This window comes from Parasphingorhabdus marina DSM 22363 (genome assembly GCF_900128895.1).
GTDB lineage: Bacteria > Pseudomonadota > Alphaproteobacteria > Sphingomonadales > Sphingomonadaceae > Parasphingorhabdus > Parasphingorhabdus marina.
The window spans coordinates 1,699,751-1,756,924 of the sequence record NZ_FSQW01000001.1 but is presented as its reverse complement, the minus strand read 5'-3'; the positions used below and the strand labels follow the sequence as shown (position 1 = coordinate 1,756,924).

General features: G+C 53.9%; 54 protein-coding genes, 1 tRNA gene and 1 pseudogene (2 of these 56 only partly in view). 23 read left to right on the top strand and 33 right to left on the bottom strand.

The genetic code is table 11. The features are described from left to right. From BUQ90_RS08715 to BUQ90_RS08705, 3 genes are all read right to left on the bottom strand, one after another. Positions 1-1,103, bottom strand: the 5' portion of a protein-coding gene (locus tag BUQ90_RS08715) for an aromatic ring-hydroxylating oxygenase subunit alpha (protein WP_074204612.1). The gene continues 16 nt to the left of window position 1, outside the view; the window shows 1,103 of its 1,119 coding nt (coding positions 1-1,103); the start codon lies at positions 1,101-1,103; its stop codon lies off the left edge, out of view. Beyond that, positions 1,100-1,231, bottom strand: a complete 132-nt coding sequence (locus tag BUQ90_RS17920) for a hypothetical protein (RefSeq protein WP_275425810.1) — start codon at positions 1,229-1,231, stop codon at positions 1,100-1,102. Before BUQ90_RS17920 ends, BUQ90_RS08715 begins: the two co-directional genes overlap by 4 nt. Positions 1,232-1,590: 359 nt before the next feature. Then, the gene (locus tag BUQ90_RS08705; protein WP_074204610.1) at positions 1,591-2,460 is read right to left on the bottom strand and encodes a LysR family transcriptional regulator; all 870 of its coding nucleotides are present in this window, start codon (positions 2,458-2,460) and stop codon (positions 1,591-1,593) included. A gap of 214 nt (positions 2,461-2,674) precedes the next feature. Here BUQ90_RS08705 and BUQ90_RS08700 point away from each other — a divergent pair, with 214 nt between their 5' ends. The 7 genes from BUQ90_RS08700 (at position 2,675) to BUQ90_RS17915 (ending at position 9,946) form a co-directional block, all read left to right on the top strand. Beyond that, entirely contained in the window at positions 2,675-3,100 is a 426-nt protein-coding gene (locus BUQ90_RS08700) for an NAD(P)H-dependent oxidoreductase subunit E (RefSeq protein WP_074204609.1), read from the top strand. Next, entirely contained in the window at positions 3,097-4,659 is a 1,563-nt protein-coding gene (locus tag BUQ90_RS08695) for an NADH-ubiquinone oxidoreductase-F iron-sulfur binding region domain-containing protein (protein WP_074204608.1), read from the top strand. Before BUQ90_RS08700 ends, BUQ90_RS08695 begins: the two co-directional genes overlap by 4 nt. Then, entirely contained in the window at positions 4,656-7,520 is a 2,865-nt protein-coding gene (fdhF, locus tag BUQ90_RS08690; RefSeq protein WP_074204607.1) for a formate dehydrogenase subunit alpha, read from the top strand. Before BUQ90_RS08695 ends, fdhF begins: the two co-directional genes overlap by 4 nt. Further along, positions 7,517-7,747, top strand: coding sequence for a formate dehydrogenase subunit delta (locus tag BUQ90_RS08685; protein WP_074204606.1), 231 nt, complete (start codon positions 7,517-7,519; stop codon positions 7,745-7,747). Before fdhF ends, BUQ90_RS08685 begins: the two co-directional genes overlap by 4 nt. A 4-nt stretch (positions 7,748-7,751) precedes the next feature. Beyond that, a complete protein-coding gene (gene fdhD, locus BUQ90_RS08680) occupies positions 7,752-8,564 on the top strand; it encodes a formate dehydrogenase accessory sulfurtransferase FdhD (protein ID WP_084192580.1) in 813 nt (270 codons plus the stop codon). Positions 8,565-8,661: 97 nt separating this feature from the next. After that, entirely contained in the window at positions 8,662-9,312 is a 651-nt protein-coding gene (locus BUQ90_RS08675; protein ID WP_159437075.1) for a zinc-binding dehydrogenase, read from the top strand. Between the two features lie 385 nt (positions 9,313-9,697). Further along, positions 9,698-9,946 carry a PEPxxWA-CTERM sorting domain-containing protein gene (locus tag BUQ90_RS17915; RefSeq protein WP_074204604.1) on the top strand — a complete coding sequence of 83 codons (249 nt, stop codon included), beginning with the start codon at positions 9,698-9,700 and terminating at the stop codon, positions 9,944-9,946. Between the two features lie 575 nt (positions 9,947-10,521). Here BUQ90_RS17915 and BUQ90_RS08665 read toward each other — a convergent pair. Beyond that, positions 10,522-11,196 (bottom strand): FMN-dependent NADH-azoreductase, encoded by a 675-nt coding sequence (locus BUQ90_RS08665; RefSeq protein ID WP_074204603.1) that lies wholly within the window; start codon positions 11,194-11,196, stop codon positions 10,522-10,524. A 191-nt stretch (positions 11,197-11,387) separates the two neighbouring features. Here BUQ90_RS08665 and BUQ90_RS08660 point away from each other — a divergent pair, with 191 nt between their 5' ends. Continuing rightward, positions 11,388-12,269 carry a LysR substrate-binding domain-containing protein gene (locus BUQ90_RS08660; protein WP_084192579.1) on the top strand — a complete coding sequence of 294 codons (882 nt, stop codon included), beginning with the start codon at positions 11,388-11,390 and terminating at the stop codon, positions 12,267-12,269. 611 nt (positions 12,270-12,880) lie between these two features. On the opposite strand, the gene BUQ90_RS08655 is transcribed toward BUQ90_RS08660, so the two are convergent. Further along, positions 12,881-13,666, bottom strand: a complete 786-nt coding sequence (locus tag BUQ90_RS08655; protein ID WP_074204602.1) for a helix-turn-helix domain-containing protein — start codon at positions 13,664-13,666, stop codon at positions 12,881-12,883. A 261-nt stretch (positions 13,667-13,927) separates the two neighbouring features. Here BUQ90_RS08655 and BUQ90_RS08650 point away from each other — a divergent pair, with 261 nt between their 5' ends. Together BUQ90_RS08650 and BUQ90_RS08645 are read left to right on the top strand one after the other, a co-directional pair. Next, complete coding sequence (locus tag BUQ90_RS08650) at positions 13,928-15,175, top strand: FAD-dependent oxidoreductase (protein WP_074204601.1); 1,248 nt, start codon at positions 13,928-13,930, stop codon at positions 15,173-15,175. A gap of 37 nt (positions 15,176-15,212) precedes the next feature. Then, complete coding sequence (locus tag BUQ90_RS08645; RefSeq protein ID WP_074204600.1) at positions 15,213-16,082, top strand: SDR family oxidoreductase; 870 nt, start codon at positions 15,213-15,215, stop codon at positions 16,080-16,082. Positions 16,083-16,121: 39 nt separating this feature from the next. Here the strand turns inward: BUQ90_RS08645 and BUQ90_RS08640 are convergent, their stop codons facing one another. Next, positions 16,122-17,054, bottom strand: coding sequence for an alpha/beta fold hydrolase (locus tag BUQ90_RS08640; protein ID WP_074204599.1), 933 nt, complete (start codon positions 17,052-17,054; stop codon positions 16,122-16,124). 1 nt (position 17,055) lies between these two features. Further along, the gene (locus BUQ90_RS08635) at positions 17,056-17,910 is read right to left on the bottom strand and encodes a hypothetical protein (protein ID WP_074204598.1); all 855 of its coding nucleotides are present in this window, start codon (positions 17,908-17,910) and stop codon (positions 17,056-17,058) included. Between the two features lie 376 nt (positions 17,911-18,286). Between BUQ90_RS08635 and BUQ90_RS08630 the strand changes: the two genes are divergently transcribed. Further along, the gene (locus BUQ90_RS08630) at positions 18,287-19,240 is read left to right on the top strand and encodes a hypothetical protein (RefSeq protein ID WP_204244754.1); all 954 of its coding nucleotides are present in this window, start codon (positions 18,287-18,289) and stop codon (positions 19,238-19,240) included. A gap of 36 nt (positions 19,241-19,276) precedes the next feature. Further along, positions 19,277-20,431: a glycoside hydrolase family protein gene (locus BUQ90_RS08625; protein WP_074204596.1), complete on the top strand. Its 1,155-nt coding sequence runs from the start codon at positions 19,277-19,279 to the stop codon at positions 20,429-20,431. 8 nt (positions 20,432-20,439) lie between these two features. Here the strand turns inward: BUQ90_RS08625 and BUQ90_RS08620 are convergent, their stop codons facing one another. Both BUQ90_RS08620 and BUQ90_RS08615 read right to left on the bottom strand, forming a co-directional pair. Beyond that, positions 20,440-21,201, bottom strand: coding sequence for a hypothetical protein (locus BUQ90_RS08620; RefSeq protein ID WP_074204595.1), 762 nt, complete (start codon positions 21,199-21,201; stop codon positions 20,440-20,442). A gap of 95 nt (positions 21,202-21,296) precedes the next feature. Then, on the bottom strand, positions 21,297-23,621 hold the full coding sequence (locus BUQ90_RS08615; RefSeq protein ID WP_084192578.1) for a TonB-dependent receptor: 2,325 nt from the start codon (positions 23,619-23,621) through the stop codon (positions 21,297-21,299). A gap of 214 nt (positions 23,622-23,835) precedes the next feature. Here BUQ90_RS08615 and BUQ90_RS08610 point away from each other — a divergent pair, with 214 nt between their 5' ends. Further along, the gene (locus tag BUQ90_RS08610) at positions 23,836-24,129 is read left to right on the top strand and encodes a YciI family protein (RefSeq protein ID WP_074204994.1); all 294 of its coding nucleotides are present in this window, start codon (positions 23,836-23,838) and stop codon (positions 24,127-24,129) included. Between the two features lie 831 nt (positions 24,130-24,960). Here the strand turns inward: BUQ90_RS08610 and BUQ90_RS08605 are convergent. From BUQ90_RS08605 to BUQ90_RS08590, 4 genes are all read right to left on the bottom strand, one after another. After that, entirely contained in the window at positions 24,961-25,365 is a 405-nt protein-coding gene (locus BUQ90_RS08605; protein WP_159437072.1) for a nuclear transport factor 2 family protein, read from the bottom strand. A 115-nt stretch (positions 25,366-25,480) separates the two neighbouring features. Continuing rightward, entirely contained in the window at positions 25,481-26,047 is a 567-nt protein-coding gene (locus BUQ90_RS08600) for a carboxymuconolactone decarboxylase family protein (protein WP_074204593.1), read from the bottom strand. A gap of 41 nt (positions 26,048-26,088) precedes the next feature. Next, positions 26,089-26,487 carry a hypothetical protein gene (locus BUQ90_RS08595; RefSeq protein ID WP_074204592.1) on the bottom strand — a complete coding sequence of 133 codons (399 nt, stop codon included), beginning with the start codon at positions 26,485-26,487 and terminating at the stop codon, positions 26,089-26,091. Between the two features lie 28 nt (positions 26,488-26,515). Continuing rightward, positions 26,516-27,124, bottom strand: a complete 609-nt coding sequence (locus BUQ90_RS08590; RefSeq protein ID WP_074204591.1) for a hypothetical protein — start codon at positions 27,122-27,124, stop codon at positions 26,516-26,518. Between the two features lie 156 nt (positions 27,125-27,280). Between BUQ90_RS08590 and BUQ90_RS08585 the strand changes: the two genes are divergently transcribed. Further along, positions 27,281-28,207 (top strand): LysR family transcriptional regulator, encoded by a 927-nt coding sequence (locus BUQ90_RS08585; protein WP_074204590.1) that lies wholly within the window; start codon positions 27,281-27,283, stop codon positions 28,205-28,207. Between the two features lie 306 nt (positions 28,208-28,513). Here the strand turns inward: BUQ90_RS08585 and BUQ90_RS08580 are convergent, their stop codons facing one another. From BUQ90_RS08580 to BUQ90_RS08570, 3 genes are all read right to left on the bottom strand, one after another. Then, positions 28,514-33,298, bottom strand: coding sequence for a hypothetical protein (locus BUQ90_RS08580; protein WP_143182766.1), 4,785 nt, complete (start codon positions 33,296-33,298; stop codon positions 28,514-28,516). Positions 33,299-33,500: 202 nt separating this feature from the next. Next, positions 33,501-34,325, bottom strand: coding sequence for a hypothetical protein (locus BUQ90_RS08575; protein WP_074204588.1), 825 nt, complete (start codon positions 34,323-34,325; stop codon positions 33,501-33,503). Positions 34,326-34,626: 301 nt separating this feature from the next. Next, entirely contained in the window at positions 34,627-34,959 is a 333-nt protein-coding gene (locus BUQ90_RS08570) for a hypothetical protein (RefSeq protein ID WP_159437071.1), read from the bottom strand. 87 nt (positions 34,960-35,046) lie between these two features. On the opposite strand from BUQ90_RS08570, the gene BUQ90_RS08565 reads away from it, so the two are divergent. Genes BUQ90_RS08565 through BUQ90_RS08555 form a run of 3 tightly spaced genes read left to right on the top strand, consistent with a single transcriptional unit; the run spans position 35,047 to position 37,353 of the window. Beyond that, positions 35,047-35,289, top strand: a complete 243-nt coding sequence (locus tag BUQ90_RS08565; RefSeq protein WP_074204586.1) for a DUF3489 domain-containing protein — start codon at positions 35,047-35,049, stop codon at positions 35,287-35,289. Beyond that, positions 35,286-35,744, top strand: coding sequence for a DUF2924 domain-containing protein (locus BUQ90_RS08560; RefSeq protein WP_074204585.1), 459 nt, complete (start codon positions 35,286-35,288; stop codon positions 35,742-35,744). Before BUQ90_RS08565 ends, BUQ90_RS08560 begins: the two co-directional genes overlap by 4 nt. Then, a complete protein-coding gene (locus tag BUQ90_RS08555; RefSeq protein ID WP_074204584.1) occupies positions 35,737-37,353 on the top strand; it encodes a recombinase family protein in 1,617 nt (538 codons plus the stop codon). The genes BUQ90_RS08560 and BUQ90_RS08555 overlap by 8 nt, the downstream gene beginning before the upstream one ends. A 208-nt stretch (positions 37,354-37,561) precedes the next feature. Here BUQ90_RS08555 and BUQ90_RS08550 read toward each other — a convergent pair. The 7 genes and pseudogenes from BUQ90_RS08550 to BUQ90_RS17870 all read right to left on the bottom strand — a co-directional run. Next, positions 37,562-37,637: transfer RNA gene (locus tag BUQ90_RS08550), tRNA-Phe, on the bottom strand. Between the two features lie 100 nt (positions 37,638-37,737). Further along, positions 37,738-37,941, bottom strand: a complete 204-nt coding sequence (locus tag BUQ90_RS08545; protein WP_074204583.1) for a DNA gyrase inhibitor YacG — start codon at positions 37,939-37,941, stop codon at positions 37,738-37,740. Positions 37,942-37,949: 8 nt separating this feature from the next. After that, a complete protein-coding gene (locus BUQ90_RS08540) occupies positions 37,950-39,377 on the bottom strand; it encodes a sodium-dependent transporter (protein ID WP_074204582.1) in 1,428 nt (475 codons plus the stop codon). Between the two features lie 51 nt (positions 39,378-39,428). Then, entirely contained in the window at positions 39,429-39,809 is a 381-nt protein-coding gene (locus BUQ90_RS08535) for a histidine triad nucleotide-binding protein (RefSeq protein ID WP_074204581.1), read from the bottom strand. Between the two features lie 3 nt (positions 39,810-39,812). Then, positions 39,813-40,130 (bottom strand): phosphoribosyl-ATP diphosphatase, encoded by a 318-nt coding sequence (locus BUQ90_RS08530; RefSeq protein WP_074204580.1) that lies wholly within the window; start codon positions 40,128-40,130, stop codon positions 39,813-39,815. A 179-nt stretch (positions 40,131-40,309) separates the two neighbouring features. Continuing rightward, positions 40,310-40,573: a PEP-CTERM sorting domain-containing protein gene (locus BUQ90_RS08525; protein WP_074204579.1), complete on the bottom strand. Its 264-nt coding sequence runs from the start codon at positions 40,571-40,573 to the stop codon at positions 40,310-40,312. A 237-nt stretch (positions 40,574-40,810) separates the two neighbouring features. Beyond that, positions 40,811-40,906 (bottom strand): annotated as a pseudogene (locus tag BUQ90_RS17870) (hypothetical protein); the annotation flags it as partial. A gap of 13 nt (positions 40,907-40,919) precedes the next feature. Here BUQ90_RS17870 and BUQ90_RS17865 point away from each other — a divergent pair. Beyond that, positions 40,920-41,243 carry a hypothetical protein gene (locus BUQ90_RS17865; RefSeq protein ID WP_074204578.1) on the top strand — a complete coding sequence of 108 codons (324 nt, stop codon included), beginning with the start codon at positions 40,920-40,922 and terminating at the stop codon, positions 41,241-41,243. 245 nt (positions 41,244-41,488) lie between these two features. On the opposite strand, the gene hisF is transcribed toward BUQ90_RS17865, so the two are convergent. The 4 genes from hisF to hisB form a co-directional block, all read right to left on the bottom strand. Further along, complete coding sequence (gene hisF, locus BUQ90_RS08515) at positions 41,489-42,265, bottom strand: imidazole glycerol phosphate synthase subunit HisF (protein ID WP_074204577.1); 777 nt, start codon at positions 42,263-42,265, stop codon at positions 41,489-41,491. A gap of 327 nt (positions 42,266-42,592) precedes the next feature. Further along, entirely contained in the window at positions 42,593-43,318 is a 726-nt protein-coding gene (gene hisA, locus BUQ90_RS08505) for a 1-(5-phosphoribosyl)-5-[(5-phosphoribosylamino)methylideneamino]imidazole-4-carboxamide isomerase (RefSeq protein WP_074204575.1), read from the bottom strand. Continuing rightward, complete coding sequence (gene hisH, locus BUQ90_RS08500) at positions 43,315-43,965, bottom strand: imidazole glycerol phosphate synthase subunit HisH (RefSeq protein WP_074204574.1); 651 nt, start codon at positions 43,963-43,965, stop codon at positions 43,315-43,317. The genes hisA and hisH overlap by 4 nt, the downstream gene beginning before the upstream one ends. Continuing rightward, on the bottom strand, positions 43,928-44,533 hold the full coding sequence (hisB, locus tag BUQ90_RS08495) for an imidazoleglycerol-phosphate dehydratase HisB (protein ID WP_074204573.1): 606 nt from the start codon (positions 44,531-44,533) through the stop codon (positions 43,928-43,930). Before hisB ends, hisH begins: the two co-directional genes overlap by 38 nt. Before the next feature lie 114 nt (positions 44,534-44,647). Between hisB and BUQ90_RS08490 the strand changes: the two genes are divergently transcribed. The 3 genes from BUQ90_RS08490 (at position 44,648) to BUQ90_RS08480 (ending at position 46,878) form a co-directional block, all read left to right on the top strand. After that, a complete protein-coding gene (locus tag BUQ90_RS08490; RefSeq protein ID WP_074204572.1) occupies positions 44,648-45,133 on the top strand; it encodes an SspB family protein in 486 nt (161 codons plus the stop codon). A 69-nt stretch (positions 45,134-45,202) separates the two neighbouring features. After that, complete coding sequence (fumC, locus tag BUQ90_RS08485; RefSeq protein WP_074204571.1) at positions 45,203-46,585, top strand: class II fumarate hydratase; 1,383 nt, start codon at positions 45,203-45,205, stop codon at positions 46,583-46,585. A 26-nt stretch (positions 46,586-46,611) separates the two neighbouring features. Beyond that, positions 46,612-46,878: a hypothetical protein gene (locus BUQ90_RS08480; RefSeq protein ID WP_074204570.1), complete on the top strand. Its 267-nt coding sequence runs from the start codon at positions 46,612-46,614 to the stop codon at positions 46,876-46,878. 303 nt (positions 46,879-47,181) lie between these two features. Here the strand turns inward: BUQ90_RS08480 and BUQ90_RS08475 are convergent, their stop codons facing one another. From BUQ90_RS08475 to BUQ90_RS08445, 6 genes are all read right to left on the bottom strand, one after another. After that, the gene (locus BUQ90_RS08475) at positions 47,182-48,489 is read right to left on the bottom strand and encodes a dipeptidase (RefSeq protein WP_074204569.1); all 1,308 of its coding nucleotides are present in this window, start codon (positions 48,487-48,489) and stop codon (positions 47,182-47,184) included. 1,708 nt (positions 48,490-50,197) lie between these two features. Beyond that, positions 50,198-50,884: a DUF4197 domain-containing protein gene (locus BUQ90_RS08465; RefSeq protein WP_239447373.1), complete on the bottom strand. Its 687-nt coding sequence runs from the start codon at positions 50,882-50,884 to the stop codon at positions 50,198-50,200. A 96-nt stretch (positions 50,885-50,980) separates the two neighbouring features. Beyond that, positions 50,981-51,484 carry a hypothetical protein gene (locus tag BUQ90_RS08460; RefSeq protein ID WP_074204567.1) on the bottom strand — a complete coding sequence of 168 codons (504 nt, stop codon included), beginning with the start codon at positions 51,482-51,484 and terminating at the stop codon, positions 50,981-50,983. A gap of 67 nt (positions 51,485-51,551) precedes the next feature. Then, positions 51,552-52,343 (bottom strand): SDR family oxidoreductase, encoded by a 792-nt coding sequence (locus BUQ90_RS08455; RefSeq protein ID WP_074204566.1) that lies wholly within the window; start codon positions 52,341-52,343, stop codon positions 51,552-51,554. 11 nt (positions 52,344-52,354) lie between these two features. Beyond that, positions 52,355-53,491, bottom strand: a complete 1,137-nt coding sequence (locus tag BUQ90_RS08450) for an acyl-CoA dehydrogenase family protein (RefSeq protein ID WP_074204565.1) — start codon at positions 53,489-53,491, stop codon at positions 52,355-52,357. A gap of 114 nt (positions 53,492-53,605) precedes the next feature. Beyond that, on the bottom strand, positions 53,606-54,799 hold the full coding sequence (locus tag BUQ90_RS08445; protein ID WP_074204564.1) for an acyl-CoA dehydrogenase family protein: 1,194 nt from the start codon (positions 54,797-54,799) through the stop codon (positions 53,606-53,608). Positions 54,800-55,098: 299 nt separating this feature from the next. Here BUQ90_RS08445 and BUQ90_RS08440 point away from each other — a divergent pair, with 299 nt between their 5' ends. Then, on the top strand, positions 55,099-56,514 hold the full coding sequence (locus tag BUQ90_RS08440) for an MFS transporter (protein WP_074204563.1): 1,416 nt from the start codon (positions 55,099-55,101) through the stop codon (positions 56,512-56,514). 102 nt (positions 56,515-56,616) lie between these two features. After that, positions 56,617-57,174 carry the start of an acyl-CoA dehydrogenase family protein gene (locus BUQ90_RS08435; RefSeq protein ID WP_074204562.1) on the top strand. Its footprint extends 747 nt past the window's final position, so 558 of the gene's 1,305 nt are visible here — the first part of the coding sequence; the start codon lies at positions 56,617-56,619; its stop codon lies off the right edge, out of view.

Here is a 57,174-nt window from a genome sequence, read left to right as displayed (position 1 = left end):
TGTTCAGCCATTAGCTTTGCGATGACTCTGCGGCAAGAACCTGTCACCTGATCACCAGGGAAAGTCACGCGGCTCTTGAGTTCTTCCTGAGTAAAATCATAGCTCGATAGGCAAGATGTCTGCCCATTGATAATCACCTTGTCCTGAGAAAAGGCAAAACTAAAAGCCTCAAACAAATTTTTGTTCACTTCATCATTACCCAATGCCAGATTTTGGCAAGCTGAGTAAAAATAATGGCACGAACTTTCCGTTTCTGGCGTCACAATATTGGCCTGCCAGCTAAGATAAAACCCCTCGTCTTTAGGTGCCCCCGCAGGCTTAATAAAGGGTTTGAACACTGTAATACACGGCGCATGCCATTCGATCGATAACAGCCAATCGAGATTGCCCTCATAGTTTTCCTGACCAAATTTCATTTTGCCCATCACTTGATGAAAAAACGGGCTCAATTGTGAATCGAGTACGTGGATCTCGGTCAATACCTTGTTTTCACTGACCTCAAAGACGCAGCCTTCCTCATTTTCTGCAAGCGAGCTCACTTTTCCAGGTCGGGCGGTTTTTCGAAACACTTCGCTCAGGCGCCCGCCGCCCAATGTTTCAGGGTGAACGAACTGAGCATGGCTTAGATCGAAAAAATTATCGTTTAGCAATTCATAATAGGCTGGAAAGGATTCCATGAGCCCAACATTGGCATCCCACTCATCGCTATCATGCATGTAAAAAACATCCGGCATAGAGCTGGTGTCGTCCGACAGCGCTGGATCTCCCATCCAGACCCAGACAAAATTATATTTTTCAAAAACCGGGTAACTTTTGATATTCGCTTTATCAGGAATAGTGTCCTGTCCAGGAATTTTCGTGCATTGGCCTTTACCGTTGAAGCAGGCACCGTGATAGCCACATTCAATGTCATCACCCTGAACGCGTCCCAGTGACAATGGTACATAACGATGGGGACAGAGGTCTTGTACCGCGTTCAATGTACCTTCTTTGGTGCGATAAAAAGCGATAGACTCATTGAGTATTTTGCGTGACAGAATTTGCCCCGGCTCGATTTCTTTGGTTTCCGCAGCGACATACCAGTAGTTTCTTAAAAATTTCATGATAGTGGATCCATTTTTCGTTGATTGACTAGCGTATCAACACCGTTTCGGAACAGGCCAAGGGCAGCATCTGAACGCGTTGGTTCTGGGCCTACTGCTAATAAATCAAGTGCAATGATCACCGCCATTGTGCTCCTCTCCTATTTTGCACAAAATTTGTGGTGTTGCGATTTTAGAAGCCAATACCTTGTCGATCACAAATCGATACCGATACACAATGGGCTCGATCTTCAGCTAGTCATGGGCGTATTTGAAAAGCCTTATCGGATTGCTGAGATACAGAGCAGGACTATAGTTCTCAAAAACACCCTGTTTGCCTAGCTTCCGCCCCGTCTCCAACTTCTCATGCCCGGGCTCAATCGCCGGAGTTTATGCGCCTGGCCGAGCCACCGCAAAAGAAAGACACCAAGAGAATATCATGCCTAAAGTCGATGACCTGCCATACTATGCCGATGCTGGCTCTCAGCCAGAAAGCCAGCTGTCAACTCTATAGAATCTCCATTTTCAAAACTTCAATCAATGACTTAACTCTCGGTAGCACATGCTTTCTATTCGGATAGATCGCCCAGATCGGTTCATCTTCAATACTGTACTTATCAAGGATCGATTGTATTTTTCCATCGCGAAGCATGTCATCCAAATAGTGGCCTGGCAGCTGACCAATACCCATATCAGCCGTGACCGCCTCCAGCACACCCTCACCGCTGTTACATCTCCATCTACCTTTTGGATGAAAATCTACTTCTTCACCAACTTCATTCTTAAAATGCCACACGGAACTGGTCCCACGCACACAATTATGCTCGATTAAATCACTGACAGATTTCGGATAGCCGTATTTATCTAAATAGCTTTTCGATGCGAATGTAACCAAGGAGCGGCTTCCTATTCTTGTCGCTATCAATTTGGAATCCGGGAGATGTCCAGTTCGAATTGCCATATCAAACCCCTCTGCAATCAAATCGACAAGCCTATTTGTGAGGTCGATCCAAATAGACAGGCTTTCAAAATTTTGCGCGTATTTTCGGACGATAGGAATTACAAATTTGTGACCAAGTGAAGCGGAGCAAGTTATCCGCAATTCGCCTTTTGGTGCGCCATCGGTAGTCATTAAAGCAAAAGCGTCGTCTCGATCTTCCACTAATCGCCGAAACGGATCTACCAGCGCGCGGCCTGCATTGGTCAATCGAAGTGATCGCGTCGTACGGTCAAAAAGGCGAGCGTCTAATTTTCGCTCCAACCGCGCAATCGAACGGCTAATATGTGCATTGGAAAAGCCCAATGCTCTTGCAGCACCAACAAAGCTGCCAGCTTCGACGACAGCGACAAACTCCTCAACCCCATCCCAAGCAGACATACATTATTCCTGTAATGTAATTATGTTTTACCAAAATATCTATTTATCACTCTAAGGTAACAATACTATAGAAATCGGAAAACAGGAGAATTTTACCGATGAAGGCGCATACATCCGTTTCAACTGGTTACCGAGCGCTTGTGATTGCGGGTGCCAAAATAGCAGCTAGATCCTTGGCTGATCCAAAGAAGTCATTGAATGGACGTTTAAGCACTTGACCCTATCAAACCGCCTAGCCGAAATCATCGCGTCCCATAAATGGCGCGAAGGCCCATTATTACCGATCCTGAATGATATTCAGGCAGAATTTGGTTATGTTAATGACGACGCGAAACTCGCTCTGGCAAAAGCACTCAACTTAAGCCGAGCCGAGATACATGGTGTGGTGAGCTTCTATCATGATTACCATGAAAAACCCGCAAACCTACCCATCGTAAAATTATGCGGCGCAGAAGCTTGCCAAGCACGCGGAAGCGATGCGCTGATTGCTGAGATTTCCGAGTTTGCCAAAGGAAAGTGCGCGATAGAAACTGTCTATTGTTTGGGCCTATGTAGCGTTGGCCCCAACGCGATTGCAGGCGGTGATGTGTATGCGCGTTTAGACGTTCCAGCCCTCACTCAAATGATCAAAGACCTATGACAAAAATATGCATTTCAGATGACGCTTTGGCCATTGCCTGCGGAGCAGATAAGATTGCGGCCGCAATTGCTAAAGCAGCTCCAGACGCCGCAATCGTTCGCACTTCCAGTTGGGGCATGCATTGGTTGGAGCCTCTGGTTGAGGTGGACGGCATTGGCTATGGCCCAGCCACAATCGCCGACATTAGCGCAATTTTGGATGGAAGTTCACCGCTTAAAATCGGCCCCATTGCAAATCATCCATATATAGCAAAACAGCAGCGCCTTACTTTTGCGCGCGCAGGAAAAACCCGCCCGACCAGTCTTACTGATTATAAAGCAAGCGATGGCTGGACCGGCTTAAAGACAGCTCGCGAATTAGGCAGCGACAAGATAATCAAAACAGTTGTCGAAAGCGGCCTTCGCGGACGCGGAGGTGCAGGCTTCCCCACCGGTATTAAATGGAAAACGGTCGGCGAAACTATTTCCAAACGAAAATATATCGTCTGCAATGCAGATGAAGGCGACAGTGGAACCTTTGCTGACCGGATGCTCATGGAGGGTGATCCCTTTTGTCTCATAGAAGGCATGGCCATCGCTGGACTCGCAGTTGGAGCGAAAAAAGCCTTCATCTATGTTCGCAGCGAATATCCCCACGCGATCGCCAAGCTCAATGCTGCGCTTGCCGTTTGCGGGCATATTATCGCGCCATTTGAAATTGAAGTTCGAGTTGGTGCCGGTGCATATGTTTGCGGTGAAGAAACATCCTTGCTCAATAGTCTTGAAGGCAAGCGCGGCGAAGTTCGCGCAAAGCCACCTATTCCTGCGCATGAAGGCCTGTTCGGTATGCCAACCGTGGTCAATAATGTCCTTACACTAGCGGCTATCCCTTATATTCTGACGCATGGCGCGCAGGCCTACGCCGATTATGGCATAGGGCGCTCTCGGGGAACAATGCCAATCCAACTGGCAGGGAACTTAAAATATCCTGGTCTATATGAAACCGCCTTTGGCCTAACACTGGGTGAACTGGTCCATACAATAGGCGGTGGCACACAAAGCGGCAGACCGGTGAAAGCCGTCCAAGTCGGCGGTCCGCTCGGCGCCTATCACCCCCCTGCCCAATTTGACACCGCCTTTGATTATGAAGCTTTTGGTGAAGCGGGGGGGCTCATCGGTCACGGCGGCATTGTCGTATTTGACGAAAGTGCGGATATGCTCAGGCAAGCGCGCTTTGCAATGGAATTTTGTGCTGCCGAAAGCTGCGGAAAATGTACGCCCTGCCGGTTAGGGTCTGTGCGTGGCGTTGAACTACTCGACAATATCAAAAATGGCGGCCGCAAGGCGAACGACAGGGTTGAGAGCCTGTTGCAAATGCACAATGCACCAAAAGATACAGCGCGCAATGTCAGTGATGAAATATCGCTCCTAACCGATTTATGCGAAACTATGGAGTTCGGTTCGCTCTGTGCTTTGGGCGGGTTTGCGCCTTATCCTGTAATGAGTGCGATTAAGCACTGGCCTCACGATTTCGATATCGGTGAAAATCTGTTACAAACCGGGAAGAAGGAAGTGGTATGACCTATCAACCACAAAAGGATTTGGGCACACCTCAATCCAAATCGAAGGACGTGGTAACGGTTTCCATAGATGATAGAGAGATAACGGTGCCAGCCGGAACCAGCGTGATGCGCGCGGCGGCAGAAATGGGCACCAGAATCCCGAAACTCTGTGCCACTGATAATATCAAGAGCTTTGGCAGCTGCCGGCTTTGTCTGGTAGAAATTTACGGACGGCGCGGAACGCCTGCAAGTTGTACGACGCCAGTTGAAGATAATATGGTGGTAAAGACACAAACGCCGTTGCTGCAAAAGCTACGCAAGGGAGTGATGGAATTATACATCAGCGACCATCCGCTCGATTGCCTGACTTGCAGCGCGAATAACGATTGCGAATTGCAGGAACAGGCAGCCAATGTTGGCCTGCGCGATGTGCGCTACGGATATGAAGGCGCAAACCATCTGGGCGAAGCGAAAGACACTTCTAATCCCTATTTTGATTTTGATCCCTCCAAATGCATCGCCTGCTCGCGCTGCGTAAGGGCATGTGATGAAGTGCAAGGGACATTTGCGCTAACCGTGGATGGGCGCGGCTTTGCTTCAAAAATTTCTGCGGGCTTGTCTGATGATGATTTTCTATCATCCGAATGTGTCTCTTGCGGTGCCTGTGTGGAGGCTTGTCCAACCGCTACTTTACAAGAAAAATCCGTTGCTGAAATTGGCTTGCCTGATCGCAGCGAAATTACAACCTGCGCTTATTGTGGGGTTGGTTGCACCTTCCGAGCTGAAATGCGGGGCGAGCAATTGGTTCGCATGGTGCCGTGGAAAGACGGCAAAGCCAACCATGGCCATAGCTGCGTTAAAGGGCGTTTCGCATGGGGCTATGCCAATCACAGGGACCGGGTCACAAAACCGATGATCCGCGAAAGCATCAGTGAGCCGTGGCGAGAAGTAAGTTGGGGCGAAGCGCTGAGTTATGCGGCGAGTGAAATTAAACGTGTTCAAGAAAAATACGGCAGGCTAAGCGTCGGCGGGATTACCTCGTCACGTTGTACCAACGAGGAAGTGTTTCTGGTCCAGAAATTGGTGCGCGCAGGATTTGGCAACAATAATGTCGATACATGCGCGCGGGTTTGCCATTCACCCACCGGCTATGGACTGAAAACGACCTTTGGTACCAGCGCCGGTACACAAGATTTTGACAGCATCGAGCAGTCTGATGTCATTTTGGTGATAGGCGCCAACCCAACCGATGCGCATCCTGTCTTTGGCAGCCGCATGAAACAGCGATTAAGAGCTGATATCAGAGATGGTGGGGCGAAATTAATCGTTATCGATCCTCGTCAAATTGATCTCGTGCGCTCCCCTCATATTAACGCTGAACACCATTTGCCGCTGCAGCCTGGCACCAATGTTGCGGTTCTCACCGCCTTGGCCCATGTGATTGTGACCGAGAGACTGACAGATGAACAATTCATCCGTGAACGTTGTAATTGGGAAGAATATAGGGAATGGGCGGCGTTTGTTTCAGATGATCGCCATGCCCCCGAGACACTAGAGCCGGTAACAGGCGTATCCCCTAAAGACCTGCGCGCCGCAGCGCGACTGTTTGCGACGGGCGGCAATGGCGCGATCTACTATGGCCTGGGTGTGACTGAGCATAGTCAAGGTAGCTCCACCGTGATGGCAATTGCGAATTTGGCTATGGCGACCGGCAATATTGGCAAGCCGGGTGTCGGAGTAAATCCCTTGCGAGGGCAAAATAACGTGCAAGGTGCCTGCGATATGGGAAGTTTCCCGCATGAACTGTCCGGCTATCGCCATGTTTCTGATGCCGACGCGCGCGCAATGTTTGAGGCTGAATGGGACGTGCCGATTGACGCAGAACCGGGGCTGCGCATCCCCAATATGCTGGATGCAGCGGTCGATAATGAGTTTAAAGGGCTTTATGTGCAAGGCGAAGACATCTTGCAGTCCGACCCCAATACCAAGCATGTTTCGGCGGGGCTCGCGGCGATGGAATGCGTGATCGTCCATGATCTATTTCTCAACGAGACAGCGAATTACGCACATGTATTCCTGCCCGGATCAACCTTCCTAGAGAAGACCGGCACATTTACGAATGCCGAACGGCGTATCCAAATGGTCAACAAAGTGATGGCCCCGAAAAACGGACTCGAAGATTGGGAAGTTACACAGGAACTAGCTCGTGCAATGGGGCTGGACTGGAATTATGAAAACTCCTCGCAAATCATGGATGAGATTTCCCGATTGACACCTTCATTTGCCGGCGTAAGTTTTGATCGTCTGCAGGAAGAAGGATCAATGCAATGGCCGGTCAACGAAAGTTCTCCTAATGGCACGCCGATAATGCATGTTGATGATTTTGTGCGCGGCAAAGGCCAATTTGTTGTCACTAACTATGTACCAACTGACGAAAAAACCGGCCCGCGCTTCCCGCTATTGCTGACAACCGGGCGGATACTGTCTCACTATAATGTCGGTGCGCAAACCCGCCGTACCGAGAACACCGCATGGCACCCAGAAGATTTGCTGGAGATGCACCCCACCGATGCGGAAAATCGCGGCCTTCAAGAAGGCGACTGGACCAAGCTATCAAGCCGGTCTGGCGAAACAACTTTGCGTGTAAAAATAACCGAGCGCATGGCTCCCGGCGTTGTCTACACCACCTTCCACCACCCGGCGACACAGGCCAACGTGGTGACGACCGAACATAGCGACTGGGCGACAAACTGCCCGGAATACAAAGTGACAGCAGTGCAAGTCACCGCTTCTAACGGCCCGACAGATTGGCAAGAGAACTATGAAGAGCGAAGCCAAAAATCGCGCAGAATCGATACGCATGGTGAGGCTGTTGAATGAGTAGTGCTGATCATCTTGTCTATATGGCAAATCAGATTGCTCGCAATTTTGGTGCATTAGCAGATGACGCTGCCGCCACAAAAGTGGCTGAACATATATTGCTTTATTGGGATCCACGCATGAAAAGTCGGATTGTACAATGTGCAAAAAATGAGGTGTCAGAACTATCAGCAGTAACGGCTGAAGCTGTTCGTATCGTTGCTGATAAAACTACGTCAAACGGCTAGATTTATGGAGAATAGTCCTCGAGCCACAGGTAGTGATACTGCCGAGACTGTAGAAGCTCGGCGGATATATTCCGATGATAAATCTGACGAAAAAATCCAGCGCAAAATTGCCATTGAAGCGCCAATCTCTGTGGAATTTAACGGGATTGGTTATGCTGTCATGATGGCAACTCCAAGTCACCTGCGGGATTTTGTTATCGGATTTGCAACCAGCGAAAAGCTAATTGAACATCCCGATCAATTGTCTGCGATTGACATATCTGCCGTTGAAACGGGCTGGATCATCCGCGCAAATATTGTAGCGGAGAAAGCCGAAGTCGTTTTTGAACGCGCGAGAACGCGGGTTGCGGAAAGTAGCTGCGGGCTTTGCGGGATTGAGAATCTAGAAGTGGTTGGACGGCCTTTGCCGCCCGTGCCTCATCACCAACCAATAGCCGATGATCATATCTTCCGCGCCCTAGCCGCGCTGACCGATCATCAGCAGATCAATGCTGACACCGGAGGAGTTCATGCGGCCGCGTGGGTCGATGAGAACGGAGCGATAGGCTGCGTTCGAGAAGATGTTGGCCGGCACAATGCACTCGATAAACTAATCGGTGCAATGAGTTTGGAAAACCTACCTCTATCATCTGGCTTCATCCTCACCACGTCACGCTGCAGCTACGAGATTGTAGAAAAATCCGTAGTTGCCGGCGCAACAACACTAGTGACAATATCCGTGCCAACCAGCCTCGCAATCGCCCGCGCAAAATTTTGCGGACTTAGCTTAGTTTCCCTAGCCCGGTCTGACAGTGCTTTACGATTTCTATGTAGCTAATGACTAAGTCTTTGGGTCGCTTGGCACGCGAACGAGAGCACGTGCCGAATATGTGGCTGTCGCACAAGACTGCGCAATCACTCTAAAGCCTGAACGCTTGTCCATCACAGAAAATGCATCGCCTGTCTTCGGAGGACCTACTGCCCTCCATTTTCTAAGGGACAAGGCGCGCCTTCAAATAGGCGAACATCTCCTCATTAATGGTGCGACCGGATCAGTCGTTGCTTCTTCGATCCAGATCGCAAAATGTTTGGGTGCTAAAGTGACAGCAGTCTGCAGTTCCAGTCGATTTGAGTTTGTAAAATCGGTCGGCGCAGATCATGTCGTTGATTATCATAGCGAGGAATTTACTTTGTGCGCAGAAAACTACGACGTGATTATGGACAATGTGGGCAATGCCTCGTGGGCACGTTCGAAACGCGTTCTCAATCAAAATGGCCGGTTGGTGCTCGTCTCAACGGACCTGCCCGGCACAATAGGTCGATTACTGACGCCAGTTCGTGCTGGCCGCAAAATCATTGTCGGGGTTGCAGAGGGTACATCTGCATCCGTTGGTGAGCTCGTGCAATTAGCCAATTTAACTGCCATATTATCAGCTATTGCGCCCATAGCGGACATTAGCTTTGCGTCCGCTTTGTCCCGAAATCGGACACTCAAAATTGCAATTCGAACGTTTGTTAGTCTGAACCGTAATATTCTCGCTAATGCGGATATTGAGCAAAAACCTCGTCGTATGTGGGAGATTTGATCCCCAAAAGGCTGATCTCGATCTCCCCCAAGCCTTCACGTCCATCGTGAATGTCAACGCCAACACATTCGATCGGTGTTTGTAGTAGACATTCAATGAATTGACTGACTACTGTGAATCTCGGGTCCGAGAACAGGAGTGCAAAGTGAGTAGAACTACATTTGCTATTGGAACAATTTTGTCATCTTTTCTGATCACCGTTCCGGCGAAAGCTGCGATAATCTATGAGTTCGATTGGTCTCCAAATATCAACTTTGTACTTGAAACCCCGGATTTCGTTACACTTGACGGGTCGACGCGACATGCATCCGAGTTCACCAGCTGCTCTTCTGTTTTTGGGGATTGCTGGAGATTTCGGCTGACACAGCGAGCATCATACGACGAAATGAGGTTTTTCTCAAAGCCCAGCCCATCTGTAAATGTCGTTTCAAACTTGAGTTTTGATCTCGGCGCGTTTCGGCGCGTAGGTGTCCACAGAGATCTAAATGGTCGAGGAGTGCTGACCGTAACAAATACCAATCCGGCACCAGCCATACCGGAACCCAGTACATGGGCGATGCTAATTCTGGGATTCGGTACTGTGGGTAGCTCTTTACGTCGCCGAAAAACGCGTTTGCAGCTAGGTTATTCGTAACGCACTGGTGCTGATTGGCCGCTGCCCGCAGAATGCTGAGAAGCGGCGAAGCAACAATCAAAAAACCTCGCCAAGAACAAACGCAGCAGGGCAGTGGCCTAGTGACCAAGTGAAGCGGTTAAACGGCAACTTTCCGTTTGAAAGGAACACAGCCTGAGGCTGGCGAGAATAGAACATACCGCTGGTTTTTTGCGCAATCAGCTGTCTTTGTTGGCCTGTTCGGGGTTTCGCCGCTGTAGTGAGCAACGCCCATTACGTAGATTGGATGGAGGCCTATCTCGCCTGCTTCGAAATACTGAAGGTCGTCACCTTACAAATCCGGATCACCGTCCATCTCGTCGAGACGCGCAATCATTCCGTCAACCAACAGATTGATAGCGGGTCGCGGTAAGCCGTCACAACGCTAATGTCCGCTTTGGGCGCAAAAGCGGACGTTAGAAAACCAACAGTCGAGGTTCAACTTGCGCCCCACTTACGGACGTTCGTTGAAGCCGAAACCTGTGTTTGCTTTGCGCCCACTTTAGGTTATTTCCCGGACCGCCTGTCGGCAATCAATCATGCAATAGGTTTGTTGCTCATGCCGCTGCCTTACTTTTCTCGGCGTCTTCTTCATCCTTTCCGATTAGTCTTTCGACCAACAGTTCGACTGCTGCAGAGGCGCGCTTACGCGATGCTTCGAATCGTCCGTCGCCAAACTCCTGATATTCGATCCCGATATGGTGGAATTCCTCCACTCCCAGATATTGCGAGGCGGTCCGCACATGCGGTGTAAGGTTGTCACGGCCTTCGTTGTGCTCGCCCGGGCCGAAGCCGAACTCGCCCCAAGAGGTAAGCAGAACGAGAATTTTGCCAGAGAAAACCGGTTTGAGCGGTGTGTCCCCACGTGCAAGGTCGAAGGTAAAAGTCTTGTCAATCCTGACGACCTGATCAAACCAAGCTTTGAGCGCGGCTGGCATTCCATAATTGTACATCGGCGCAGCTAGGACGATTAATTGTGCCTCGTTCACTTCGGCAATGAGTTTGTCGGAAAGGGCGAGAAGCCGTTCCTGCTCTGTCGAGCGTGTCTTGGCAAACGCGGCGGCAATCCAATCCTCAGATATGATGGGCGGCGGGTTGCGACCAACGTCGCGCTGAACGATACCGGCATGCGGACGCCTGGACATCCAGTTGTCGGTGAATTTGTCCGCCAGGGAGCGAGTAAGAGACCGTGAGGTTCGCGCGCTGGCGTCGATACGAAGCAGTTGGGTCATTTCGTGTTTTCCTTTATTTGCAGAGGATCGTCATGCGACCTCTATGGATGAACAGATTATTATCTCGGCTTGATCCAAGTCGACGCCGGAATCGCTTTGATTCCATAGGAAATCTAACTACCCTCCGCCGGATCGACAAAAGGTAAGATTTCAGTTATAAATGAGCAAAATTCATCTATAGGAGCCGTTCCTTGAACAGTTTGTCGATCTCGCTTCCTGCGCTTCGATCCTTCGACGCGGCGGCCCGGACGGGCAGTTTCAAGGATGCAGCTAGTGAACTGGGCGTTTCGCCGACAGCGGTCTCGCATCAAATCCGCACGCTCGAGGAGCAATTGGGCGTTGCGCTGTTTGTCAGGCAGATTCGTAAAACCGTCCTCACACGCGAAGGAAGCCGGCTCGCCGGTGCCACTTCAAGGGGCTTCCGCGAAATCTACGACGCTCTCGAAGAGATGCGAGACGTGTCATCGCGTCTCACGATCGCAACGACACCAGCGTTCGCAGCGCTATGGCTGGTCCCTCGCCTGGCAGATTTCGAAGCCAAACACCCGGCCACCAGTGTCCATATTGAGACTTCGACCCAGATGCTGGATCTCGAGCGTGACAGGCGGATCGATGTCGCCATCCGCTACGGGACTGGAGAGTATCCCGGGCTGGAGACCTTCTCGTTCGCAGAGGAAACATTCGGCGCTTTCGCCAATCCAGAGTGGTTGCAGGCGGGCACCCGGATCGAGGACGCGATCTTGATCGAAACACGATGGCGCTCGCGTTCCCTGATGCCGGTTGGCTGGAACGACTGGCTTGGCGCGCATCGGCTTGACCCCGCTAAGTTCACGCGGCGTCGTAGCTTCGATCAGGAGCAGCATTCACTTCAGGCGGCATTGGCAGGGCAAGGCCTGGTTCTTGCGAGCAGTCTGCTAGCAGGGGACATGCTCAAACGAGGCTGGCTCGAGGAATACCGTCGCGAGAAGCGGATTCCGGGCCTAAGCTACACAGCGGTTTCGCGGGTTGGTCAATCGGAGAGGCAAAAGGTGCGTCAATTCTTGGCTTGGCTCAAGGAGGAAGCAGACGGGTAATCCTCATAAATGTGAGCACAGGGAAAGCTTGATTTGTAAATAGTCAACGCAGATAATCCGGTATTTGATCACCAGTGCGGGATTGCGAACTGAACCAGCTACACCTCGCCTATTCTGCAATCTGTTTAACCCTCAGTTTTAGACCACGACTAGCTATTCTTCGCTTTCTACCGTCCGCTTTCGGGATGTTTCGGACGATTGCAATCTGCTAAAGATGTTTTGAGACGTGGCAGAGTGGCTGATTGCGGGTGCCCCCTTAATTGGGAGCACTCTGGAGCTTTAAAAATTGGGCTCCACGCGGGTTCGAATCCCGTCGTCTCTCAAAAGACTGGCTAGTGTCCGCTTTCGGGATGAAGCGGACAACATCGAAGTATCGGATTTTGGGGCGCAAGTTAGTCGTTCGTTTTGCAAAAACTTTTGTGCCGCCTCTCGCCCCGGCGGTAACCAATGCGATCTTCGCCGCCAGCGGCAAGCTGGTCAGACAATTGTCGTTGTCGAAGCACGCATTTGGCTAGCGATTGTAAACCGCAATTTTGTGTTTGTTGTTACATTGCAACAAATTGAAATGACGTTATCCAACCTGCATCTGGGTGCAAAAGCGGAAAGTGTGATCAGCTCGATGAGCCCGACTTCCCGATAAGCTCAGCCGTTTCTCTCATTTCATCAACATATTTTTCAGCGGCCTCGGCAACGGACATGGACGACGAGAAAAAGATCAAGCCAAGGCCTCCTGCAAGTTTCCCATCCAGAAAAACAGGTACGGCCAGCGAAGACGTCTTGCCGGGGTTCTCCGTATGTTGATTGTAAGCATGATACGCATATCCTTTCGTACGAATATCGTCCAGCAACACATCATCATCCCGAAGCAATAGCTTTGCCATTTGATCAACTTTGTCATCGAGTTTTTCGAGACTGGAGATGATGCTGATGCGCTCTTCTTCTCCACAAAATGCAAGATAAACCTTTCCGACCGAGCATTCCAGCAATGGCAGAGTGTATCCAGGCGCATAGTTGTTGAATGTCAAGGTTGTGAGACGATGGGTGGAATCTCGCACCATCATCCGGTTTCCTACGCGGGTGGTTATGGTGATGGGCCATCCCACCTTGTTGCAGAGCTTGACGATATGGGGACGGGCGCAAGACACGAGTGCATGCTCTTCCTGATATCCTGCGGAAAGGGTCTGCACCAGCGCGGTTGGCCGATACCGTCTGCCGGAAGACTCCCTTTCAACCATGCCCAACTCGACGAGGGTTTCCACAATTCGGGAAACGGTGGGATAGGGTAGCTGCGTGGATTTGCTAATATCCATCAGGCGCATGGAGCCAGAACGGTTTATGGCCTGCAATACGCTAAAGCCCCGGTGAATCGATCGAATTGTATAATCATCCTTGGCCATGTTTATCCCTTCTCCTGCACGAACCGTGATGCAATTCTAGGCGGGAATACCCTGAAGATATAGAATAATATTCACCTGGTGAGCAAAAATACTGCTTGCTGAATTTTGGAAAACTGTGCGCTGGGCCGGTGGACAATCACTAGGCGATTATTTGAACTTTTCGATCATGTCGCGTCCATGACGAGGCGGTAACAATCGATCACGGGGCCAAAGAACAGGATCCGAATCCTCCCCAAAAACTCCTTTGGAGACACTATCACGATGAATACTCAGACTGCAGGAATCGAACCCATATTTCCACAGCGAAACATTCCCCCGGTCTTGATCGCCGGGGCTGGCCCTGTGGGGTGTCTTGCGGCGCTTTACCTTGCGCAGCACGGGATACCGGTCATATTATTTGAGGGAAAGGAGGAGTTGCCGATTGATCTGAGGGCTTCCACCTTCCATCCTCCCACCCTGGATCTGCTGGACAAGGTCGGCTTGACCGAACGGTTGATTCCGCAGGGGTTGATCGTCCGCGAGTTTCAGTTTCGGGAACGCAAGACCGGAGATGTCGCCCGGTTCAACATGGCGCGGCTCAACGGGGAGACCCGCCATCCCTACCGGCTCCAGTGCGAACAGTTCAAAATGACCAGAACCGCTGTGGAAATGCTGGCGCAGTACCCACATGCGGAAGTGCGCTATTCCGCGGGAGTGGTTGGATATCGCGAAGATGGCGAGAGCGTGGAAGCGCTCATCTTTGACGGCGATCATGAAGAGCGCGTTCGGGGAAGCTTTCTGATCGGCGCAGACGGTGCGTCCAGCCGGATACGCCAGGCTTCCGGAACCAAGTTTGAAGGGCTGACATATCCGGAACGTTTTCTGGTTGTCTCAACCAATTTCCCGTTTGAGCATCATTTCGACAATCTGAGTTGGGTCAATTACGTATCAGACCCTGACGAATGGTGCGTGATGTTGAAAACTCCCAGCCTGTGGCGCATTCAGGTGCCGACCCCGATTGATGCAAACCCCAAAGATCTGCTCTCTGATGCATTTATCGAAAGCCGCTTGCAAAGGCTGCATGCGAAAGAATCTCCCTATCAGATCGCCCACCGCACCCTCTACAAGGTCCATCAGCGCGTGGCGGAGACCTACCGGGTTGGCCGGAGGGTACTCCTTGCCGGCGATTCCGCTCATGTGAACAATCCGCTTGGCGGCATGGGCATGAACGGCGGTGTGCAGGACGCCTACAATCTGTGTGAAAAAATCGTCGATATTGTTCATGGGCGAGCAAATATGGATCAGGCTCTTGATTTGTATGATCTCCAGCGCCGGACAGTGTGTGTCGATTTTATCCAGAACCGCACCAAGGAAAACAAGGCGATGATGGAAACCAAGGACGCATCCCTTCAGGCCGCGCGCCAACGCAAGTTCATGGAGATTGTCGGGGATCCCGAACGGGAGAAACAATATCTGATGGAATCATCGATGATCAAGTCCTGGCGGACATCCTACGCGATCGCAGCCTGATTGCAGGAACCAGAAAAAACAGCATCTGAGGAAGAGAATGAACCGGAATTTACTTTTGTTAACAGGAGCCAATGGGCGAACAGGGCGAGCCATTTTGAAAGCAATGGTTGACCAGCAGCTTCCCGTCCGGGCCTTCATTCGCGATTCCCGTCAGGCAGAGGAACTAGAGCAATTGGGGGCGAGCGAATGCGTGTCAGGAGACATGACCGACCCGGGTTCCATTGCCGCGGCCATGAAAGGTGTTTCAAAGGTTCTCCATATCGGGCCTCCCATGCATCCCGAAGAATTGCCGATCACACAGAGTTTCATCAAGGCCGCCCGGACTGAGGGCGTGGATCACTTCATCTACTATTCCGTCATGCATCCGCTGCGCCGTGACGTCCGCCACCATCGACTGAAGCTTGATGCCGAGGAAGCCCTGATTGAGTCCGGTTTGCCTTACACAATATTGCAGCCGTCGCGTTACATGCAGCACCTGGTCCCGATCTGGAAAAACGTGACGGAAGATGGCGTGCATGCCATGCCGTTCGACGTCACCAAGAAATTCAACGTCGTGGACCTGAATGATCTTGCCGCTGCCTGTGCCGTGGTCGCATCGTCAGATGATCATCTCTATGCCACCTATGAACTCGCCGGGCCGGAAGCACTTTCGCAGGAAGATATGGCCGCGACAATCTCGGACGTCATTGGACGGGAAGTCACAGCGCAGGCTGTACCGCTGGACAAAGTCGCAGAGAAAGCCAGAGCGGCCGGTGCGGATGCGGACCGGATCGAGCAGATGCTGGTCATGAACAAACATTATGATGAGTACGGGTTCCGGGGTAACCCCAACATATTGCAATATCTTATCGGACGCCCGGCTTGTCACTTCCGTGCCTATGTCACGCAGCTTGCCTCTACCCCATGATGACCGCCAAGGTGCCCTTCCAGTGCAAAGTGGAGAAGGTTAGGGCGTTATGGTCTGGTAAAAAAGATCGATATCGGCATTGATCTGTGCCGCGTTATACCATTGCACCATCGACTTGTAGCCGGGATAGATCTTGCTTGTCGATCGGGCGATCAGGGACTGGATCTGGTCGACATCACCCTTCTTTGGCGACAGGCTTTCTCCTCCGTTCAGGAACAGAACTTTCCGGTCGATATCCTTGACCAGGTCCGAATTGTCCACGGGATGATCCCGCAAATGCCGGCGAACATAATGGGGTACCAGCATCGCTGACAATTCGACCATTTCCCTCTCATCCGCGGGCAACTCCTCATAAGCAGACCAGTAGTCGACAAACTCATCGGTCCATTTTTTGATTGTGAAGATATTGGCGGATCGCGAGAGTTCGATACGGGCCATTCGCTCTGGTGTCTCCGGCGGTGGCGGAGGAGGCGGCAGCATTCCGCCAATTGTTTCAATCAACACAATGCCCGCAACATTGTCGGTGCCAAAGTGCCGCACATAGTCCATGACAAAAAGGCCGCCATAGGACCATCCCACGATCAGAGGGCTTTCGACCTCCGCTGCGCGCAATGCGGCCGCAATATCCTGCGCAACCAGTCCTGTATCCGTGTAGGCTTCCCGGTTCGCCGGTTTCCCCGAACTGCCATGTCCGCGGATATCCACCGAAACGAGCTTGTACCTGTCGCCAAGATCGGAGTGCAGTTGCTTCTGCCAGTTGATGGTGCTTGCCAGAAAACCGTGTACGAACAAAATCGGACGGCCTTGCGGATTCCCGCTGATTGTCACTGCGATGGGGACATCATTTCCGCCCTTGGTCATGATGGTTTCCGAGGTACGGGTCGCCACCACGTCTTCCGCAACGGCCTCGGACATGGACAGCGTCAAGGCTACCGCTCCCAGAAATGCCGTAAATTTTCTGACCTTCATCATGCTAAATCCTCTCGGGATATAATTGCCCGATTGTTTTTTGAAACTCCGTTGGCAATGCCTGCGCGCCACCGATGATCTTGCGGCCTTCCTTCAGGGTGAGAACCTGTGTCTCGTCCCCTTTTGCGATCCCCGTCCACGGGAATACCGAGGCCCGCAGGAAAGACGTGTAGCTGTAGTCGGCGGCAACGGATGCAGTTGCCGGATCCATCAAGGCATCATGATCCACGCGGAAAACTGCCGTGTCGACATGTGGCTGATGCGCGCCTTCTCCGGAACGCGGATCAAACATCACAAACCCGATCTCGCGGCCCATGCGGTAGTGCGGCTCATCCTGCTGGAAAATGATATTCGGTACCGGATTAGCCGGGTCCAGCGGCAGCCCCGAACCGCCGAAGATGGTATGCTCCACATCCACATCACGTCCCAGATAGGCATTGTGATATGTGGTGACCGGTTGAAAGTCATGCGGGTCGACAGGGATCCGCGTGAACAGTGCTTGAACGGCTGCCTTGTTGGGCTGGTTTTCGGGATCCGGTGCCAGCCATATTGTCATCAACTCCAGTTCCGCCAGAATCTGGAATGGGACCTTGCCCGGAGGTGCCAGCATGTGTCTTGTCATCATGGCAATGTGCACGCGATCACCCGAAAGACAGGCAGCGGCCTTGGCCCGGGCGAGCAGCAGCTCCTGCGGATTGGTGAGATCGAAGTTTCCGGTTTGATCGAACAGCAGTTTTGTCTTGTCGACCGGCTTGTTTCCCAGCACCTGCTCCGGAGGTGCGATCAGTCCGCCTGCGACCAGTGCAGCACCACCGCCCAAAATTGCACGCCGGTTTGGCAGGATCGATTCACGCGCCATTTTGTTCTGGCCCCGGACTTTCGATTGCTAACATGGCCCTGAGCCTCCATCCATCCATCTCACTCTCCATTGTCACAATGACTGCTGACCCTGATCAGAGCCTTGCGCTCCGATAAAATCAAGAGAGCATGGATGGGCGGACAGTGAGGAACAGATAAGCAAAAAAATCACCTGCCGAGGATTTTGGTGCAATTTGAGTCCCCTGGCTCGCTCTTCATCCTAGAATCCAGGCCGAAGTTGTCATAGCCAGGGTGCGCGGTTGTTGTCCGAAGCCCAACTGGCCTAATGTTGTCGGGAAAGGATTACAGCCGTGCAAAATGATTTGAGCAATTCCAGCGAAGACAGACCTGCCACCCCGCCGGATTCCCTGGACTTGATGAGCAACCTCGGACGGCGCTCGGTTTTATTGGGTATGGGCGCTCTTGCGGGAAGTGTCGCAGTTCCGGTGCAAGCGAAGGACCAGGACGACAAAGAGAACAAAAAGGAAGCCAACCTTCCAGATCGCCCGGACAGTCCGCGAAAAAGCAAACTCACAGAAGCCCAATGGAATGGCAAGCCATGGATTGCCGAGAAACAGGGCAATTTTGATTTGAATGACAGACGGGACAATCAGCTCGCGACATTCAAGATAACCAATAATCTGATCGGCAAAAAATCCTACATCGTGATGTTTTCTCGGGCGCTTTTGGGTCCCCAAGGCACCGGCGGATCAGCACTCTATGGACATATGGGTTTTTGGACCTGGCAGCTGCAAGTTCCGACCAAGGAAGAATTTCCGGACGCGCCGGATGGCACGATTGTACAACGCGCCATGTACACCGGCATGATTTTGGATCCGATTACTTATGAACCCGTGGATACGATCTACAATCAATATCTCGACAAGAATGTGAAACCGGTCGATTCCCTGTTTGCGGAAAGCTATCTGTTTTATCCGGAGGGCGGGACGAACAGTGTGGATCGCGCGAACTTCATCCAGGATGATCCGGAACTGAAAAAAAAGCTTCGTCCGACGTTGCGTTGGGGCGATGATATCGCAACTTTCCTGGACGGCATTTTTCAAAGTGAAGGCCCACATCAACCCAGAATGGACAACTCCATCTGGACTTCCAACTATGCGGATGTGATGAATCCGGGAGTTGGCCTGGTTAAAACCGATTATAATTTCGCCGGCATCATGCGTGCCTGGGCAAGGCCATGGATCGGAATTGGAAAGGATGATGATGCCCAGGTTCTCTGGAATGTCAAAGGCACCAAAATGCACTCTGCCGATGACTTCCCTGACTTGGTGAGAGACAATCTTGTAGCCAAATATCCCGATCGGGTTTGAGGTTTGGCTCCGTTCCACTCAGCCGGAGAGGTCATAATGGAATTATCAAGGCGAAAATTTGTTTTCAATGCCGCGGCTGCGGGTTCTGTCTCGATGTTGGGCTTTCCAGGTCTGGCAAAGGCCCAGGTCACCCGTCAGGACGGCCTGATTCTGGGGAAAGGTCCAAAGGGACGGTGTGACGATGCCAAAAACGGAGGCCCGTTTGTTGTCTGGCGTGAAGATGAACAGCTTTGGTGGCTATATTATTATTGCCGGAGCACAGACTTTCCCGAGGGCGTGGCGCCGGGCTTTGGTACAGGCAGTATTGCGCTCGCCAAGTCCAAAGATGCCATGAACTGGGAACGTTTTGATGGTCCACTGAAAGGGGGCGCCATCATGGTCCCTGAAAAGGAAACACCGGGGGCGTTCGATTCCGAGGCGCTCGGGCTTGGCAATGTCATCTATCATGATGGCGAATGGATCATGACCTATTTCGGCGGTGATTCAGTTGCCCCTGAAATCGTTGATGGTGTGGAAGTTCACGAAGGGTATAAATATAAGGGATATCGTTGTCGTCCGGGAATGGCGCGGAGCAAGGACGGTATCAACTGGACACGTATCAAGGGGGCGTCTGTCGGCGGCGCGTCTGTAAGCGGTGAAGACTATATCTATAGCGCCTTTCCAACCACATTTCATGATGGCGAACAATTCGTCATGTATTACACGGCCCTGTCACCCAAAGTCGCTTACTGGGACACACGCGTGGCGGTCTCAAAAAACCTAGTGGATTGGGAGGAGAAAGGCTCTGCACAATGGAAGCAAGAGCCCAAAAGATGGGAAACACAAGGCATTGTTACCCGTCATATCATTAGAAACCCACTGTCTGTTGGCGGTAAATGGCTAAAGGTCTACGCGGGTCTGGATGGCCGCTTCTTTCCGGCGATCCGGCAAGTGGCCCTGGCGACCTCGGATGATGGATTTCTTTGGGATCATCTCTACGATGAGCCGATTTTCGGGCCGGGGAGTATCAACAACTGGGACGGTGGAGGCACTGCCTATCCGCATATTTTTCCGGTCGGTGACAATTTCCACATGGTCTACTATGGATTTGCCAACAAATATAACAAGGAAGAGCCAGGCCGCGGGATTGGTCTGGCCATCAGCAATGGCGAGGATATGAAATCATTCAAACGTCCCCGGCCGGGCAGCTAGATTTGCAGCTACCGGTTTATGCTGATCGAGAGATCGGCGCGTGGTTTCCAATATCGATGTGATACAGATGTCGTGAGGCGTTGCAGTTGAGATTCAAATTCGGCGCTGTGACGGGCATCGATCTTGACGGCTATTTCCTCGTCAAAGTCACGCATTTCTTCTGCCGAATTTGCCGCTTTCAGCAATTCCAGCACAGTGCCTTCGCTGCCAACTGACAGCCATCTTGCATGCAAGGCCGAGGAGACACCGGCCTGTTCCATGCGATCGCGATAATCCATTACAAGCTTTTTCACAGCTGCCTTGTTTTCACTTTCCATTGTATAATGGGAATAGCGCACAAATCCGCTGCGATAGGACTCCGGCGGGCTGTATGTCAGCTCACCTGCGATACGCGAGACATAGCTGTTATAAGACCCGCTGATTTGCTGCAGCTTGGTCACGGCTGCCCTCAAATCTGCATCGTCGCTATTGCGATATTTATCAATATGCTCTGCGATTGTGGCCAAATCGGCGTAAGATTTGATAATAAATAATATCAGACGCCTGTTACCGCTTTCACTGACCACCGTATAGAATGGGAAGCTGTCTTTCATGGCTCTGTCCGCAATGACTCGCCATGATTTGTCAAATGCCGCAGCTTGGCTGCCGTCAATATCCAGCGTGACATTCAGACGCATCTGAAAAGGCTGTTCCTGGGCCTGCGTCGATGCCGGTGCGAGGAATAGAAACAAAATCATTGCCGGCAATTTCAGCAGATAGTTCGTCATCATATTGCCATCTTATAAATTGCGTTCCTCGGTCGCTAAAAAAAGGCGAGAGCCGACAATGCCAGCCCTCGCCAAAATTTCAAACCTGACGGCATTGGTCAGTTAAAGCGGGCAACGGCCGTCAAACCAAATGTCCGTGTGTTGCCAGGGAATGTCCGCGTACTTCTGATCCCACAAGCATTACACGACCCAAGGAAAGCCCCATCATTGACAGGTGTCAAACGCGTAATCGACTTGGTGTTCAGGAGATTGTCAACCCAGAGCGAAAATTCATAATTTTCACCTTTCAATCCTATTCTTGCATTGGCCAGATTGGTAGGTCCAAGGCGTGCAAGGTTGAGGCTGAGCGGGAAGCTTGAACCTTCATGGCTGAAATCAAGCCTGCCATATAGATCATATCCATCAAAAACCTCCGGAATGGTATATGTTGCGCTTCCGAAGAACGAGACTTTGGAGGTTCTCGCAATCCGGTTACCGCTTACATCGGCACTACAGGTCGACAATGGAACGACCGCTGGCATGACCAAACCGCATGACTGTTCAACCGCACCATCAATGAAGCCGTCATTGTAGCTTGCATCAATGTAAGTGGCCGCCGCCCGGACGGTAAGATTGTCGGTCAAACTCACCGTGGCATCAACCTCGATACCTTTGGAGGTTGCACCGATACCATTGAAGGTAATTGGGCCCAGTCCCAAAGATGGCGGGGCAGTAGACTGAAGTTCTGTCCAATCGATATAATATAGAGCAGCGTTCACGACCGCACGGCCATTCCACAAAGTCGCCTTTGTACCTATTTCGTATGTCCAGTTTCTTTCTGGTTCGAATACGAAATTGGGATCCGTGGTCGCCAAGCTGGCATTGATGCCGCCACTTTTTGTACCTCGGGCTGCATAAGCATAAACCAGAACGTCATCATTGAGCTTATAGTCAATAGACGCGCGGCCGCTCCAGTAGTTGAAGCTTGCTTCAGCTGATGTCAGCGGTCTGCTAAACGCCGGGAGGAAAAAGATGTCAGCTTGGTCGGTTGCTGTCTGATCTTCCCAGGTATAGCGGAATTCACCACCGATATTGAGCTGGTCTGTTACCGGAACCGAAACAGAGCCAAAGACCGCATCGATTCCCTGTATCAATCGATTTCGAACAGAAGTGATAGCCTCTAGCGTTGTTGGATCAGCAAACAATGGGGTGATCGTTCCCAACACAACCCCCGAAGTGGAGTCATATCGGGAGTAACCAACCAACCAATCGAAGCTTGAGTCCGGTTTGGATGCCAGCCTTACTTCATAAGATTGTTGATCAGATTCATCTCCGGTGGAATTGGTCAAGAACTGTGTCGTAAAGGTTCCGAAGAAGGGAACGTTTACAGCATTGGGATCTCCCACATTGTCAAATCGGGCTACAAAACTCGAATCAGAATGTGAGCCGTTGAACGTCAGGGTTGCAAAGTCGAGATCAACTTCCGCATTGGCATAAATCAACGTGTAATCGCCGACATTACCGGTTCCAGAGCCAATCAAATCAACACTGTTGACGTTTGGAACATCACCTTCGAACAGGCTGAAGACTGTGGTGCCACCGATGTCGAAGCTCGCGCCACCGGTGTTGGCTGCAACGGGGAGAAGGCTGAGTGCTGGCTGATCTTCTGCAATTTCATTTCTGGCTGCAAAAACATTCAGTTTAAGTGGGCCAGCTTCGAAGACTGCGGACAAGCCATAGGTAAGGCGCTCATCCCAACCACCCAGATTATTGTTTGAGCGAACATTGTTGATGGTGCCATCAAATTCACTTCTGCCGCCAAAGACCCGGACTGCAATATTTTCACCTAAAGGCAAGTTTACCGAGCCTTTGATACTGTAGAGTTCGTCGCTTCCGATTTCCCCTTCGATTGTCGCATCAAATTCGCCTATTTCAGGAGCTCGTGTGCGATAGTTAATGGCACCGGCGAATGTATCTCGGCCGAACAATGCACTTTGCGGGCCTTTCAAGACTTCAACCTGGCTGATATCCAGGTTGGCAAACTCAAGCGCTGCGCGATTGTTTATAAAAATACCATCGATAAACACACCCACATTGCCCTGAATGGCCAGCTGATCGGTCTGTGCAAGGCCGCGAATGGTTGGTTCTGAAAAACCACCCAGTTGCCGAAATGATAGTCCGGGCGTCAATTGCGCGACATCTTCCAAGCCGAACACATTGGCATCTCGCAGCTCATCTTCCCCGATGGCGGTGATCGATATCGGCACTTCCTGGAGTGATTCTTCCCGCTTGCGGGCCGTGACAATGATAATATTGCCTTCATCGCTGTCGGCGGTTTCCGCGGTTTCCTGTGCCAAGGCCTGGCCCGTCGGAACAAGCGAGGCCGCGCCGGCCAGCAGCATGAACTTCAACATTCTTGAAGGTGATGATGTTACTGATGTCATGATTCTTCCCCGATCCCTTTGGTGTTGTCTATTTCGCTAAAGGGTAAGCGAACGATTTTCGGTCACGGCAACTTTTTGATCCTAATTATCGCCTGATGAGTATTCAGGCCTGGTCTGCATCACATCCACCCTCACCATGACATAGATAATGCGGGCCCAAAATGAATTGGGAAATATGCAGTTGCCTGTTGGAATCATCTTGAGGAACAAATCAATGACGCAGAAACTATTTGCCATCGTCGCCCATGACAATCCGGGCGGAAGTGCGGCGCGCAAGCAATATCGTGATGGTCATCTTGATCATTTTCGTCAGATCGCAAGCTCGATTGCCGTGGCGGGGCCTTTGATCGACGGTAATGGGGACAGCGCAGGATCATTGATAATCGTAAAGGCTGACAGCGCCCGAGCGGCGTTGCAGCTCCTCGATGGCGATCCATTCGTTTCAAAGGGTGTCTGGTCCGAGTTCGATGTAAAGGCCTTCAAGGCCGCTTCGGGAGAATGGGTTTAGTTTCTAGGTGTGCGGATGTTTCTGCTCCCGCTGTTCCCGCGTTGATCCAAACCGGCTATGCCCTTGATACCCGCCATTCACGAAATGGCGATGGTGATTCAGGAAATGGTCCGTAAATTTCTTGCGGGCAGTTTCCCGCGGTCCGGCCATATGGCAACTCCCTGACCGGTTGGCAAAGATGATCCATGAACCGATGGGGTACCCCAAGATTAGCTCTACATTTCGATGGGATATTATATATGCCAGCAGATGAAATGCAGACGCGCTATTGAACAGATGCTTGCACCCTCTGGCCTTAACATGGTCCGCCATATCAATCCAAACCCTTGCCCACTTTAGCCTGTGGAGCAGACGTAACATCTGGTCTCCCCTAATAGCACAGTTGTTTTCGCTCAAACTCTCGCCCGATACAGTCTGTCTGTTTGAAGCACCGATTTTCGGGTACGCAAGTCCCCAGAAAGATGCGATAAAACCGCGCCGAAATCTAAGATAAGTTACAGATATAAAAGAGTAAATTGTGTGATGACGGTTGCAATCCTCAGTGAACCGGTCTGGGCGGCGAAATTCCTTGTTCCGCGGGAATTTATAGAGAAATCTTGCAAATTTGGGCTGTGTCGGAGGAATCTCATTGCTTGGAGCGTTGTGTTTCTGCGAGTTTTCATGACGAATTTCCTAAAGAACAAAGTAGGAAATTCTCGAACAAAATCAGGTAATTAATGCATTTGTGCAGGGAAGGGGATCAGTGTCCGTTTTGGGCGCAAAATCGGATACTAGTTCGATGCAAGCTGACATTCAGATGGCGACCCAGTTAAAGACGTATGACGGCTCGATTCAACTCGCTTGCACTGTGCGGGCTGTGGTGAGTGTATCAATATACTGTTGGAAGCGGACAACTTTGCCGTCCTTAACCGTCCAAACATGGGCGGCTTGTGCGTCAAGTTTCTTACCTGTTTTCTTGTGCATTCCGCTGTAGCGTCCCATTGTCACGACCCGATCCCCGCCATCGACAATGTCGTTCATTTGGATGGAGAACCCATCCCAGTCTTCAGCCGTGCGGCTAAGAACGCCTTCCATGATTTGTTTGATGCCGCGATAGGGATTTCGATCCGCGTATGGAAAGTTTTCCGCCTCGTTCCATACAACGTCGACCGCCAACGCGTTCGTGAATGCCTCGATATCTCCTGCCGCAAACGCCGCATAAATTCTCTCAATTAGTTCCTTTGAAGAGCTCGCCATAATCATCTCCTTACAATTAGCTACCAGCTTGGGATTGGGCCCGTCGGGCGCCATCCGGCAGTGTTAAAATTGTGCTGCGGCAAGAGGTTGCCTGCCCCTCTCGCCGCAACAGAGTTCAAGCCGCCTCAGCGCTGCTTCGGGTCCACGTAAATTTCGTGAACGCAAGATCAACCGGTGTTTGAGCGATGTGATTGGTGTAGTTGCTTATAACCTTTTGTGCTACGCCGAGGATGACCTCGAGGACTTGCTGCTCGCCATATCCAGCGGCATAAAATGCCTCCAGGTCAGCATTTGTGAGGTGGCCGCGATTACGCACAACCAGAAGTACAAAGATGCGCAAGGCTTCCAACTTGGCATCATTCAAGGGTGCCTCGTTTCGAAGCGCTTCACTTAGCTTTGGATCTACATTCATCATGCCTGCAAGCGCGGTATGCGCCGGAACGCAATACGTGCACTCATGCTCAACATTGATGGTTTGCCAGACGACAGTCAGCTCTCTGGCATTGAAGCTAGTCTTTTGAAAGGCTTGGTGAATGGAATTGTATGTCTGAAGCAGCTGTGGTGCGCCAGCCATCACTTGAAACAGTCCGGGCGCGAAGCCGAAGGTTTTTTCGGTCTGTGCAAGTGTCTCTTTTGCACCTTCGGGTGCGGTTTCAACGGTGTGTCTGGTAAGTCTAGTCATTGGGAAGTCTCCTTTTCATAGATGGTTGGAAAGCGATGGGGTTAGGCAATGCTCTTTTGTCCGCCGAACCATTTTGCGGTCTCGCGGATGTCGAACAGCAGCGAAATCGAGTTTACGACAAAGATCAGCGCATAGGCGATATGGGTGAAGCTCGAGTTTGCAGGGGTCTGAGCGAAATAGGCTCCTAGGATCAGAACCTGTGGCGTCCAGAAGACGAGATGAGGAAGCGCCATCGCAGCGGAAAACCCGTTTTGCACCCAGGCAATGCCAAGGTTGGGGATGAAGCCAAGCATCGATAGGAGTGGAATGATGAAGCCGAGTGGGCCATCGACAAGCGCAAGTGTCAGGAAGTTTGCCGGCGCAAGAACAAGCATCATCCAAATTTGGGTCGGCACAGTAAGGCGTCGAAAGGAAGCGTAGAGGTCTGTAATCTTTTTCATGGTCGGTCCTCCGTCATGGGTTAGCGGTTTAGCTGGCCAAAGCGGTCACAGCGGTGGGAGATTTGTAGAAATCAGCGATCGAGAGGGCGTTTCGCTGTCCGTTCTCTTCGAGTATCAGTTGCGGGACGCCGCGAAGGTTCAGACTTGCCAGGGTCGCTCTGGCCCGCGCTGCGGTTTGACCAGCGGTTTCCGCGCCCTCTTCAAGGGCTGCGCTCACTCCGAACCGCACAATAGCCGCTTCAACGGCGGAGCGGTTTTGCGCAGATACGCCATCGATGTAGCGTTGGTTTTGTAGATTGTGCGCAAGCGCAATTTCCGTTGCTGCACCGTGATCGTGCACCAATCCCGCTGCCCAAGCAGTAAACGTCGAATCCAGAACTTCAGTGGGCGATTGGATCACCTGATCCACGTAGCGCTGATCAAAGTCCTGCCCGGACAGCCCGGCGACCCGTTTGTCATGTGCGAGCGCCACTGTTCCGAAACCATCAGCCATACGATGGGCTTTTGCGCCTTGAAAAAGGTGTAGGTGGAGCATCTCCACTTCGGCACCGCTTTCGATCAGCGCGGCAATTGTGGGATGCGCGCCTCGGCACCAACCGCAGAATGTATCGTAGATGTATGTGAACCGACGGGACATTGCTTTTGCCTTTTCCTGAGTGTGTTTCAACTGTTGGGGTAGATCTAAGCGCCCCAACTTGTCATTGAAAGGCAAACTCTGTATAATCAGAGTCAACTAAAAGATGACGATCTAAGGCGCGTTCATAGCAGTGCTTTCAAAGCGGAGACGGCATACATGTCTGAGAACCTGAATAGGCTTGCCTACTTCGTGGCGATTGCCGAGGAAGGCACAATTACCGCAGCAGCCGCTCGCTTGCGGGTGTCCAAAGCGGTTGTAAGCAAGCAGCTTCAACTGTTGGAAGATGACCTTGGGGCGACGCTTGTTCTTAGAAACACCCGGCATTTCCATCTGACCGAGACGGGAGAGGCTTTCTATGAGGCAGCCCGCGTCGCGGTTGTGCAAGCGAAAGATGCTTTTCATCTCGTAAGGAAAGGTCGCGATGAGCCCTCAGGAGAGCTTCGCATTACGGCACCGCTTGACTTTGGCATTGCCTATGTTGCGCCTGCCGTTGCAGCGTTCAGCCTTCTCTATCCTGCTCTCGCGATTGATCTAACGCTAAGCGATACGCGCTTCGATCCGGTAGAAGCACGGTTCGACATCGCCTTTCGCGTCGGCTGGTTGGAGGATTCCGCCAACACTGCCCGGAAACTGACCGGGTTCTCTCAGGTCATGATTGCGGCCCCATCTATTGTTGAGACATTCGGCATGCCGCAGACGCTTGACGATCTTGCACGCCTCCCATTCATCGAGAACAGAGCGCTAAAGACTCGCTCCAAACTGACCTTCACCGACGAGCGGGGCCAGATACGGGACATAACTTTTCAGCCGTCTGTAAGCGGAGACACGACACAGGCCGTACTGGCGGTCGCCAAGGCCGGTGGTGGCATAGCAAACATGCCAGATTTCGCAGTCGTCAACGCGTTAGAGACAGGTAAGCTCATCGACATACTTCCAGAATTTGCGTTGCCATCTGGAACGATTTCTGCCGTGTTCCCTCCAACCCCTTACCGTTCTGCAGCGACGCGCAAATTTACCGACTTCTTTTTCGACAATTTTCGCCAGGAGTATAGGCGATCCAACAATACTGAGGATGGACTGTGACAATCAGCGCCCAGTTTGCGCGGCAAGTCTCCGCTGGCTTAGGTTGATTGCACTTAGGCCGGGCTTTGCAAATGTTCGCTTTCACCCACAGTTTGGGACGTGGGATATGCTCTTTGGAATGTCCGCTTTCGGGATTAAGCGGACACACTGCACCTCTCCCCTTCAACATAAGATAAATTATCAACCGCTTCCTAAAGTCCGCATTGCGCCCCAGTTCACGACGTTCAGAAGCCTAAAAGTTGATCCCGGAAGCAGTCGTCATGCAGTGTATGCAACTGATCTAGCAGATCTCTATTTGAGGTGCGTTCACCGCAGAGCGCGAGCGCGATCCTGCAAGGTGAGTGCATAGGGTACCTGGTCCCGGACCATGCGGCCGATTATGTTGTTCAGAGCTTGGCGAGAGTCACGATTGGCAATAAGCTCGACGCTGTGTTCTGCCAGCAGGGCCTGAGCCAATTCAGCGAGCGCCGACCCGGCATTACCCCGAAGCTTGGACTGGTCTTCATCTAACGCCTTCTTGATCCAGCGGATTGCATCGATTCTGAGGCTCGATCCCGCGGTCGAGGCAAAGAAGTTCGCAAACGAAGCAAGCGCGCTATCGTCATGCGCGATATGACTTGATGCGAAGGCTTCGTAGTAGGATGCGAGCGCTTTGACATGCGCCATGACCTCCGAATTGCTGGCGATCTGATGTGCGGCATCAATCCCTAAGATGTGTCGCAGGATACTGCGGCCCTGCCACCATTTGCCTCCTTTTAGCCAGTCTGGAGTGAACACGAACGCAAGCATCGCGTCCCAGTTGGCAATGAAGTTTGCCGGATCAACATTTTTGTACAAACGCAGGAACAGGCAATCAATCATATGCTCAAGCGTGAACTCGCCACGCGGGCCAAGCGCCAATACAGGTTCCCAAAGTATCCGGCTTTCGCTAGCATTGCCCATCGGAATACGCGCCGCTATCGTGCGAATAACAGCCAGGCCAAAGTCATCAACACGATCAAAACCGTCATACTCGTCGAGTGGCTTATAGGGATCATCGCGTAACCGCCATTCCACGAAATCCCACAGCATGCGGATTACCCGACGGTGTTCCGCGTACTCATCGGTCGAGGGAGATATCTCCTCTTGAAGCGCCCAGTCAAAGGTAGCAGCAAGGATTTGCGTGCCCATGCCAAACGAATAGCGTCGATGCAGATTGCGGTGACCATCTTCATTCATCTGTTGCCCGGAGGATCGACGGAAGCGGCTCTTCCAAAGCCGCTCGATGCGTTGGGCTAGTGAGACAAGATCGAAGGTTGCGGGACATTTGCTTGCAACGAGGGACCGAAGGGCCAAGCGACGGCGCCAGCGAAGGATTACTTCAATGGACCCAGGTTCATCGTGATATCGTGGAGACAACCCATTCAACACGGCAGCAAAGACGGCGACCTCGATGATCGCGTTATAAGATAGGCCGAGCTCATCGCGAAGGCCCCGAGCTGCCGCCGTGATGGTACGAACGATACTGATTTCGCCTGTCGCCAGGGCATAACTTAGGATTCCATCCCAACGATCAGGCGATCCATAGCCAAGAGCTTTGGCATAAATAGCACCCACCGATGCCCAGGCGAGGCCTGGGCCATAATCATGGCAGTCGTCCAGCGGCTCCTGTATGTCTTCTAAAGGGGGCATGGAACGTTCGAGTGCTAAGCTCAGTCTTTCCGCGACAGCTGTGTCCCTTGTCACCCACTCGCCCGCACGAGCAAACAACAGTGCCGCAATTGCTGTCTCGATGATGCTCCGTTCGACAGAATCGAAATGATCTAGGTCATCCCGCTCATCCAGCGCACCGTAGAGCTCTGACGATTGTTCTGCACTCAGCATCGTACCGAGCATCTGCTCTAAACTTCGGAGCACCATGGCGAGATTGGGTTTATCAGGTTGAGTCGGTTGAAGGGCTTCGATCTCAGCTGCCATGTCCTCGGGATATCGGAAGGCCCAGACCATCTGGCCCTCGGCGTCGGGTTCCTCCTGCCAGTTCACGGGGTCGAGTTCCGCCACCAGTACGCGCAGACGCAGGTCAAATTCGTTTTCTGCTGCGGGCCAGGCCGTGAAGGCCTTTTTGGCCTCATTATCAAACGCCGGGTCACGCCGCCTCAGATCGCGGATGATCTGCTTGAGTGATATTACGCGATGCTCTGCATGCTCCCATTCAAGTCCGATTTCACGAATCTTCTCGCCGGCGCGATACCAAGTAAACGCGTCATGGCCAAAGCGGTGGTTCAAGCGGTACTCGTCGTTCAAGATTAGAAATGGAGAGGTTAGGAGCGGTGCAAGCGGGCCGCGAAGCAACTGTGGGTCGAGCTTCGCGCAATCGGCCAGAATACCGAGGATAGCCGTAGAGCCGGACCGCTCAAGCAAAAAAGTGCACAGATCTTCAACATTTTCGCCTGCATTGATTTTTATCCATAACCAGCGCTCAAGAGCGTCTAAGGCTGAGAAAAGCTGACTATTCGTGGCACGCCGTGTGTGCGACCAGTCGAGCACCTGTGAACCGCCAACGAACTCTCGTTTTGTACCATCTATCAAGACTAGTCGTATCGGCGCAGAGCGATTGTTGTATTCTTCTTTGGCGCATTGCTCGGTGCAAAATTGCACGAGCTGCAGCAAAGCGACCAGCGCGGGTTTTGCAGACTGCAGCAGAAAAGGAAAAAATGGACTGTTCCAGTAGAGAACTGGGCGGTCGTCATGATTCCAGTTTAGGCCCAAGCGAAAATCTAGGCTCATGGCCCTCATTTCCTCGACAGGAATATCTTCGACAATGCAGGCTAGGAGAACCTCCGCTGCGATTTCTGGTGCAACCTTCATGAGCGGACCCAGCGCTCCATCTCTCAGCACAGCCCTCCGGAAAGCCTCGTTGAGGCGCCCTTCTGGGCCTAGTGGCCAAGGAGGAAGTTTGCGGGGGCTAGATATCGGTATGAATGGAGTCGCTTTCGACCGGGGTTGCGAGGCTCGCTTCTTTGCCTCTTCACGGCGCTTCCACTCTTCCGCCTTTAGCACGTCGACCTTGGCTTGTACCTCTTCTCCCAACGGTTTGCGGCGAGCCATCTCTAACGCAAACGCTGTTACCGCTTCCAAATTGTCTTCGGCACCAGCCAAAGCAGCCGTGAAGAGCTCACTTTCTTTGTCCGAGCCCCCCCCGTGAAGGGAATAGACAATATTTTCAATCTGAACGACGCGCGCTGTTTCGATAGCAAGCTCCACTATCCCGGCACGACCAAGCACAAGATTATCGTTGATGCGTGTAGGAGTCTTAGTCAGCCAAAACCGGCAGATTTTCGAGACGATCCTCGAACCGAAGGGAGCAATCTCTAATCGATGTTTAACAAGGAAGCGTATCAGTGGCGACCAGAATGCCCAGATCGGCGAACGCATCTCGGCCTCGGCGTAGAGTCCAATGTCTGAATCGAGTGAACCGACCAGCGACTGCTCTGGAACGGTTGCGATATGCATGAATCTCGCGAGCAGCCTATCGAGCAACTTGCCATTGTTGGCGAAAAGCAGGCTGGTTCGCGCGGTTAGATAGTTGTCTGCAAATGGGTCAAGGCACAGTGCGTCCAGCAATACGTCGACAGCGTCCGTAAGCTTCGCTGACTGGGCGGCAGCGAATGCCCAATCCCAGCCTTTATTCGCCTGATCGGGCTCACGCAAAAGATATTGACCAAACATTTGAAGTGCCGCGACCCATAAGGGCTGGTTGGCGAGCGCCGCCCATCTCTTTACCTCATCAGTGATTTCCTTCAAAAACTGATAGCGTGCCCAATCGGAGGCCAAGTCGTGCTCGAAACTGAGTCTGTTTCGATCACTCAACTTCAATGGCATTTGCTGGCGACCGGATTTCCAGGCGGAGCGTTCAGCTGCGCTGAGGCCCGATAATGCAAAGCTGCGTTCATATTCCGCGTCTCTAAGGGCAAATGCGATCATGAAGCTGTGAAGGTCAGGATCGCCGCCGGTCCAGTGTGCCCAAAGCCGGTCGGCAATCTGCGAGCGCGCCGCCATTCGACCCGCATCGGCGCCAGCGAATAAAGACCCGGCAGCGATGATCCAGGCCAGCACACGAAGATTGCCTAGTACGGCGACCAAAGCATCGTCATAGGCATGCTGAGCTAGGGCTGGAATGCTCTGGAGTGCTTCTTGGACTTGCTCTGGTTCTAGGGCTGAGACGACGATGGCATTGCCACCGAGCGCATTGACTAGCGGGTCAAGATGCACCTCGAAGCCTGCGCGTTGTCCAATGGCGATAACCCACCAGCTCCTGTCGCCGTTCAAGCGATGATCGACGAGACTGAGCACCATCTCGCTGAGCCGGGAGATGGTTATGGCATCAGCCCGCTCGACCGCATCCAGAACCAAGATGTTTTGCGAGTTGGTTGTCGCCTTGAGCAAGTCGGCAAGAGGCGCGGTGAGTTCCAGCCGGCCACGTTCGGCTTCGCTCAACGCAGCCTGAAGTGCTTCCGGGCCGAGCCAGACCTGACGCGCGTCGGGAAAGTGTGTGTCGAGCATCGTTTTGACCAAGGCAGACTTCCCGACGCCGGAATCACCGCTGACAACACAGGAGCCAGCAGCTTCCAGTGCCGCCAGCAGCTTTTTACCGTCGCGGATCACCGCATGGCCATTCGGTAGACTGGTCTCAATGGTATCGCGTTGGTCTCGGGTCAGCGCAGCGAGACGATCCCATGATTTGAAGATGCCGGAATGGCCATACTCAACCCAGGCACTGATCTCCGCCTCGTGCGCAGCCTTCCATTCGTGTAGCTTCTCGACAGTTGCAATCGAGGGATTGTCATCGATCCACTTGCCATGGATCGCACACATCCATATCCCGTTTGACGCAGCGCTTTTTTGCGACGCAGAGAGCGTCGCGTCACTACGCGGACCTTTGGTGGCGGCCGCAACAATATGAGCAGCAACACCCGTCATTGTGATCCCACTCGCGCGATCTTCAGAAGGGCCAACGGTCATCCGACCGCAGGTGGGATGCGAGCAGATATAACCGGCGCGTTCTGCGATCCTGCGCTTCGTCGCAGCTGTGAAATCATCCCGGTCTGCCATATCCAATATCTACGACTTTAAGGTGTAGGCACAAACAAAAATTGAGAACGTCTAGTGCAAATCACGGTGATGAACCCAACGGAAGTCTACTCACGCGCAAAGATGGCGGAAATCGGAAGGACCTTTAACGACCCAAACATTCAATTCTTTCGGTTAGGAAGGTCGACCCTTCGACGAAAGCAAGAGAATCTGGGTTGAGGAACTATAGGACGCCTGTACGACTAGCGCGTTCTCTTTCCCTTTGTCGAAATCTTTTGACATATGGCGCATCAAACAAATCATCCGGTCCGATATCCAATGCGCAATTTGCTAGTGAGGCCAACGTGTCATCAGTGAGGTTAAATTTTTCAGGAAGCTGCAAGCTGCTGTATTCTTGAGCTTCTTTCAAAGACTGAAGCAGGGCTTTGAAGAAGTCGGCACGTGATGATCGAGTTCCGCTAGTCGCTGCTGCAGTAACCTGATCATTTGGTGTAGCCTTAGCTTCTCGTGCATCCATTGCAATTACGTCGATAATTTGACCCAAGTGGGGCCAATACTTGAGGCCAAATCTGTGAGTTAAAACCTCCAGTTCCTCTTTGACCCAGTGTTCAAATAGGACGTTATCTTTCCCCGCCTCCTCGATTACATCGCAAATGTGATAGTGAGTACGGCTGTAGAACTCTGACTTCTCATGTAGCGCTTCCCGTTCTCGGATCAAATTTGCGACTTCAGCTGCTTTATCGGCGATCACCATGTTTAGGTTGTCGATCTGCTTGCGATCATCTCGCATCTTTGCCGACTGTTCAGGCCTCCAGAGGATCGCAATGCTGAACAATCGATCAAAGAACAATTCCAGCGCTTCGGGCCGATCATTTAGATTCTCGCAAAGCTCACTATAGGCGTCGACTAGCTCCGGACGCCTCTTCAGCATAACTTCTATGACACTATTTTCACTTGGCCAGATCTGACGTTCAGAATTGTACTGATGTTTAAGTCTCAGTACTTCCTCGCACCTCAAAATTGCTGCATTGTGTTTATTGGTTTCCATGTCTCACTCCAAACTTTCTGATCATTTCTATACCAGAATTTTGAGTCACTGAGGTACCTGAAGACAATCCCGTTGGCCTTGGCTCCGGTACCAAGAGTGCTAAATTTCAGTCGTCAGATTGGAATATGGAGCATGGCTGCTTGGAAGGATTGGAGGCGTGCAAGCAAACGTAGAGTGCTTCGAACGACCGTCCCCTCCCGATTTCGCAGTAAGGTCCGCAACTGCGTTGGAAACGGCAAGGCAGCTCTCAATCCGCCGCCGCTGCAAAGAAGACGGTCCGCAAACGGCCCAAAAACCGACGCTAACGATTATTCATCAATTTGATCGCGTCGATGTGGATGGTTGTCTCATCTAACGCCGAACGGAGGTCAACGACCAGATCGCCGATATCTTGAACACTGATTTTGGTTGCCTGCCCTTTCACTGCAATTTCATGGGCATCCTCAAGCCTTGCAGTGATCAGCGCAAATAGTCCAGAGCGCACTTTGGCAGGATCAATTTCGTCATCATCGGCCATGTCCCTACCCATGCTCGCGCTCGCCGGGAAGTCCACATGCAGCTTTTCGAACATTTCGAATAAACGACTGGACTTCAATGCTCGTTCGAGCATTGCTGTTGGTGTCGTCACAAACACGACGACACGCCGCCCGCGCCAATAAGCGATCCGCGGCTCGGGTCAGTGGAAGCGCTGGATCCTCCAGCGCCAAGCTGGAGAACCAAGATGGCAACCACAAAACCACAAACCAAATCCGCAAAAGTCATTGCGTTGCTGAAGCGCGGCAAAGGCGCGAGTATCGATGAGATTTGCAAAGCAACGCAGTGGAAGCAGCACAGTGTGCGTGCTTTCCTCACCGGCCTACGCAAAAAGGGATTTGTGCTCGCACGAGAACAACGAGGCGATGAAGCCACGATCTACCGGATTACGCGGGCGCCCGATCAAAAGGTACAGCAGGTTGCAAAATGAGCGGGCTCGAACAACAGTTGGCTGCGCTCATGGCCATGCCTCCTGCACAGCTACGTTCGATGTGGCGGGATACTTATCGATCCCCAGCCCCCGATATCGGTCCTGATCTGCTGAGGCGCGGGATCGCCAATCGGTTGCAGGAACGTGTTCATGGAAGCCTGACGGGTGCAACAAAGAGAGAAATTGCGCGATTGCAGAAACGTATCGAGCGGACGGGTAAGGCAGGTCCTACTCATGCCATATCTCTAAAGAATGGCACGCGTCTTGTCCGAGAATGGAATGGCAAAAGCTATCACGTCCTGGTTTGCGATGATGGTTTTGAGTTTGAGGGGCGTCACTATGCCAGCCTTAGCCATATTGCCCGGGAGATAACCGGGGCTCACTGGTCGGGTCCGCGTTTTTTCGGATTAAGGAAGCGCAGCGAATACAAACCCAGAGTCTCAGCCAGTGAGTGAAGCAAAGTCAAAAAAACACTGCGCCATCTACACCCGTAAATCAACCGAGGATGGTCTGGAGCAGGATTTCAACAGTCTGGATGCGCAGCGTGAGGCATGTGCAGCCTATATCCTGAGCCAGGCCAGCGAAGGCTGGGAGGCTATTCCCGAGCTTTATGACGACGGCGGCTGGTCAGGCGGCAATATGGATCGGCCTGCCCTCACCCAATTGTTGGATGATGTGAAAGCGGGAAAGGTCGATGTCATTGTCGTATACAAAGTAGATCGGCTGACGCGCAGTCTTGCTGACTTTGCCAAGATCGTTGAAATCTTGGATGAAAATGAATCCAGCTTTGTCAGCGTCACCCAGTCATTCAATACTACGACCAGTATGGGTCGGCTGACCCTGAATGTGCTTCTGTCCTTCGCTCAGTTTGAACGTGAAGTCACAGGTGAACGGATCCGCGACAAAGTGGCTGCCTCCAAGAAGAAGGGCTTGTGGATGGGAGGTGGTGTGCCCTTCGGATATGATGTTGTCGATCGCCAGCTGGTGATCAATCAGTCCGAAGCAGCAACGGTCCGCCATATGTTTGAGCAATATGCTCAGATTAAATCCGTACCCCATCTCGTCGACGAATTGGCTGCTAAAGGCATCAAGACCAGAGAACGGAAATGGAAGACCGGAAAGAAGGTTGGCGGCATTTTCTTCAAGACAGGTACGCTCACGCATCTCCTGCAAAATCCTGTCTACGTTGGCAAAATGAGACACAAGGATGAGGTATATGAAGGCATCCACCAATCCATAATCTCGCAAGAGCTGTTTGATCTGGTCCAGTCGATCTTTCGCACTAACCGCAAAGACAATGCGCTGGGTAAGAAAAGCCGCAATCCCAGTTTATTGACTGGCATGATCACCGATCCCGACGGAAAGCCAATGACACCAGCTCATGCGAGCAAGGGATCAAAAAAATATCGCTATTATGTCACCCGAACTCAACCGGGAGACAAATCGACCAAATGGCGGATGCCAGCAGGAGAGATTGAGCGGCTGGTTGTTGATGCAGTTGTTCAGAATTTGGAACGCACCGATGCAATAGGAGACGAAACTGCGCAAAAACTGTCCGACCAACTTGATAGCCGACAGGAAATTGCGAGCGCCCTGCCCGATTTATCGATCAAGAAACAGCGCGCAATACTGACAGAGTTGCAAGTCCAGGTGCAGGTGAAAGCTTCAACGGTAGAATTGATATTTAGACCCGAAGGTCAGGATCGACCGACATCTGTATCCATTGATGCCAAACTGGTGTGCAAGGGATCCGAAGTAAAACTAGCGATCCCGCCAGGGAACGGCAGCTCAAAACGGCAACCCGATCCCGTGCTGCTGCGATTGGTTGCTCATGCATTTGCAGCTCAAGATATTCTTATACGCGGAAAACCGTCCTCAATGATCTCAGAATACAGTCAGAGGCATATTCAACAGCTGGCCCGCATCAGCTATCTCGCTCCTGATATAATCAGTGCCATTGTCGATGGCACGCAACCGATCGATCTTACCGGTCGCAAGATCCTGCGCATCGGCAATGTGCCGCTCTGCTGGAAAGCACAGCGCGAGCTTCTCGGCCTCAACTGAAGCCGAAAACCATCTAAAACCAAAAGTGCATCCGGTGCCAGCGTTTCGGGCCATCGAGACACTCGGCCATTTTAACCCGATCCGGCAGCTGACAAATGGTCTCTGGTTGCGGAGTAGCACCGGTTCAACGGGCTAAGCCACGGAATTATAGGGAAGAATTGCACAAAAGTGCGCAGAGTTCAGAGACACAGGAAATTTAGGAAAAAGGTGGTGCCCGAGGGCGGATTCGAACCACCGACACAGCGATTTTCAGTCGCTTGCTCTACCAACTGAGCTACTCGGGCAATCAGGGATACAAAGCTGTGTATCCCAAAGAAGAAGCGACGCTATAGGCGGCACATGCAGGGATTGTCCAGTCCAAAATGGCCGATTTTTCGCAAGATTTCAGGAGTCGTTTTCTTGACCTGATCCCGTATGCAGATGGTCCGCCAGCTGGTCAGGTGAAACCGCCGGTCCGGGCACCTTGTAACCCTCCCCCAGCCACTGCAGCAAATCGCGATCCTTGCAGCCGGCGCTGCAGAAGGGTGCGAATTGCCGGGACTCCGGTTTTGAACAGAGCGGGCAATCTTTCGATTCCGACGAAGCCATATTGCGCCTTATCCCAAAAGCTGCGGGAACAGGCCAAAGAGCAGGATCAGGAAGACCGCTATTGGTGCCACCCAGCCGATCAGGAAACGATATATGCCGAGCATTCCGCCCGACAGTCCGGTTTCCGCCTCGACCAGCTTCCTGTCCGCTTTCCAGCCGATAAATATCGATGTCAGCAGGGCCGTCAGCGGCAGCAGCACCTTGCCGACCAGACCATCAATCGTGTCGAAAATATTGGCCTCGGCAAACAGCGGCCAGAACGGCAACAGCCGGACATCAGACCAGATGTTCAGTGAGAGCGCACAGGCGACTCCGACAAGAAAGATCACGCCGCCGGCAATCCACGCCGATTTGGGACGGCTCCAGCCAGTTTTCTCCTTCGCCCAGGCCGTGACGGCTTCCAGCAGCGATATCGAACTGGTCAGAGCGGCAAAGAAGATGAGCACGAAGAAGAGAAGCCCGACCAGCGATCCGGCCGGCATGGTGTGAAAGGCGATGGGCAGTGATTGAAATACCAGCGTCGGTCCGGCGGCCGCATCCAGTCCGACCGCAAAGACGATCGGAAAAATCATCAGACCGGCAAGTATCGCCACCCCGGTGTCGGTCAGACCGATCATCACGGCGGTCGGCGCCAGCTTCGTCTCCTTCGCGACATAGCCGCCATAGGTAATCAGCGCAGCCGAAGCGACGCTCATCGAAAACAGCGCCTGTCCGAGCGCCTCGTTGATCACCGAGGGCGACAATTTGGAAAAGTCCGGGGTAAAGAGGAATGCCAGCGCCCTGGCGAATTCCCCGGTAAACGCCCCGTAGATGGTGATCATCACCAGCAGCACAAAAAAGGCGGGCATCAATATCGTGGCGGCTTTTTCTATGCCGTCGGTCACGCCGCGCGCGACGATCCAGATGGTGACGCCCATGAACAGGACGTGCATGCTCAGCAGCAGCCAGTTATTGGCAAACAGATCGGTCATCCTGGTGGGAATGGTCTCTGGCGATTCCGCGGCCAGCGCCCCCGCCATGGGATTGCCGGAAAAGAGCGCGCCGAGAAAATCCGCGCCCATCACACCAACATAATAGAGGACCCAGCCGGCGACGACACTGTAAAAGGTCAGGATCGCCCCGGCCCCCAAAATGCCAAAACCGCCAAACAGGCCCCATTTGCGGCTGACACCGGAATCCTCCGCTACCTTGATCACGCTGTGATAGGCATCACTGCGCCCGTGCCGTCCGATCAGGACTTCTGACAGGACCATTGGCAAGCCGATCAATACCACGCAGCCAAAATAGACGAGGACGAAGGCGCCGCCACCATTTTCGCCGGCAAGCGTGGGAAAGCGCCAGATATTGCCCAGTCCCACGGCCGCGCCCACCGCTGCCAGAATAAAGGCCCATCGCGAGGACCATCCTTCGCCACCCGGTGCAACTGCGCCTGCCATATCAACTCCCTCAGTTTTGTGTTCCGTCTCTGCGGATTGTTGCAATTGTACCTAGACTCTCGAAAGCATCGGGCCAAGCGGTTTCCCGGCAAAAATATGGACATGGAGATGCGGGATCTCCTGATGCCCGTTCTTTCCGATATTGGCGAGCAGCCGGTAGCCAGGCTCGACCATCCCCGCAGTCCGGGCCACATGGCCGACCGCGCGGACGAATCCGGCGATTTCCGTTTCGCTTGCCGTGGCCGAGAAATCATCCCAGCTGACATAGCGTCCCTTGGGTATCACGAGGATATGATCGGGTGCCTGGGGATTGATGTCGTGAAAGGCCAGGGCATGCTCATCTTCATAGACCGTCTTGTTCGGGATCTCCCCCCGCAGGATTTTCGCAAAAATATTCTCGTCATCATATGCTTCGGTCGCATCAATCGCCATTTGTCAGCCCTTTCGTGCCGCTTTTTCATCCAGCCCGGACAGGCCTTCCCGTCGGGACAGTTCCGCCAGAACGTCGTCTATCGAAAGATCCATGTCGGCGAGCAGCACCAGCAAATGGAACACCAGGTCCGCCGCCTCCCCGGTCATGCCGGCCTTGTCATCCTGCACTGCCGCGATCACGGCTTCGACCGCTTCCTCGCCCAGTTTCTCAGCCATTTTCGCGCGCCCCTTGCCCGTGAGACTGGCGACATAACTGGCCGATGGATCGGCATCGCGCCGTTGCCGGATGGTGGATTCGAGATTTTCAAGGATATCGCTCATCCTGCGGGTTTTGCGCGCGGGACAAGCCGCAGGTCAAGCCTTTGCACAATATCTGCCAATTTTCCCTCCGGGCCGCCCGCGAACAGACAAAGAAAAGGGCCGCTGAAACCCCCGTTTGCGACCCTTTCCCGCCACGACGACAACATAAATGCTTCGCGCGGCTAACTGAATATCTCGCGCTACCTGCCGTCGCGGTGCCTCTTCGCCGCGTAGCGACCGACCACCAGCCCGGTAATGCCGAGCGCCAGCATGATGATATTGGAAGGTTCGGGAATGGGTGTGCCGTCCTGTTCCGCAGCGGGTGCCGCAGTTGGAGCTGCGCTGGCAGCATGGTCCGTTTTCGTGACGTTTTGGGCAGCAGCTTGTCCGGCGCTCAAGGGAGCAGCAACGGTGACAAGGATGCAGGCGGTTGTGGCCACAACCGAAAGTCTGGACAAAATCATTCCACTACTCTTATTTTTGGCCAAACAGCCAAAAAACCCGCAATGGTCAGGCACGCAAAAACGCTGCCAAATCACGTTTTGGGAGCCGTTTCAGGTGTTTCAGTGGTTAACGGAATGTAACAGGGACCGGATTGTGTAAGTTAATCCGACATTAACTATATGATCCAAATGGACGTTATATTACAATCAGATAGATAGATCTTCTGATGTATTATCTCGAGTTATCTGCAGAGAATGTCAGTCGCGATTTTTGCGGCGCCGTTGAATCAGGCGCCCTGCGGCCAGGCCACCAGCACCCAGTCCAAACAGCACAAAGACCGCCGGTTCGGGAACTGGTGTGCCGCCCGTGGAACCGCCCGGATGGCCTCCGGTTGAACCGCCGCTGGAGCTGCTGCTCGAACTGCTCGAGCTGCTGGAACTGGAGGAAGACGAGGATGATGACGAAGAGCTGGTAGAACCGCCAAAGCTCGAAGAGCCCCCTGTAGAGGTCGAAATACCGCCGGTAGATGTCGAAACACCGCCGGTGGATGTTGAAACCCCGCCGGTTGAGGTGGAGATGCCACCCGTCGATGTCGACGTGGAACCGCCGCTGGAAGACGATCCGCCGGTAGAAGTGGACGTGGAACCCCCGGTGGAGGTCGAGCTGATGCTGCCGGAACTGCCGCCATAGCTGGAGGAGCCGCCCTTGCGCGGTTTCTCGTAGGAGCTTTGCTGCTGCGCCGGATAAATCGCCAGCGCCGGCGTTGCCAGAACCGTCGCCAGACCTGCCAGTGTCACATGAACCATCATATTGCGCATCATCATTCCCCCCAACGTCCCGGAACTGGTTTCCAAACCGTTAATGGGAAAACGGAGTTAATATTCTGTTAAATTAGATGGTTAACAGATTATTATGACATTCTGTACCAATTTGGATCAGGCCGGCGGCAAGCTGTGACGCGCCGGAAGTCCCGCGGCGCGCAATGCCGCATGCGCCTCCGAAATGCTGTGCTGGCCAAAGTGGAAAATCGAGGCCGCGAGGACCGCATTGGCATGGCCTTGCTTTACACCGTCAACCAGATGATCGAGCGTTCCCACGCCGCCGCTGGCAACCACTGGCACCGACGTGGCATCGGCAATCGTCCGGGTCAGTTCGAGATCATAGCCATCTCGGGTCCCGTCGCGGTCCATGGACGTGACCAGTAGCTCCCCTGCCCCGAGTTCCGCCAGCCGGATCGCATGTTCAACCGCATCAACCCCTGTCGGCTTGCGGCCGCCATGAGTGTAGATTTCCCAGTGGCCCGGCTCCACAGACCGGGCATCGATCGAGGCAACCATGCACTGGCTGCCAAAGCGTCCGGCAATGTCGCTGATGACCTCCGGACGCGTGACGGCGGCGCTGTTCACGGCCACCTTGTCTGCTCCCGCCATCAACAGCGCCCGCGCATCATCCGCACTGCGCACGCCGCCGCCGACCGTAACCGGCATGAAACAGACTTCCGCCGTCCGGCGCACGACATCAATGATTGTGTCCCGTTTTTCGTGCGAAGCGGTGATATCCAGAAAACACAGCTCGTCGGCGCCCGCCCGGTCATAGGCCCGCGCCTGCTCAACCGGATCGCCGGCATCCTGCAGATCAACGAAATTAACGCCCTTGACCACACGCCCGTCGGCGACGTCAAGACAAGGTATGACTCGGATCCGGACGGTCATTCTACAAATTTTCCTCCACGATAAGAAATTGACAGCTGTCTGACTTCCCGCATTGATAAGAATTCCAATTCCCAATTGCGATATTGATCAGAACTGGCACAATGAAAGCTAGGCACAGTGCAATCGATCTCGTTACTAGCCGCAGATTTGTGCGCCGTTTTATGGGAATTCTTATCAGCAGAAAGTCACTCGCCAGAAAGACAATGATGGCGCCGAGCCCTTTCTCAAGACCCCATGTCGCCTGAGAAAACCCGAGAATCGCCAAGGACAACCAAATTCTCATTTCCGGAGCCGTAAACCGGCTAGTGGTCGATCCCTTCTTGAAACTCATCGATTGGCCATCGCTATCGCTGTCGCCAGATCAAGCCGGCCGTCATACAGCGCGCGCCCTGTAATCACGCCTTCGATGCCATCCTGGGCAAACTGGCTGAGCATGTGGATGTCATCCAGACCCTTGACCCCGCCACTGGCGATCACCGGAATATCCACCGCCCGCGCCAGATCCACGGTCGCCTCGATATTGCATCCGGTCAGCAGGCCGTCGCGGCCGACATCGGTGAACAGCACCGAGGCCACACCGGCATCTTCAAACCGCCGCGCCATGTCGATAACTTCGACTTCGGACACATCGGCCCAGCCTTCGGTGGCGACCATTCCGTCACGCGCATCAACAGCAACGACAATACCACCTTCATATGCCCTCGCCATGTCCCTGACGAATTCCGGATCCTTCAGCGCCGCCGTTCCGATCACCAGCCGGGCGACACCGAGCCCGAACCAGCGTTCCACCGTCTCGCGGTCACGGATCCCGCCGCCAAGCTGCACATAGCCCGGAAAACTGGCGACAATCGCCTCCACCGCTTCAGCATTTTTCGGCGTTCCGGCAAAGGCGCCATCAAGATCGACAACATGGACATGTTCGGCGCCCGCCTGCGCGAAAAGCCCCGCCTGCTCGGCGGGATTGTCGCCATAGACCGTCGCCCGGTCCATATCACCTTCGGCCAGTCGCACCACTTCGCCGGATTTCAGATCGATGGCGGGAAAAACAATCATGGTTTCCACTCCAGAAAGCGTTGGAGAAAGGACAGGCCGTAAGCCTGGCTCTTCTCGGGATGAAACTGCACGCCGATGACATTGTCCCGGCCGACGGCCGACACCAGCGGTACCCCATGGGCGGTGGTTGCCAATATGTCTTGCTCATCGGTGACACGAAAATGATACCCATGCAGATAATAGGCTTCGCCCGCCTCCAGCAGACCGTGCGAAGCAACCGGTTCCACGTCATTCCAGCCCATATGGGGAATCTTGATGTCTGCCGATGCCGCTTCAATCGCCTGGACCGTGCCACCTATCCACCCGAGACCGGCATGTTCACCAAATTCAATGCCTCGGTCCGCCAGCAATTGCATGCCCACGCAGATCCCCAGAAACGGGACCGTATCTGTGTGAACCCGGCTGTCCATGGCCGCAATCATGCCGTCAATGGCAATCAGCGCATCCCGACAGGCACCAAAGGCCCCCACTCCGGGCAACACGATCCGGTCTGCCTTGGCGACAAAATCCGGATCTGCGGTGACTTCCACCCCGGTCGCACCGGCGGCCTGCAGGGCATTGTGCACGCTGTGCAGGTTTCCGGCGCCATAATCGATCAGCGCGATGCGTTCAGCCACCAAGCTGGCCCTTGGTCGAGGGAATGGCATCGCCCTTGCGCGGGTCGCGCTCGATCGCCAGACGCATGGCGCGGGCGAAGCCCTTGAACAGGCTTTCGGCTATATGGTGATTATTCTCGCCGTAGAGCAGTTCCATGTGCAGCGTGATGCCGGCGGCATCAGCCACACTGTGGAACCAGTGCTTGAACAGCTCGGTATCCATCTCGCCCAGCCGTTCCTGGGAAAAACCCGCATTCCAGGTCAGCCAGGGGCGACCGGATATGTCGAGTGCCACGCGGCTCAATGTCTCGTCCATCGGGGAATAGGCGCTGCCATAGCGAACAATCCCGGCCTTGTCGGCGAGCGCTTCTTGAAGCGCCTGGCCCAGCGCAATTGCGCTGTCTTCGGTGGTGTGATGCTGATCCACGTGCAGATCACCCTTGATCCGCATGGTCAGGTCAATCAGCGAATGGCGCGAAAACTGTTCGATCATGTGATCGAGAAATCCGATGCCCGTGGACACGTCATAGGTCCCCGTGCCGTCCAGGTTCACCTCGACGAAAATCTCGGTTTCCTTCGTATTTCGCTCTATTGTCGCGCTGCGCGTCGCTTTGGTCATGGACGATGCCTATAAAGACTTGAGTTTTTCAGGCAAGAAATTCGCGCTGCCCGGCGCGGACAATTTCAACGAAAGCCCCTTGACCCTGCCCCGTGATCACGCCACCAATGGGAAATGACCGACAGTGCCCCCGACAGTCTGATTCCCTATGATGAAATCGTGCAGGAAGCGCTGCGGGCGGTTGTCGGCCGCGTATTGGGCGAAGTCGAGAAAGAAGGCCTGCCCGGCGAACATCATTTTTACATCACGTTCAAGACCCGGGCTCCGGGAGTGGACATTCCGGATCACCTGATCGCGAAGTTCCCTGACGAGATGACCATTGTCCTGCAAAACCGCTACTGGGATCTCTCGGTCAAAGAGGACCGCTTCGAAGTCGGGTTGAGCTTCAACCAGATCAGTTCGATGCTGCACATTCCCTTCGCAGCAATCACGTCCTTTGTTGATCCTGCCGTGGATTTCGCCCTGCAATTTCAGGTCGAGGAGGTCGAAGGCGATCTCGATGAGCATGAGCCGGCGGAAAATGATGGCGAGGATGAAAAGGAACCGGCGGTCGAAGACGGATCCAATGTCATAACCCTCGATTTCGGCAAGAAAAAATAGCTTCCCGATAACAGTCCGGCGCAAAGTTCGGGATGACGCCGAAGGCGATCTGGTGCTAGACAGCATGGCATGACCCAAACTCGCACGGAATCCGACAGTCTCGGAGATATCGCCGTCCCCGAAGATGCCTATTGGGGCGCACAGACCCAGCGCAGCATCGACAATTTCCCCTTCCCCCGCCACGAGCGCATGCCAATCCGGCTGATTCACGCGCTGGCCACGATCAAGCAGGCTGCGGCGCGGGTTAACGGGATCCACGGACTTGATCCCGAGCTTGCAGGCGTGATCGAAAAAGCGGCCGAGGAAGTGCGTTCCGGTGCCCATGACACACAGTTTCCCCTGACCATCTGGCAGACCGGCTCCGGCACGCAAAGCAACATGAACGTCAATGAAGTGATTGCCGGAATTGCCAACGAGCGCCTGACCGGCCAGCGCGGAGGCAAGGATCCGGTTCATCCCAATGACCATGTCAATCGCGGACAGTCCTCCAATGACTGCTTTCCGACCGCCATGCACGTATCCGCCGCGCTGGCCCTGGAAGTGGAGCTGTTTCCGGCTCTCGAACAGCTGCACGACACAATCGCGGAAAAATCGGCGCAATGGCAGGACATCGTGAAGATCGGCCGCACCCATTTGCAGGATGCGACCCCATTGACCCTTGGCCAGGAGTTTTCGGGCTATGCCGCACAACTGGTGGCCGCCCGCGACCGGATTGCGGATTGCCTGCCGCGCCTGCTGAAGCTGGCCCAGGGTGGCACGGCGGTCGGCACCGGTCTCAATGCACCGGAAAATTTCGGGGACAATATCGCGCGGGAAATCGCCAAGATCACCGGTCTCAAATTTGTTTCCTCTCCCAACAAATATGCCGAGCTGGCGGCGCATGACACGATGGTGGAGCTGTCGGGCGCGCTCAACGTGCTGGCTGTCGCGCTGACAAAGATTGCCAATGACATCCGCCTGCTGGGATCCGGGCCGCGTTCCGGACTTGGAGAATTGCAATTGCCGGCCAACGAACCGGGCAGCTCGATCATGCCCGGCAAGGTCAATCCGACCCAGTGCGAAATGCTGACCATGGTCACCGCACAGGTGATCGGCAATCACCAGGCCGTGACAGTCGGCGGCCTGCAGGGACATCTGGAACTGAACGTGTTCAAACCGATGATCGGAGCCAATATCCTGCGGTCGATCGAGCTTTTGAGCATTGGCATGTCCAGTTTTGCCGAACGATGCGTGGCCGGTCTCGAGCCCAACAAAGCCCGGATCAGGGAGCTGGTCGACAACTCGCTGATGCTGGTCACTGCGCTGGCGCCGGTAATCGGCTATGACCAGGCATCTCAAATCGCCAAACATGCCCATAAGGAGGGCCTGACACTGCGCGATGCGGCACTGGATCTGGGCCTTGTTGACGAAAATACCTATGATACCCATGTTAAACCTGAGCAGATGATCTAAACGGCTAACTTGCGAAAGGCTGGTCCATGTCACTCGTCAGAAATATTTTCACTACCGCGATCGGCAACGAGGCCCGCAAAATGGGCAAAGGCAATGGACTGCTCAATTTCGGCCTCGGCTTGCTGGCTGCCCGGGTGGCGACCCGTTCGGTGCCCGGTGCGCTACTGGTCGGCGGGGCGCTGGTTGCCAAGACGCTCTATGACCGGTCGCGGGAGGCCGAAGAGATTCCGGCGTCAGAAGCGGTGATCGATATCGAGGGGAAACCTGTTCCGAAGGACGACGTGAAGTCCTGATTTCGGCCGATATTTCGGCATGTTCATGTAAAACCTGTCTCATTTTGGCACAATTTGGGTCGGTGGGACTCGCTTTTTGCATCTTTTTGGAATAGACCCGTTTTGGGTAGAAATTCTGCCGGAGGGGCAATTCGACATTTCGCAACCATGATCTTCAATCGCGAAGCTGGTTGCACTTCCGGAAAAACATCATCTGGATTGCATTCCAGAACAAAATTTAGCGGCACTTGATTGCGACCCGAAAGTGCGGCTAAGCGCCCCGCCGTTCCTAGTCGGCGGGGTTTTTTTTGGGCCATTTGGATTTCAACGGTCCGGATTTGCGGCGCGCTGAGTATCGGCGAACACGCGCAGAAAATTCCCGCCCCAGATTTTCGCGATATCCTGCTCCGAATAGCCGCGTTCCAGCAGTGCCCGAGTCACATTCCCGGCTTCGCTGGCATCGGTAAAACCGGCAACACCGCCGCCATGATTGAAATCGGTTCCGATCCCGACATGGTCAATGCCGATGCGTTTGACCACATAGTCGATATGATCAATCATGCGTTCGACGGATCCCGGTCCGATCACCTGCCGCATCGCCCTCAGGAAGGACTGGCGTCTGGCTGGATCATCGATTTCCCAATAAAGCTCGTAGGGATAGGACCAGGCTTCCGGAAGTCCGGCCTGTTCCCGAACCTTGCCTATCGCCGCCAGCAGTTCCGGGTCCGACAGGTCGACCAGATAGGCGCCGAAGGCCGCAATATGGATGACGCCACCCTGCGCGCCGATGGCATCAATCTCTTCATCCGAAAGATTGCGGGTGACGTTCGACAGCTGCCGGACATTACTGTGGCTCGCGATGACAGGCGCGGTCGAAACCGTAACAGCCTGCAGGGTCGCATTTTTTGACATCTGGGACACGTCAACAATCCCGCCCAGCTGATTGATCCGGCGCACCGCCGCGCGGCCCAGCACGGAGAGGCCGCCATGCTCTTCGTCAGCCTCATATTCCCCGGTTTCGCCATTGAAGACCGGACGCGAACTGTCCGAAAAATCGTTATGCCCGAGATGATTGAGACCGAAAACCCGTACACCGGCCGCGTGCAAGCGATCCAGCTCATCCACGTCGCCACCCAGGGCTCTGGCATTCTGAAAGCCCAGTAGCAAAGCCGTCTGCGCCTCCTCTACAAGCGCCGTTATGTCGGCAGGGGTCCGGGCAATGGATATCAGCGGATCGTCCTCAGCGAGCCGGGTTACCGCCTGCAACTTCGCCTCGGCTTCAGCTTTGGCGACCGCGTCGCCTTCGCTCGTCCTCGGCCCGGGTCCCACGGCAACGGCCATGACGACCACATCCACCTGCCCGGCCCGCAGCTTCGCAGGATCGACTTTTGAAAGGCCATCCGCCGCGAGATAGGTGGACGATGTGGACGGCAGAACAATGTCGGCATGGGCATCGATAACAATGGCATCCCGATGGATCTGATCCGCCCGGTCTGAAACAGGCGTCGAGGCGTCCGGCGGCGCTACCGTGGCCTGGGCTGGTGCGGCGAAGCAGGAGAAAAACCCGGCCATTGCAGCCACCTGCAGACAGGTTCGCACCGTTCGGCGCTTCATCGACCGGTTGCTGTTCATGCGGTTGTCCCCTGCTACCACGAAGACACAAGGCTAGAACGGGAGCCTGGCCGGCACAAGTCCCGAACAGCGGCAGAGTGTGATGTCGAAGAGAAGGGAGTGAGGTCTGACAGCCGGGTCGCAAATACTGCCAGACCTCACCGTATCGCGAGGAGCGACACGACGGTGCCACCCGGTTTTCGTGAATCGATTCACTGGATCGGCGCCGCACCATTCGGATAGCAATGGCGTCATGACGTCCGGGTGATGCAGATCACCTTGATCAAAAAAAACGGCAGAAAAATTTGCGGAAGCTTCAAAACGAGAAAAGCCCGATGGGCGGGTCGCTAACCATCGGGCTCCTCATTACGATAGGACAAAGTATGCTAATGCTTACGATGTCTTAAACCATGTATATCCGAAAAAAGTGAACAGAGTGTGATCAAGGTCACGCTTATTTACATGCGTTTACATAATAGCGTGGTTTCGGTGTAAAATCCTGTAAGAAAAGCTTTTTTCTGGCCGTACAGAGGGTCTTTGGATGATCGGAAAAAGGGGAAAGCCCACCGGAACGGTACGCAGTCGGGTCGCTTGCCTGCGTGCCGCCCCGATGGGCCTTGAAGGGGATCATCCGGGATACACAACTCGGATCCGGATGGTGCGATGCTGCTGCCCCCCGCAACTTGCTGCGATATTAGCAGCATCGCAAAACTCTATTGGCATGTCCGATGCAACGGGGCTGTGATCAGGATCACCCGACCACATTGTTTCCCGAAAATTTATCGAGCAAGTCGAGCGCGCAGGCTTCACGCAAAAAAAATGGGAGCCGATTACCAGACAAATCCGGCTTTCGGCTCCCACTGCGCCTGGTTCGGGATGCTGTCCTCTCGCGATTTCAGCTTCCGCTTTCTGGCGTCCGGTTTCCGGGCCAGTATCGTTAGCGGTTCTCGGTTTTCCGCGCCGACGCTTGCGCGTCTGCCCTTCGGTTTCAAACCCGATACTGGTCCAGTCACCTGATCGCCCCGGTCCATCTGTTCCGCTTTGGCTTGCGCCTCCGCTTCCCCGACTTCTCCCGGGCCATCAATCGAAAGATCAATTCATTTTCCTTGCGGACAACAATTTGTTCGTCTCGATTGTCTTCCGGTCTTTCCACGCTTCGGCGGGTCATTGCTGACGGGTCGCCAATTTGTGTCGTTTCCTTCTGACAAAACCTTTGTGTCACGCCATCGCGAGTCGCGCCAAATGCAAATGCTCATCTTATCCACAGCACTTCAACTTACTTGTGGAAAAGTCCTGCGCACCTTGTGGAAAAGGCGGACTGATCAATTTTCTTGGGTTTTGTGGTGGGCAACCGTTGGTCCGGTCTCTCATTTTAGGGAGGGGATATTGAAAGAACCGGACCTTCGGTGCAATCCCGGCACCGCTTTGGGAGGAGGATGCCTGTGCCGGGACCGAATGCTTTTTAGGTCAGATCTGAACGGTTGAAATCAGCATAATGCTGCTCATGCTCAGGGCTGCCACAATATTGAAAAGCGTTTTCATGGATTTTCTCCTTGTTATCAAAAACGCCGATCAAACATCACTTTTCCTGCTTCACTTGTAGAAGTGAAATGGTACCCGAACAGTTAAGTTGCAATTGAAAACGGAGCACAATTGGTTGCACATTTTGCAACTCAAAGCACTCCGCTCCTGACCATATCGTAAGTTTTTCAGGTATTTATAGCTATGCTCAAAAAATGCCCTTCAGCAAATCCTTGCCCTTGTCGAGCGGATTGCTGCGGAAATTCGCTTCCTCACTGGCAATATAGCTGAAGATCCCGTCGAGCGCCTGATCGGTCACGCTGTCAGTCAGACCATCGCGCGAAAAGTCCGCGCCGCCGAGCGCGGCCAGCGCCGAAACATCACCGAGTTTTGCCATCTGATCATAGGCACCAACTTCTTCCAGCGCCCTTTCAACCAGCGGCCGAATCTTGACGCCCAGTTCTTCGCCGGCGGTCTTGCGCAGATAGTCTGTCCCGCCGCTATTCCCGCCAGTGACAATGCCCACGCCTTCGGTGAGGGTCAGATTGTCGATGGCCGAACGGAAAACGGGCTTCGCTTCCAGTGCCGCCTTGCCCGCGGCGTCATTCAGATCGCGGGTAATGTCGCGGGTCAGCCCGGCCTTGCTGGTGAAGCGCAGGATCTTCGACGCGTTTTTCAGCGGACCGGGAAGCAGGATACGGACGGCCTTGTCGGCATAGAAGGCCCCCGGCTGTGACAGTTTGTCCAGCGCCCCGTCCGACGCATCAGCGAGCAGGCTCTTGACGCCCGTGCTTTGCGCGTGGGCAGATGTCGCCATCAGCGGTGACAATGACAGCGGCACGGCCATCAGGCCCAGTGCCAAGGCATGGCGGATATGTGATTTGCGGTTTTTCATGACGGGGCTCCCCTGTTTAAGTCAGGAGAGCCTAGCATATCATGATGGGTGCCAACTGAACAGTCGCCCCAGGCCGGGTAAAAACCTGTAACGCGCCTATTTCTCGGAAAATTTCAGCTGGCCGGTGGTTTCATCAGCAGATGTTTCCGACAGGCTGAGCTCGAACGGGTCGCCATCATCGGTCGTCCCCGACAACGTCGTGCCGTCCTTTTCCACCGTGAACTGCTCCTGCGTCATTTTCTCTTCAAACCATGGCAGCAGTTCATCGGTTCCGGCCGGAGCGACAAAGTCCAGGATGACCTGACCGCCTTTCCCGTCGACATCCTCGATCTTCATGCCGGTCACCTTGCTGCCGGGATAGAGGTTCACATTGTTGAGGTCGAAATCCTCGCTGTCGATGGACAGGGACGGCATGTCGACATCCATAGAGAAGCCCTCTGCGCGGATCGAGAACTTGCTGTCATCCCCTTCCCCGCCAATCGTAATGCTGCTGGAATTTTCGCTGTCCTCAACAGTATCGCCATCGCTCGAATCCGAAGCCGAACAGGCTGTCAGCATAAGCGGTGCAGCCGCGAGCGCGACAAAACAGGATTTTCTCATAACTATTCTCCAAACTGTATTGCATGAATAATACAGTTTGGAGCTGTCAGGTCAAGTCCGGAACGGCTCAGGCGTCGATCGATGCACCCGGATTGGCCGCATTCACGACCCCGCCATCCACAGGCAATGTCGAGCCGATGACATAGTCCCCTGCCGAGCTCGCCAGATAAACGGCGGCCGAGGCCATGTCTTCCGGTTTGCCGATCCGCCGCGCCGGGATGCCAGGCGCCACGGCATCGCCATGATCGCGTGCGGCCTTGTTCATCGTCGAAGCAAAGGCGCCGGGCGCGATACCGGTCATGATGATGTCATCCTGAACCAGCTTGGAAGCCATTTTCCGTGTCAGGTGGATAACCGCAGCCTTGGATGCCTGATAGCTGTAGGTTTCCCACGGATTGACTTTCAGGCCGTCGATCGAAGCGATATTTATCACCTTGGCGGGCTGCTCGAAACTGGCCGCGGCCTTGAGCTGCGGGTGCAGGGCCTGGGTCAGGAAGAACAGGCCTTTGACATTGGTGTCCATCACCTTGTCCCAGCCGGATTCCGGAAAGTCGAGATATTCCGTACCCCAGGCCACGCCGGCATTGTTCACCAGAATGTCGAGTTTGTCTTCCCGGCTCGCAATGGCTTCGGCCAGCGCCTTGCAACCTTCAACAGTCGAAATGTCGCCCTGAATATAGATGCAGTTCTCGCCAAATTCGGCCGCCGCCGCTTCGCCCTGATCGGCCTTGCGACCCGAAATATAGACTTTCGCCCCTTGCGCGAGAAAGCCTTCGGTGATCATCTTGCCGATCCCGCGCTGTCCGCCGGTAACCAGAGCAACCCGCCCTTCCAGCGAGAAGAGTTTGTTAAAATCCATTGTGATTTCCCCTAATATCCGTGCATCTCGGCGACGAGATTGGTGTGATAATTCGCATCGCCCAGGAATTCCTGCAACGCCCGGTCGCGTTTCATATAGAGGCCGATATCATATTCATCGGTCATGCCAACGCCACCGTGCATCTGCACGCCTTCCTTGACAGAAAGGGACGTCGCCCGGCCGACCTTGGACTTGGCAACAGACACCATCAGTTCGGCGCTCTTCGCCCCTTCATCGAGCAACTGCTGGGCCTTGAGCACCGTGGCCCGGGCAATCTCCATCTCGCTGTAGAGATGGGCGGCGCGATGCTGCAGCGCCTGGAAGCTGCCGATCGTCGTGTCGAACTGCTTGCGGCCCTTGATATAGTCAACAGTGATGTCCATCGCTCCCGTCCCGACGCCGAGAGTTTCGGCAGCCGCACCCGTGCGACCGGCATTAAGCAACCGTTTGAGGACGACATCGCCGTCATCGACTTCACCGATGACCGCATCCGCATCAACAACCACGCCGTCAAATTCGACATGGGCCGCGACCGCGCTGTCGACCAGCCGGACATTGTCGCGCGACAGGCCTTTTGCATCCGTATCCACGGCAAACAGGGTCAGTCCCTTCTCGTCGCCCGCGCTGCCGCTGGTTCGGGCTGCCACGATCAGCGCATCAGCCGACCCTCCCTGCACGACAAACTGCTTTTTGCCGTCCAGCTTGAACCCGTTTCCTTCCCGAGTGGCAGCCATGGCGATCTGGTCCGGGCGGTGTTTTGCCCCTTCGTCAATCGCCAGCGACAAGACGGTTTCACCGGCGATGATGCCCGGAAAATATTTGTCGCGCAGCGCCTTTCCGCCCGCGTTGAGCGCTTCCACGCCGGCCACCGCAGTGGTCAGAAACGGGGACGGAGTCAGATTGCGACCGATCTCCTCCAGCACTACACCGGCTTCGGCATGGCCGAGACCGAGACCGCCTTCCTCCTCATCGACAAGGATGCCGGTAAAGCCCATTTCGGCGAATTGCTTCCACAAGGCATGGGAAAATCCATCCTTGCAGTTCTTGTCACGAAATTCCCGGAAATGGGCGACGCCGCCCTCGGTTTTCATGAAGTCGGCGGCGCTGTCCTGCAGCATTTTCTGGTCGTCATTCAGGTATAAGGGCATGTGTTCCTCCTTTTTCGTGATCCTGCGAAGGCAGGAACCCATCTCCTGTGGCTTGATCATGCACAGTCCGGAAGATGGGCCCCCGCCTGTGCGGGGGCACAATGAATTATGTTTCTATGTGTTCGGCAGCTGCAATATCTGTTTGGAAACCACGTTCAGCATCACCTCGCTGGTCCCGCCTTCAATACTATTGGCCTTGGTCCGGAGCCAGCTGCGCGCGGTCAGGCCGCCATTGGTCGCTTCGCTTTCCCATTCCAGGACCTGACTGCCACCAGCCGACATGATCAGCTCGTGCCGCCGCTTGTTGATCTCGGTACCGGCATATTTCATCATGTTGGGCTGCGCCGGATGGCACAGGCCTGCCTTGAACGTATCCCCAAAGCGCTCGGCCATGGCGCGGAAGGCAAGCAGCTCGATATCTATATCGGCCATCTGGGCCCGGAGCATGGGATCATCCAGGCGCCCCATGTCATCACGGCCGACCTGATCCGCAAATTTCGCGCCGAGCGAGCCGCCCCCGGAGGAGCCTTCGCCGGAAATCATGCTGCGTTCGTGACCGAGCAGATATTTGGCCACGTCCCAGCCGCGATTTTCTTCGAACACCACGGAAGAGACGCCCTCGCCATAGGATTTCGGGACTTTCACGTCATCAAAGAATGTCTCGCAGAATGGCGACGCGCCGGAAATCAGCTTGATCGGCTTGGTCGTCACGCCTTCGCTCGCCATGTCAAACAGCAGGAAGGTGATGCCCTTGTGCTTCTCGCTCTTGTCGGTCCGTGTCAGGCAGAAGATCCAGTCGGCCTTGTCGGCGTAGCTGGTCCAGATCTTCTGGCCATTGACAATATAATGGTCACCCTGGTCGACCGCACTGGTCTGCAGGGACGCCAGATCGGAACCCGATCCCGGCTCGGAATAGCCCTGGCACCAGCGGATTTCACCGCGGGCAATCTGCGGCAGGAAGTGCTTTTTTTGCTCTTCGGTGCCGAAATGGAGCAGAGCGGGCCCGAGCATCCAGATGCCAAAGCTGGACAGCGGCGACCGGCATTTCAGCCGGGCCATTTCCTGCTGCAGGATCTTGGTTTCCGCGCGCGACAATCCGCCCCCGCCATATTCCTTTGGCCAGTCCGGAACTGTCCAGCCCTTCTCGGCCATGATGTCCATCCATTCCTTCTGCCCCGGCTTGTAGGTCGGATTGCGACCGCCCCAGCAGGCATCGCTTTCATCCACCATCGGCTGGCGCATCTCGGGCGGGCAATTGGCTTCGAGCCACGCCGCGGTCTCTTTGCGGAAGGTCTCCAGATCGGACATGATTGTGTTCCTTTAATTGATCGATTAAGACGGGGATTAACATAGGACGGCCCCAAGGTTCAACGATCCCCTCGCATTTCCGGACAGAAAAATTTCCGGCCAGTAGCGGCTCAGGATTCCGTAACGTCAGTCAGACGGTCCATCGGAATTGATTGACGAACTTTTCCGGCGACGCCTATGCAATGGGCAAAACAGGAGCAGGACGGGATGCAGAATAATGACCGGAAATCGGGCGCGCGGCCCGAATCAATTTGGCTTGCGCCTTGTCGCTCCTGCTCCCTTTCCCTGGGAATCCGTGCATGAGTGCGGCTTCGCAAACGCTGCCGCTGAAATCCAAACTGGCCTACGGCTTCGGTTCGGTCGCCTATGGCATCAAGGACAATGGCTTCGCCACTTTCCTGCTGTTCTACTATAATCAGGTTGTCGGACTGCGCGCTGATCTGGTCAGTCTGGCCATTGCGCTCGCGCTGATCGCCGATGCATTTATTGATCCGGCCGTGGGGCAGATGAGCGACCGCACCCGGACCAAGATTGGTCGGCGACACCCCTGGCTCTACGGCGCTGTCATTCCCATCGCTCTGATCTGGATCGCGCTCTGGCACCCTCCGGAGCTCAGCGAATGGGGAACATTCGCCTATCTGTTTTTCATCGCCATGGGCGTCCGCATGGCATTTTCGGCCTATGAAGTTCCGGCGCTTGCGTTGCTCCCCGAACTGAGCAGTGACTATCACGACCGGACAGCGATCATGCGCTATCGCTTCCTGTTCGGCTGGGGCGGCGGCATATTCGTCATGTTTCTCGCCTATTCGCAGTTCCTGACGCCGACCGCAGAATATGCCGATGGGCAGCTCAACCCGGCCGGATACAGTATTTATGCGATATTCGGGGCCGGTGTGATGATCATCGCAGCCTTGTCTTCCGCAATCGGCACCCACAAGCGGATTGTCGGACAATATCGAAATGCCACAGAACATCCCCAATCTGCCGAGAGTTTTGGCGAAATATTGCAGGCCTTTCGATACCGCCCATTCCTGCTGCTGATGTTTGCCGGCGTATTCGCCTTCACCAACCAGTGGCTGATTTTCGCACTGTCCATCTATCTCTTCACCCATGTCTGGGAGTTTACGCAGGACAATTTTGAAACCTATTCGGCCCTGCTGTTTGTTGCAGCTACCGTCGCGTTCATCATGGTCACCCCGATTTCGAAAAAGCTCGGCAAGGCCCATGCCGCTGCAATTTTGGCGCTCTTCACACTGGTGCTCGGCACCTTGCCCTACTGGCTGAGATTTGCGGGAGTGTTCCCCGAGCCCGGCGACCCACTCATGGTGCCCATGCTGTTCGTCTTCCTGATCAGTTCGACGGCATCGGGCATTTCGGCGATGATCCTGACCATGTCAATGATTGCCGATGTCTCGGATCAGTTTGAGCATGATACCGGAAATCGGACCGAGGGCCTGTTCTCCTCCGGCATGTTCTTCATGCAGAAGGTGGTCAACGGCCTGGGCATTTTGCTGTCCGGACTGATCATCGCGCTGGTCGGCTTGCCACAGGGCGCCGCGAGCGGAACCGTCGATCCGGAAATCGTTGACAATCTTGCGCTGTTCTACGTGGTCCTCGCCACCGGCATCGCGCTGGTTGGTGCCTGGGCCTATACGCTGTTCCCGCTGGGAGAGAAGGATCACGAGGAACGGATGTCCGCCCGCGCGGCGGAGTAGATTTTTCCGGCAAGCGATACGTTTCCCTGTGGCAAAGGCCAAAGGGGTCTGATAAGTTAATCGCATAGTTAAAATTGATATCTTCAAGAAAAGGACAATGGCATGGATTTCGATCTCACGGAAAAGCAGGAATATTGGCGCAACCGGGTGCGCGAGCATATCGAGAATCATGTCCGTCCGCGCATTGCCGATTATCAGAAGGAAGACGAAACCGGCGAACGCTGGAAAGTTCTGCAGGTGGTCGAGGAAGAAAAGAAAAAGGCCAAGGAAGCCGGCATCTGGAACCTGTTCATGCCGCCTGCCAATCCGAACCTGACGCATATTGACGAAGTGTTCGAATTTGAGGGACCGGGCCTCAACAATCTGGAATATGCCCTGTGTGCCGAGGAAATGGGCCGCGTGGGCTTCTCCTCCGAAGTGTTCAACTGTTCAGCGCCGGATACCGGCAATATGGAAGTGTTTCACCGCTACGGTACGCTGGAGCAGAAGGAGCAATATCTGCGCCCGCTGATGAACGGCGAGATCCGTTCCGCCTTCCTGATGACGGAACCGGCCGTTGCCTCTTCCGATGCCACCAATATCGAAACCAAGATCGAGCGCGATGGCGATGAATATGTCATCAATGGCCGCAAATGGTGGTCTTCCGGCCTCGGCGATCCA

Bases quoted from the DNA above. Each gene is read 5' to 3' on its own strand.
- BUQ90_RS17920 (WP_275425810.1), bottom strand. From the start codon at position 1,231: ATGGCGGTGATCATTGCACTTGATTTATTAGCAGTAGGCCCAGAACCA.
- BUQ90_RS08705 (WP_074204610.1), bottom strand. From the start codon at position 2,460: ATGTCTGCTTGGGATGGGGTTGAGGAGTTTGTCGCTGTCGTCGAAGCT.
- BUQ90_RS08695 (WP_074204608.1), top strand. From the start codon at position 3,097: ATGACAAAAATATGCATTTCAGATGACGCTTTGGCCATTGCCTGCGGA.
- fdhF (WP_074204607.1), top strand. From the start codon at position 4,656: ATGACCTATCAACCACAAAAGGATTTGGGCACACCTCAATCCAAATCG.
- BUQ90_RS08685 (WP_074204606.1), top strand. From the start codon at position 7,517: ATGAGTAGTGCTGATCATCTTGTCTATATGGCAAATCAGATTGCTCGC.
- fdhD (WP_084192580.1), top strand. From the start codon at position 7,752: ATGGAGAATAGTCCTCGAGCCACAGGTAGTGATACTGCCGAGACTGTA.
- BUQ90_RS17915 (WP_074204604.1), top strand. From the start codon at position 9,698: ATGAGGTTTTTCTCAAAGCCCAGCCCATCTGTAAATGTCGTTTCAAAC.
- BUQ90_RS08665 (WP_074204603.1), bottom strand. From the start codon at position 11,196: ATGACCCAACTGCTTCGTATCGACGCCAGCGCGCGAACCTCACGGTCT.
- BUQ90_RS08655 (WP_074204602.1), bottom strand. From the start codon at position 13,666: ATGGCCAAGGATGATTATACAATTCGATCGATTCACCGGGGCTTTAGC.
- BUQ90_RS08650 (WP_074204601.1), top strand. From the start codon at position 13,928: ATGAATACTCAGACTGCAGGAATCGAACCCATATTTCCACAGCGAAAC.
- BUQ90_RS08645 (WP_074204600.1), top strand. From the start codon at position 15,213: ATGAACCGGAATTTACTTTTGTTAACAGGAGCCAATGGGCGAACAGGG.
- BUQ90_RS08640 (WP_074204599.1), bottom strand. From the start codon at position 17,054: ATGATGAAGGTCAGAAAATTTACGGCATTTCTGGGAGCGGTAGCCTTG.
- BUQ90_RS08635 (WP_074204598.1), bottom strand. From the start codon at position 17,910: ATGGCGCGTGAATCGATCCTGCCAAACCGGCGTGCAATTTTGGGCGGT.
- BUQ90_RS08630 (WP_204244754.1), top strand. From the start codon at position 18,287: ATGAGCAACCTCGGACGGCGCTCGGTTTTATTGGGTATGGGCGCTCTT.
- BUQ90_RS08625 (WP_074204596.1), top strand. From the start codon at position 19,277: ATGGAATTATCAAGGCGAAAATTTGTTTTCAATGCCGCGGCTGCGGGT.
- BUQ90_RS08620 (WP_074204595.1), bottom strand. From the start codon at position 21,201: ATGATGACGAACTATCTGCTGAAATTGCCGGCAATGATTTTGTTTCTA.
- BUQ90_RS08615 (WP_084192578.1), bottom strand. From the start codon at position 23,621: ATGACATCAGTAACATCATCACCTTCAAGAATGTTGAAGTTCATGCTG.
- BUQ90_RS08610 (WP_074204994.1), top strand. From the start codon at position 23,836: ATGACGCAGAAACTATTTGCCATCGTCGCCCATGACAATCCGGGCGGA.
- BUQ90_RS08605 (WP_159437072.1), bottom strand. From the start codon at position 25,365: ATGGCGAGCTCTTCAAAGGAACTAATTGAGAGAATTTATGCGGCGTTT.
- BUQ90_RS08600 (WP_074204593.1), bottom strand. From the start codon at position 26,047: ATGACTAGACTTACCAGACACACCGTTGAAACCGCACCCGAAGGTGCA.
- BUQ90_RS08595 (WP_074204592.1), bottom strand. From the start codon at position 26,487: ATGAAAAAGATTACAGACCTCTACGCTTCCTTTCGACGCCTTACTGTG.
- BUQ90_RS08590 (WP_074204591.1), bottom strand. From the start codon at position 27,124: ATGTCCCGTCGGTTCACATACATCTACGATACATTCTGCGGTTGGTGC.
- BUQ90_RS08585 (WP_074204590.1), top strand. From the start codon at position 27,281: ATGTCTGAGAACCTGAATAGGCTTGCCTACTTCGTGGCGATTGCCGAG.
- BUQ90_RS08580 (WP_143182766.1), bottom strand. From the start codon at position 33,298: ATGGCAGACCGGGATGATTTCACAGCTGCGACGAAGCGCAGGATCGCA.
- BUQ90_RS08575 (WP_074204588.1), bottom strand. From the start codon at position 34,325: ATGGAAACCAATAAACACAATGCAGCAATTTTGAGGTGCGAGGAAGTA.
- BUQ90_RS08565 (WP_074204586.1), top strand. From the start codon at position 35,047: ATGGCAACCACAAAACCACAAACCAAATCCGCAAAAGTCATTGCGTTG.
- BUQ90_RS08560 (WP_074204585.1), top strand. From the start codon at position 35,286: ATGAGCGGGCTCGAACAACAGTTGGCTGCGCTCATGGCCATGCCTCCT.
- BUQ90_RS08545 (WP_074204583.1), bottom strand. From the start codon at position 37,941: ATGGCTTCGTCGGAATCGAAAGATTGCCCGCTCTGTTCAAAACCGGAG.
- BUQ90_RS08540 (WP_074204582.1), bottom strand. From the start codon at position 39,377: ATGGCAGGCGCAGTTGCACCGGGTGGCGAAGGATGGTCCTCGCGATGG.
- BUQ90_RS08535 (WP_074204581.1), bottom strand. From the start codon at position 39,809: ATGGCGATTGATGCGACCGAAGCATATGATGACGAGAATATTTTTGCG.
- BUQ90_RS08530 (WP_074204580.1), bottom strand. From the start codon at position 40,130: ATGAGCGATATCCTTGAAAATCTCGAATCCACCATCCGGCAACGGCGC.
- BUQ90_RS08525 (WP_074204579.1), bottom strand. From the start codon at position 40,573: ATGATTTTGTCCAGACTTTCGGTTGTGGCCACAACCGCCTGCATCCTT.
- hisF (WP_074204577.1), bottom strand. From the start codon at position 42,265: ATGACCGTCCGGATCCGAGTCATACCTTGTCTTGACGTCGCCGACGGG.
- hisA (WP_074204575.1), bottom strand. From the start codon at position 43,318: ATGATTGTTTTTCCCGCCATCGATCTGAAATCCGGCGAAGTGGTGCGA.
- hisH (WP_074204574.1), bottom strand. From the start codon at position 43,965: ATGCCATTCCCTCGACCAAGGGCCAGCTTGGTGGCTGAACGCATCGCG.
- hisB (WP_074204573.1), bottom strand. From the start codon at position 44,533: ATGACCAAAGCGACGCGCAGCGCGACAATAGAGCGAAATACGAAGGAA.
- BUQ90_RS08490 (WP_074204572.1), top strand. From the start codon at position 44,648: ATGACCGACAGTGCCCCCGACAGTCTGATTCCCTATGATGAAATCGTG.
- fumC (WP_074204571.1), top strand. From the start codon at position 45,203: ATGACCCAAACTCGCACGGAATCCGACAGTCTCGGAGATATCGCCGTC.
- BUQ90_RS08480 (WP_074204570.1), top strand. From the start codon at position 46,612: ATGTCACTCGTCAGAAATATTTTCACTACCGCGATCGGCAACGAGGCC.
- BUQ90_RS08475 (WP_074204569.1), bottom strand. From the start codon at position 48,489: ATGAACAGCAACCGGTCGATGAAGCGCCGAACGGTGCGAACCTGTCTG.
- BUQ90_RS08465 (WP_239447373.1), bottom strand. From the start codon at position 50,884: ATGAAAAACCGCAAATCACATATCCGCCATGCCTTGGCACTGGGCCTG.
- BUQ90_RS08460 (WP_074204567.1), bottom strand. From the start codon at position 51,484: ATGAGAAAATCCTGTTTTGTCGCGCTCGCGGCTGCACCGCTTATGCTG.
- BUQ90_RS08455 (WP_074204566.1), bottom strand. From the start codon at position 52,343: ATGGATTTTAACAAACTCTTCTCGCTGGAAGGGCGGGTTGCTCTGGTT.
- BUQ90_RS08450 (WP_074204565.1), bottom strand. From the start codon at position 53,491: ATGCCCTTATACCTGAATGACGACCAGAAAATGCTGCAGGACAGCGCC.
- BUQ90_RS08445 (WP_074204564.1), bottom strand. From the start codon at position 54,799: ATGTCCGATCTGGAGACCTTCCGCAAAGAGACCGCGGCGTGGCTCGAA.
- BUQ90_RS08440 (WP_074204563.1), top strand. From the start codon at position 55,099: ATGAGTGCGGCTTCGCAAACGCTGCCGCTGAAATCCAAACTGGCCTAC.